The 56,808-nt window shown below is 70.0% G+C and carries 50 protein-coding genes (2 of these 50 running past the window's edge); 28 read left to right on the top strand and 22 right to left on the bottom strand.

The window, feature by feature from the left end:
* Positions 1-1,035 carry the 5' portion of a Rieske 2Fe-2S domain-containing protein gene (locus tag ACJMNC_RS08770; RefSeq protein WP_408947558.1) on the bottom strand. 144 nt of this gene lie to the left of the window's left edge, so 1,035 of the gene's 1,179 nt are visible here — the first part of the coding sequence; the start codon lies at positions 1,033-1,035; its stop codon lies beyond the left edge, outside the window.
* A gap of 187 nt (positions 1,036-1,222) precedes the next feature.
* Here ACJMNC_RS08770 and hsaA point away from each other — a divergent pair, with 187 nt between their 5' ends.
* The 7 genes from hsaA to ACJMNC_RS08735 all read left to right on the top strand — a co-directional run bounded on the left by hsaA (position 1,223) and on the right by ACJMNC_RS08735 (position 8,576).
* On the top strand, positions 1,223-2,407 hold the full coding sequence (gene hsaA / locus ACJMNC_RS08765; protein WP_408947557.1) for a 3-hydroxy-9,10-secoandrosta-1,3,5(10)-triene-9,17-dione monooxygenase oxygenase subunit: 1,185 nt from the start codon (positions 1,223-1,225) through the stop codon (positions 2,405-2,407).
* A 59-nt stretch (positions 2,408-2,466) separates the two neighbouring features.
* A complete protein-coding gene (gene hsaC, locus ACJMNC_RS08760; RefSeq protein ID WP_408947556.1) occupies positions 2,467-3,384 on the top strand; it encodes an iron-dependent extradiol dioxygenase HsaC in 918 nt (305 codons plus the stop codon).
* 5 nt (positions 3,385-3,389) lie between these two features.
* Entirely contained in the window at positions 3,390-3,965 is a 576-nt protein-coding gene (gene hsaB / locus ACJMNC_RS08755; RefSeq protein WP_408947555.1) for a 3-hydroxy-9,10-secoandrosta-1,3,5(10)-triene-9,17-dione monooxygenase reductase subunit, read from the top strand.
* An 85-nt stretch (positions 3,966-4,050) separates the two neighbouring features.
* Positions 4,051-5,283 carry a hypothetical protein gene (locus tag ACJMNC_RS08750; RefSeq protein WP_408947554.1) on the top strand — a complete coding sequence of 411 codons (1,233 nt, stop codon included), beginning with the start codon at positions 4,051-4,053 and terminating at the stop codon, positions 5,281-5,283.
* 48 nt (positions 5,284-5,331) lie between these two features.
* Entirely contained in the window at positions 5,332-6,129 is a 798-nt protein-coding gene (locus tag ACJMNC_RS08745) for an SDR family oxidoreductase (RefSeq protein ID WP_408947553.1), read from the top strand.
* Positions 6,122-7,270 (top strand): sulfotransferase family protein, encoded by a 1,149-nt coding sequence (locus tag ACJMNC_RS08740; RefSeq protein WP_408947552.1) that lies wholly within the window; start codon positions 6,122-6,124, stop codon positions 7,268-7,270. The genes ACJMNC_RS08745 and ACJMNC_RS08740 overlap by 8 nt, the downstream gene beginning before the upstream one ends.
* 52 nt (positions 7,271-7,322) lie before the next feature.
* The gene (locus ACJMNC_RS08735) at positions 7,323-8,576 is read left to right on the top strand and encodes an Nramp family divalent metal transporter (RefSeq protein ID WP_408947551.1); all 1,254 of its coding nucleotides are present in this window, start codon (positions 7,323-7,325) and stop codon (positions 8,574-8,576) included.
* A 48-nt stretch (positions 8,577-8,624) separates the two neighbouring features.
* On the opposite strand, the gene ACJMNC_RS08730 is transcribed toward ACJMNC_RS08735, so the two are convergent.
* The 6 genes from ACJMNC_RS08730 to ACJMNC_RS08705 are packed head-to-tail and all read right to left on the bottom strand — an operon-like array spanning position 8,625 to position 13,563.
* Positions 8,625-9,719, bottom strand: coding sequence for an acyl-CoA dehydrogenase family protein (locus ACJMNC_RS08730; RefSeq protein ID WP_408947550.1), 1,095 nt, complete (start codon positions 9,717-9,719; stop codon positions 8,625-8,627).
* Positions 9,716-10,687 (bottom strand): acyl-CoA dehydrogenase family protein, encoded by a 972-nt coding sequence (locus tag ACJMNC_RS08725; protein WP_408947549.1) that lies wholly within the window; start codon positions 10,685-10,687, stop codon positions 9,716-9,718. Before ACJMNC_RS08725 ends, ACJMNC_RS08730 begins: the two co-directional genes overlap by 4 nt.
* A gap of 3 nt (positions 10,688-10,690) precedes the next feature.
* On the bottom strand, positions 10,691-11,893 hold the full coding sequence (locus tag ACJMNC_RS08720; protein WP_408947548.1) for an acyl-CoA dehydrogenase family protein: 1,203 nt from the start codon (positions 11,891-11,893) through the stop codon (positions 10,691-10,693).
* The gene (locus tag ACJMNC_RS08715; protein ID WP_408947547.1) at positions 11,893-12,813 is read right to left on the bottom strand and encodes an enoyl-CoA hydratase; all 921 of its coding nucleotides are present in this window, start codon (positions 12,811-12,813) and stop codon (positions 11,893-11,895) included. The genes ACJMNC_RS08720 and ACJMNC_RS08715 overlap by 1 nt, the downstream gene beginning before the upstream one ends.
* A 56-nt stretch (positions 12,814-12,869) precedes the next feature.
* Positions 12,870-13,223, bottom strand: coding sequence for a ferredoxin (gene fdxA / locus ACJMNC_RS08710; protein ID WP_408947546.1), 354 nt, complete (start codon positions 13,221-13,223; stop codon positions 12,870-12,872).
* Between the two features lie 22 nt (positions 13,224-13,245).
* On the bottom strand, positions 13,246-13,563 hold the full coding sequence (locus ACJMNC_RS08705; RefSeq protein WP_408947545.1) for a DUF2249 domain-containing protein: 318 nt from the start codon (positions 13,561-13,563) through the stop codon (positions 13,246-13,248).
* A 191-nt stretch (positions 13,564-13,754) separates the two neighbouring features.
* Here ACJMNC_RS08705 and cysD point away from each other — a divergent pair, with 191 nt between their 5' ends.
* On the top strand, positions 13,755-14,681 hold the full coding sequence (cysD, locus tag ACJMNC_RS08700; protein ID WP_408947544.1) for a sulfate adenylyltransferase subunit CysD: 927 nt from the start codon (positions 13,755-13,757) through the stop codon (positions 14,679-14,681).
* Positions 14,681-16,519: an adenylyl-sulfate kinase gene (cysC, locus tag ACJMNC_RS08695; protein WP_408947543.1), complete on the top strand. Its 1,839-nt coding sequence runs from the start codon at positions 14,681-14,683 to the stop codon at positions 16,517-16,519. The genes cysD and cysC overlap by 1 nt, the downstream gene beginning before the upstream one ends.
* Before the next feature lie 92 nt (positions 16,520-16,611).
* Here cysC and eccA read toward each other — a convergent pair whose 3' ends face one another.
* Positions 16,612-18,357, bottom strand: a complete 1,746-nt coding sequence (gene eccA / locus ACJMNC_RS08690) for a type VII secretion AAA-ATPase EccA (protein WP_408947542.1) — start codon at positions 18,355-18,357, stop codon at positions 16,612-16,614.
* A gap of 107 nt (positions 18,358-18,464) precedes the next feature.
* Here eccA and ACJMNC_RS08685 point away from each other — a divergent pair, with 107 nt between their 5' ends.
* Both ACJMNC_RS08685 and purL read left to right on the top strand, forming a co-directional pair.
* Positions 18,465-18,743, top strand: a complete 279-nt coding sequence (locus ACJMNC_RS08685) for a hypothetical protein (RefSeq protein ID WP_408947541.1) — start codon at positions 18,465-18,467, stop codon at positions 18,741-18,743.
* Between the two features lie 74 nt (positions 18,744-18,817).
* Positions 18,818-21,112 (top strand): phosphoribosylformylglycinamidine synthase subunit PurL, encoded by a 2,295-nt coding sequence (gene purL / locus ACJMNC_RS08680; RefSeq protein WP_408947540.1) that lies wholly within the window; start codon positions 18,818-18,820, stop codon positions 21,110-21,112.
* 28 nt (positions 21,113-21,140) lie between these two features.
* Here the strand turns inward: purL and ACJMNC_RS08675 are convergent, their stop codons facing one another.
* Positions 21,141-21,986 (bottom strand): glycerophosphodiester phosphodiesterase family protein, encoded by an 846-nt coding sequence (locus tag ACJMNC_RS08675; RefSeq protein ID WP_408947539.1) that lies wholly within the window; start codon positions 21,984-21,986, stop codon positions 21,141-21,143.
* A 112-nt stretch (positions 21,987-22,098) separates the two neighbouring features.
* Between ACJMNC_RS08675 and ACJMNC_RS08670 the strand changes: the two genes are divergently transcribed.
* Positions 22,099-23,172 carry a diacylglycerol kinase gene (locus tag ACJMNC_RS08670; RefSeq protein ID WP_408947538.1) on the top strand — a complete coding sequence of 358 codons (1,074 nt, stop codon included), beginning with the start codon at positions 22,099-22,101 and terminating at the stop codon, positions 23,170-23,172.
* A 38-nt stretch (positions 23,173-23,210) separates the two neighbouring features.
* Here the strand turns inward: ACJMNC_RS08670 and ACJMNC_RS08665 are convergent, their stop codons facing one another.
* Both ACJMNC_RS08665 and ACJMNC_RS08660 read right to left on the bottom strand, forming a co-directional pair.
* Complete coding sequence (locus tag ACJMNC_RS08665) at positions 23,211-24,719, bottom strand: glutamate--cysteine ligase (RefSeq protein ID WP_408947537.1); 1,509 nt, start codon at positions 24,717-24,719, stop codon at positions 23,211-23,213.
* A gap of 147 nt (positions 24,720-24,866) precedes the next feature.
* Complete coding sequence (locus ACJMNC_RS08660; RefSeq protein ID WP_408947536.1) at positions 24,867-25,727, bottom strand: PHP domain-containing protein; 861 nt, start codon at positions 25,725-25,727, stop codon at positions 24,867-24,869.
* Between the two features lie 55 nt (positions 25,728-25,782).
* Between ACJMNC_RS08660 and ACJMNC_RS08655 the strand changes: the two genes are divergently transcribed.
* The 3 genes from ACJMNC_RS08655 (at position 25,783) to purM (ending at position 29,037) form a co-directional block, all read left to right on the top strand.
* Positions 25,783-26,184: a sterol carrier family protein gene (locus tag ACJMNC_RS08655; protein ID WP_408947597.1), complete on the top strand. Its 402-nt coding sequence runs from the start codon at positions 25,783-25,785 to the stop codon at positions 26,182-26,184.
* A 68-nt stretch (positions 26,185-26,252) separates the two neighbouring features.
* On the top strand, positions 26,253-27,809 hold the full coding sequence (gene purF, locus ACJMNC_RS08650) for an amidophosphoribosyltransferase (protein ID WP_408947535.1): 1,557 nt from the start codon (positions 26,253-26,255) through the stop codon (positions 27,807-27,809).
* Positions 27,810-27,939: 130 nt separating this feature from the next.
* Complete coding sequence (gene purM / locus ACJMNC_RS08645) at positions 27,940-29,037, top strand: phosphoribosylformylglycinamidine cyclo-ligase (RefSeq protein ID WP_408947534.1); 1,098 nt, start codon at positions 27,940-27,942, stop codon at positions 29,035-29,037.
* A gap of 191 nt (positions 29,038-29,228) precedes the next feature.
* Here the strand turns inward: purM and ACJMNC_RS08640 are convergent, their stop codons facing one another.
* Both ACJMNC_RS08640 and ACJMNC_RS08635 read right to left on the bottom strand, forming a co-directional pair.
* Positions 29,229-29,417, bottom strand: coding sequence for a DUF3073 domain-containing protein (locus ACJMNC_RS08640; RefSeq protein WP_408947533.1), 189 nt, complete (start codon positions 29,415-29,417; stop codon positions 29,229-29,231).
* Positions 29,418-29,569: 152 nt separating this feature from the next.
* Positions 29,570-30,748 carry a YgfZ/GcvT domain-containing protein gene (locus tag ACJMNC_RS08635; RefSeq protein ID WP_408947532.1) on the bottom strand — a complete coding sequence of 393 codons (1,179 nt, stop codon included), beginning with the start codon at positions 30,746-30,748 and terminating at the stop codon, positions 29,570-29,572.
* 76 nt (positions 30,749-30,824) lie between these two features.
* Between ACJMNC_RS08635 and ACJMNC_RS08630 the strand changes: the two genes are divergently transcribed.
* The 6 genes from ACJMNC_RS08630 to ACJMNC_RS08605 all read left to right on the top strand — a co-directional run bounded on the left by ACJMNC_RS08630 (position 30,825) and on the right by ACJMNC_RS08605 (position 39,295).
* Positions 30,825-31,673 carry an aminodeoxychorismate lyase gene (locus ACJMNC_RS08630; RefSeq protein ID WP_408947531.1) on the top strand — a complete coding sequence of 283 codons (849 nt, stop codon included), beginning with the start codon at positions 30,825-30,827 and terminating at the stop codon, positions 31,671-31,673.
* A gap of 229 nt (positions 31,674-31,902) precedes the next feature.
* Positions 31,903-33,474, top strand: a complete 1,572-nt coding sequence (locus ACJMNC_RS08625; protein WP_408947530.1) for a cytochrome ubiquinol oxidase subunit I — start codon at positions 31,903-31,905, stop codon at positions 33,472-33,474.
* A 12-nt stretch (positions 33,475-33,486) separates the two neighbouring features.
* Positions 33,487-34,632, top strand: coding sequence for a cytochrome d ubiquinol oxidase subunit II (gene cydB / locus ACJMNC_RS08620; RefSeq protein WP_408947529.1), 1,146 nt, complete (start codon positions 33,487-33,489; stop codon positions 34,630-34,632).
* A gap of 6 nt (positions 34,633-34,638) precedes the next feature.
* Positions 34,639-36,396 carry a thiol reductant ABC exporter subunit CydD gene (gene cydD, locus ACJMNC_RS08615; RefSeq protein WP_408947528.1) on the top strand — a complete coding sequence of 586 codons (1,758 nt, stop codon included), beginning with the start codon at positions 34,639-34,641 and terminating at the stop codon, positions 36,394-36,396.
* A complete protein-coding gene (cydC, locus tag ACJMNC_RS08610) occupies positions 36,393-38,102 on the top strand; it encodes a thiol reductant ABC exporter subunit CydC (protein ID WP_408947527.1) in 1,710 nt (569 codons plus the stop codon). The genes cydD and cydC overlap by 4 nt, the downstream gene beginning before the upstream one ends.
* 227 nt (positions 38,103-38,329) lie before the next feature.
* Entirely contained in the window at positions 38,330-39,295 is a 966-nt protein-coding gene (locus ACJMNC_RS08605; protein ID WP_408947526.1) for an acyl-CoA thioesterase, read from the top strand.
* A gap of 87 nt (positions 39,296-39,382) precedes the next feature.
* Here the strand turns inward: ACJMNC_RS08605 and ACJMNC_RS08600 are convergent, their stop codons facing one another.
* The 4 genes from ACJMNC_RS08600 to ACJMNC_RS08585 all read right to left on the bottom strand — a co-directional run bounded on the left by ACJMNC_RS08600 (position 39,383) and on the right by ACJMNC_RS08585 (position 42,508).
* Positions 39,383-40,000, bottom strand: coding sequence for an FABP family protein (locus tag ACJMNC_RS08600; RefSeq protein ID WP_408947525.1), 618 nt, complete (start codon positions 39,998-40,000; stop codon positions 39,383-39,385).
* A 226-nt stretch (positions 40,001-40,226) separates the two neighbouring features.
* The gene (locus ACJMNC_RS08595) at positions 40,227-40,532 is read right to left on the bottom strand and encodes a DUF1416 domain-containing protein (protein ID WP_408947524.1); all 306 of its coding nucleotides are present in this window, start codon (positions 40,530-40,532) and stop codon (positions 40,227-40,229) included.
* 5 nt (positions 40,533-40,537) lie between these two features.
* A complete protein-coding gene (locus tag ACJMNC_RS08590) occupies positions 40,538-41,377 on the bottom strand; it encodes a sulfurtransferase (protein WP_408947523.1) in 840 nt (279 codons plus the stop codon).
* Between the two features lie 249 nt (positions 41,378-41,626).
* Complete coding sequence (locus ACJMNC_RS08585) at positions 41,627-42,508, bottom strand: DUF2993 domain-containing protein (protein WP_408947522.1); 882 nt, start codon at positions 42,506-42,508, stop codon at positions 41,627-41,629.
* Positions 42,509-42,598: 90 nt separating this feature from the next.
* Here ACJMNC_RS08585 and ACJMNC_RS08580 point away from each other — a divergent pair, with 90 nt between their 5' ends.
* From ACJMNC_RS08580 to pstB, 6 genes are all read left to right on the top strand, one after another.
* Positions 42,599-43,333 carry a DNA-binding response regulator gene (locus ACJMNC_RS08580; RefSeq protein ID WP_408947521.1) on the top strand — a complete coding sequence of 245 codons (735 nt, stop codon included), beginning with the start codon at positions 42,599-42,601 and terminating at the stop codon, positions 43,331-43,333.
* A 93-nt stretch (positions 43,334-43,426) separates the two neighbouring features.
* The gene (mshD, locus tag ACJMNC_RS08575) at positions 43,427-44,353 is read left to right on the top strand and encodes a mycothiol synthase (RefSeq protein WP_408947520.1); all 927 of its coding nucleotides are present in this window, start codon (positions 43,427-43,429) and stop codon (positions 44,351-44,353) included.
* 257 nt (positions 44,354-44,610) lie between these two features.
* Positions 44,611-45,690, top strand: a complete 1,080-nt coding sequence (gene pstS / locus ACJMNC_RS08570) for a phosphate ABC transporter substrate-binding protein PstS (RefSeq protein WP_408947596.1) — start codon at positions 44,611-44,613, stop codon at positions 45,688-45,690.
* A 26-nt stretch (positions 45,691-45,716) separates the two neighbouring features.
* Positions 45,717-46,727: a phosphate ABC transporter permease subunit PstC gene (pstC, locus tag ACJMNC_RS08565; protein ID WP_408947595.1), complete on the top strand. Its 1,011-nt coding sequence runs from the start codon at positions 45,717-45,719 to the stop codon at positions 46,725-46,727.
* Position 46,728: 1 nt separating this feature from the next.
* Positions 46,729-47,610, top strand: a complete 882-nt coding sequence (gene pstA / locus ACJMNC_RS08560) for a phosphate ABC transporter permease PstA (RefSeq protein ID WP_408947519.1) — start codon at positions 46,729-46,731, stop codon at positions 47,608-47,610.
* An 84-nt stretch (positions 47,611-47,694) separates the two neighbouring features.
* Positions 47,695-48,471, top strand: a complete 777-nt coding sequence (pstB, locus tag ACJMNC_RS08555) for a phosphate ABC transporter ATP-binding protein PstB (protein WP_408947518.1) — start codon at positions 47,695-47,697, stop codon at positions 48,469-48,471.
* A 211-nt stretch (positions 48,472-48,682) separates the two neighbouring features.
* On the opposite strand, the gene phoU is transcribed toward pstB, so the two are convergent.
* The 5 genes from phoU to ACJMNC_RS08530 form a co-directional block, all read right to left on the bottom strand.
* The gene (gene phoU / locus ACJMNC_RS08550) at positions 48,683-49,345 is read right to left on the bottom strand and encodes a phosphate signaling complex protein PhoU (protein WP_408947517.1); all 663 of its coding nucleotides are present in this window, start codon (positions 49,343-49,345) and stop codon (positions 48,683-48,685) included.
* A 69-nt stretch (positions 49,346-49,414) separates the two neighbouring features.
* Positions 49,415-52,024: an LCP family protein gene (locus tag ACJMNC_RS08545; protein WP_408947516.1), complete on the bottom strand. Its 2,610-nt coding sequence runs from the start codon at positions 52,022-52,024 to the stop codon at positions 49,415-49,417.
* Between the two features lie 117 nt (positions 52,025-52,141).
* Positions 52,142-53,227, bottom strand: a complete 1,086-nt coding sequence (dusB, locus tag ACJMNC_RS08540; protein ID WP_408947594.1) for a tRNA dihydrouridine synthase DusB — start codon at positions 53,225-53,227, stop codon at positions 52,142-52,144.
* A 134-nt stretch (positions 53,228-53,361) separates the two neighbouring features.
* Positions 53,362-54,354 (bottom strand): acyl-ACP desaturase, encoded by a 993-nt coding sequence (locus ACJMNC_RS08535; RefSeq protein ID WP_408947515.1) that lies wholly within the window; start codon positions 54,352-54,354, stop codon positions 53,362-53,364.
* Between the two features lie 320 nt (positions 54,355-54,674).
* On the bottom strand, positions 54,675-55,187 hold the full coding sequence (locus ACJMNC_RS08530; RefSeq protein ID WP_408947514.1) for a nuclear transport factor 2 family protein: 513 nt from the start codon (positions 55,185-55,187) through the stop codon (positions 54,675-54,677).
* 162 nt (positions 55,188-55,349) lie between these two features.
* Between ACJMNC_RS08530 and ACJMNC_RS08525 the strand changes: the two genes are divergently transcribed.
* A protein-coding gene (locus ACJMNC_RS08525; RefSeq protein WP_408947513.1) for a protein kinase domain-containing protein crosses the window boundary here: on the top strand, positions 55,350-56,808 show its 5' portion. It continues 602 nt past the right edge of the window; 1,459 of the gene's 2,061 nt are visible here — the first part of the coding sequence; the start codon lies at positions 55,350-55,352; the stop codon falls past the right edge of the window.

Below are 56,808 nucleotides of genomic sequence, written 5' to 3'. Positions count from 1 at the left end.
GCGGCCGGTCATCTCCTCGGTCACGTCCTCGGCGTCCACATAGAACTGCTCGTACCAGCGGCGCAGCTGATAGACCGGGCCGTCCTCCTCGACCAGCAGCGGATTGTCGATGCGGGTCTTGTGCTTCCAGATCTCCACATCCTGCAGAAAGCCGACCTCGATGCCCTCGCTGATCTTCTTGGCCATCTTGGCGCCCTGCTCGTCGGTGAGGCCCTCCGGGATCTTGGCCATCACGCCGTACATCAGTACGAAGCTGTTCGCGTCGATCGGGTAGTGGCAGTTGGTCAGGATGGTCTCCACCGCGTACTCGCCGTAGTACTGCACCATCGGGTTGAGCATGTACGAGGGGCCGTAGTACGCCGCGATCGATTCGAGCCGGCTGTCGCCGTACGACGACATGATCGCCACGTCCGGACGGCCGTTGCTGTTCATGTACTGGGCGGCGGTCTCGCCCTCGAAGACGTTCTTGAAGTAGGTGGGCAGCGCGTAGTGCACGTAGAAGAAGTGCGCCATGTCCACCACATTGTCGATGATCTCGCGGCAGTTGGCGCCCTCGATGACCATCCGGTTCCAGGTCCAGCCGGTCCAGCCCTGCGCACCCACCTCGTCGAGGGCGGGGATGATGCAGTCCTCGGGCGGCGGATTGCCCTCCGGGTCGTTGTAGATGAAGACCTGCCCGTTGCGGGTCATGGTGTGCCAGGTGCGGGTCTTGGCCAGCTTGGGCTGCCGCTTGGCATAGGGGACCTGGGCGCAGCGGCCCTTGCCGTTCCACTGCCAGCCGTGGAAGGGGCAGGCGACGTTGTCGCCGCGGACATTGCCCTCGGCCAGGTCGGCGCCCATATGCCGGCAGAATGCGTCGAGGGCCTTGATCTCACCCTTGGTGTCGGCCCAGACCACCAGCTTGGTGCCGAAGATCTTCACCGAGTGGGGCTTGCCGTCGGTGTACTCGTCGATCAGTCCGATGCAGTGCCAGCCGCGCGCGAATCGGGTCGGCGGGGCTCCGGTGTCGATCTCCCGGATGTCGGTGCTGGTCATCCTCGGTCGCCTCCTCAGGGCTCGGATCGTGAGTGTGTCACAGACCTCAGTATGGCTCAGATCCGGCGCTTCGCCGGCTCTGGTGAGCTGTTCGTACTCCAATATTAGAACATGTTCCACTTTGGAATGAGAACGTGTTCTAATATTGGTGTCGACACAGTCGAATCCGAGACGAACAGGAGTGACCATGGCAGCTGAGCGAAGTGCGGCCGGACAGCAGGTACTCGACAAGGTCAGCGCCCTGCTGCCCGAGCTGGAGCAGCGTGCCCAGGAGATCGAGGACGCCGGTCGTATCCCCGAGGACGTCGTCGAGCTGCTCGCCGAGACCGGCTTCTTCCGGTTGCTGCAGCCCGAGCAGTGGGGCGGCTACCAGGTCGATCCGGTGACCTTCTACGAAGCGGTGCGCCGGCTGGCCAGCGCCTGCGGTTCGGTGGGCTGGGTCGCCGGCATCGTCGGCGTGCACAACTGGCACCTGGCGCTGTTCGACCAGCAGGCGCAGGAAGACGTGTGGGGCGAGGACGCCTCGGTGCGCATCTCCTCCTCGTACGCGCCGATGGGCATGGGCGAGGTGGTCGAGGGCGGTTACAAGGTCAGCGGCAACTGGGCCTTCTCCTCGGGCTGCGAGATCGCCGACTGGACCTTCGTCGGCGGCCCGGTCTTCAAGGACGGCCGCCCGGTGGACTTCGTCAGCTACCTGCTGCCGCGCAGCGACTACGACATCAAGTTCAGCTGGGATGTGGTGGGCCTGAAGGGCACCGGCTCCAACACGCTCGTCGTCAAGGACGTCTTCGTGCCCCGGCACCGGGTGCTGAGCATGGCCACCATGGCCAAGTACGAGAGCCCCGGCCTGGCCAAGAACACAGCGCCGGTCTACAAGATGCCGTGGGGCACAGTCCATCCCACCACCATCTCCACCCCGATCGTCGGCATGGCCTACGGCGCCTACGAGGCGCATGTGGAGCACCAGGGCAAGCGCGTGCGCGCCGCCTACGCGGGCGAGAAGAGCAAGGAGGATCCGTTCACCAAGGTGCGGATCGCCGAGGCCGCCAGTGAGATCGACGCCGCCTGGCGTCAGCTCAAGGGCAACCTGCAGGACGAGTACGACCTCATCCTGGCCGGCGAGGAGATCCCGATGGAACTGCGGCTGGCCGCCCGGCGCGACCAGGTGCGCGCCACCGCCCGCGCGGTGACCGCGATCGACACCCTCTTCCAGAACTCCGGCGGCGGCGCACTCCAGAACGGCACCCCGCTGCAGCGCTTCTGGCGGGATGCGCACGCCGGCCGCGTCCACGCGGCCAACGACGCCGAGCGCGCCTACGTGGCCTTCGGCAACGGCGAGTTCGGGCTTCCGGTGGGCGACACGATGGTGTGACCGGCCCGCACGGCCGAGCACCCGAGGCGTTCGAGACAACGAGACCTGAGAGTGAAGTGATGAGTGAGGATCTGAGCCCGATCCGGTCGCTGGGATACATGCGGATCGACGCGACCGACGTCGACGCCTGGCGTGAGTACGGCCTGAAGGTCCTGGGCATGATCGAGGGGAAGGGGACCACCCCCGGTGCGCTGTACCTGCGCATGGACGACTTCCCCGCTCGGCTGGTGATCGTGCCCTCCGACCGTGACCATCTGGCGTCGTCGGGCTGGGAATGCGCCGATGCCGCAGGGCTGCAGGAGATCCGGGACCGGCTCACCGCTGCCGGCGTCGAGTTCCGGGAGGGCACCGCCGAGGAGAAGACCGACCGTGCGGTGGACGAGCTGATCGTCTTCGCCGATCCGGACGGCAACGTCCTGGAGTGCTTCTGCGGAGTGGCCCTGCAGCACCGCCGGGTGGTCAGCCCGTACGGGCACCGGTTCGTCACCGGTGAGCAGGGGCTCGGGCACGTGGTGCTCAGCAGCGTCGACGACGCGGCCGCCCTGCACTTCTACCGCGATGTGCTCGGCTTCCGGCTGCGCGACTCCATGCGGCTGCCGCCGCAGGTCGTCGGCCGGGAGGAGGGTGACGAGCCGGCCTGGCTGCGGTTCTTCGGGTGCAACCCGCGGCACCACTCGCTGGCCTTCTCGCCGTTCTCCAACGGCACCGGCATCGTGCACCTGATGGTCGAGGTGGAACAGACCGACGACGTCGGCCTCTGCCACGACCGCGCGCTGCGGCGCAAGGTGCCCATGTCGGCCACCCTGGGACGACACGTCAACGACCTGATGCTCTCGTTTTACATGAAGACGCCCGGCGGCTTCGACGTGGAGTTCGGCTGCGAGGGCCGGCAGGTGGACGACGACGAGTGGGTCGCCCGGGAATCGACGGCCGTGAGCCTGTGGGGTCACGACTTCAGCATCGGCTTCCGGGGGTGAGCGCGATGGCTTCGCACGCGCCCTACGGCACCGCCGACTTCGATTCGCGGCAGTTGCGCACGGCGATGGGCCAGTTCTGCACCGGTATCACCGTCATCACCTCGCTGAGTGACGACGAGAACCCGGTGGGCTTCGCCTGTCAGTCGTTCGCGGCGCTCTCGCTCGATCCTCCGCTGGTGCTCTTCTGCGCCATGAAGACCTCCCGCAGCTGGCCGCTCATCGAGCAGCGCGGCTCGTTCTGCGTCAACGTGCTGTCCAACCGGCAGCAGTCGGTCAGCGCCCAGTTCGGTGCGCCGGGCGACGACAAGTTCGCCGGCATCGCCTGGGATCCGTCGCCGCTGGGACTGCCGGTGATCCGGCACTGCCTCACCTGGGTCGAGTGCACGGTGGACAACGTGCTCGACGGCGGCGACCACTACATCGTCGTCGGCCGGGTGCAGACCCTCGGCGACGTACTGCAGGACAAGCCGCTGCTGTTCTACCGGGGCGGCTATCTCTCCACCGAGCACCCGCGGGTGACGCCGGCCCAGGAGAGCCTGCAGAACTTCATCACCTGGAACGGTGGCGATCAGTGGCTCTGACCGGCCGATGACGAGTACAGGCGCTCAAGGGCGCTTTTCCCGGGGGATGCGACGGAGCAGGCGGGGAATGTGAAGGAGCAGTGACGTGACCGACCGGACATCCACCGAGCCTGCCGATGCGGCGGTGAGCGAAGGCTTCACCACGGCCGTCGCGGAGGCGGAGAAGCTCATCGCCACAGCCGATTTCATCGAGACCGACGCCGACCTGGCCGAGGGCTACGACTATCTCGCCGGTTCCATCGCCGCCGTCCTGCAACTGGCCCGGGCCCGCGGCAAGAGCCATCCGCACTTCGTCACCTCCACCGGTCCGTACACCAAGATGGGCCTGGACAATCCGGACACCCTCTACTATCACGCCACCGTCGAACCCGAGGGCACCTACCGGGTCCGCGGGCGCCGCGGCACCACCGTGGACCTGAGCTTTCAGGTACTGCGCGGCGACTACACGCCCACCGACGTTCCGGGCGGCGACGACGCCTTCGACGACAGGCGCATCGATCTCGGCCCGGACGGGAGCTTCGAGCTGACCTTCGGTCCGCCGCTGGCCGATCCGCCGGCCGGCTACGTGGTGCTCGGCGAGGGTGCCTCCATGCTCGCCGTCCGCGAGGTCTACGCAGACTGGCAGGGCGAGCAGAAGGGGTTGATCACCATCGAGCGGGTCGACACCGCCGGCACCGCGCCGGAGCCGCTGACCGCGGCCCGCGCCGCCCGCACCTTCGACATCGCCGGGAAACTGCTGCTGAGCCGGATCAACACCTGGTTCAACTTCCCGAAGTGGTTCTACTACGACGAGCCGGTCAACACCCTCACGCTGCCGCGGCGCACCCCCGGCGGACTGTCCACCCAGTACTCGTCGGTGGGGCACTATCGGCTCGAGGCCGGACAGGCCCTGCTGATCGAGGTGCCCGTGCATCCCGGCGCCGGCGCCGCCGACCCCGGCCCGCGTGTCTATCAGGGCTTCCAGCTCGGCAGCCTCTGGTACATCTCGCTCGACTACCAGCACCACCAGACGAGTCTGAACTCGGTTCAGGCGCAAGTGGATCCGGACGGCGTGATCCGGATGGTGATCGCCCACGAGAACCCGGGCGTGGCCAACTGGATCGAGACCACCGGACGTCGCCGCGGCATCATGCAGTTCCGCTGGCAGCGCGTCGACGAGGTGCTCGGTGAGGCTCTGGCGCCGAGTATCTCGGTGATCGATGCGGGCGACGTGGCCGCGCATCTGCCGTTCTACGACCACAACCGGATCGACCCGGCGGGCTGGGCCGAGCGCATCGCCGCTCGCCAGCGCGGCTTCGCGTCGCGCATGCTCGGCTGACGCCGAGCCGCCGCACCACCCGGGGGACGCAATGAGCAGGAGGCATGAATGACGGATGTGACCCCGACCGGTCTGCTGACCGGCAAAGTGGTGGCGGTCTCCGGTGTGGGCCCCGGTCTGGGCCGGTCGATCTGCCTGCGCGCGGCCGCGGCCGGGGCGAGCGTGGTGCTCGCCGCCCGCACCGCGGCCCGGCTCGAGGAGATCGCCGATCAGGTGCGCGAGACCGGCGCCCCGGCGCTGGCGGTGCCCACCGACATCACCGACGACGACGCCGTGGATGCGCTGGTCGATGCGACCCGGGAGGCCTACGGCCGGGTGGACGTGCTGGTGAACAACGCCTTCGCCATGCCGTCGATGAAGCCCCTGGCGCGCACCGACTTCCAGCAGATCAGCGACAGCGTCGAACTCACGGTGCTGGGCACCCTCCGGGTGATCAAGGCCTTCACCGAGTCGCTCAGCGCGAGCGCGGGGTCCGTGGTGAACATCAACTCGATGGTCATCCGGCACTCGGAGCCGCGCTACGGCAGCTACAAGCTGGCCAAGAGCGCGCTGCTGGCGATGTCGCAGACGCTGGCGACGGAGCTGGGGGAGAAGGGGATCCGGATCAACAGCGTCGCCCCCGGCTACATCTGGGACGACCAGCTCAAGTGGTACTTCGGTGAGGTCGCCGCGAAGTACGGCATCACCGCCGAACAGGTCTACGAGCAGACCGCGGCCCGCAGCGACCTGAAACGGCTGCCCGAACCCGACGAGATCGCCGATGCGGTGGTCTTCCTCGGTTCGCCACTGGCCCGGGCGATCACCGGGCACACCCTCGACGTGAATTGCGGTGAATACCATGACTGACCCCGATCGCACCGCCACCGTGGTGGGCACCGTCGACGATCTGCACGCCTCCGCGGCGCGCACCGTGGGCCTCGACGACTTCGGCGACGACGACTACCTGCCGGCACTGGAGGAGCTGCTCGCCTCGTACCGGGAGGACGCGGGCCTGACCGAGCTGGGCAGCAAGATGTTCCGGTACTTCCTCAAGGGAGCGCTCATCGCCCGGCTGCTCAGCGAGGCCGGCTGGAAGGCCGACCCCGGATACGCCGAGGTCCCGATCACCCGGCCGGTGTTCGTCACCGGTCTGCCCCGCACCGGCACCACCGCCCTGCACCGGCTGCTCGCCGCCGACCCCGCTCACCAGGGACTCGAGATGTGGCTCACCGAGTTCCCGCAGCCGCGGCCGCCGCGTGAGACCTGGGACGAGAACCCCGTCTACCGGCAGATCCAGGAGGGGCTGGCCCAGCATCACGTGCAGAATCCCGAGTTCATGGGCCTGCACTACATGGACGCCGGGGAGGTGGAGGAGTGCTGGCAGCTGCTGCGGCAGTCGATCATGTCCATCTCCTACGAGTCGCTCGCCCATCTGCCGCGGTACTCGCAGTGGCTCTCCGGGCAGGACTGGACACCGGCCTACGCCCGGCACAAGAAGAACCTGCAGCTGATCGGCCGCAACGACGCCGGCCGGCGGTGGGTGCTCAAGAATCCCAGCCACCTGTTCACGCTCGATGCGCTGCTGCAGGTGTATCCGGATGCGCTGATCATCCAGACCCACCGGGCGCCGGAGACCATCATCGGATCGATGTGCTCACTGGCCGCGCATGCCACCGACGGCTACTCGACGGTGTTCACCGGGGCGCAGATCGGCCGCAACCAGCTCGAACTGTGGTCGCGGGGTCTGCGCCAGTTCTCGCAGGCGCGCGCCCGGCACGATCCCGCACAGTTCGTCGACGTGCACTTCGACGAACTGCGCGCCGACCCGTTCGCGGTGCTCGAGCGGATCTACGCCGCCCTCGGCACCGAGATCTCCGGACCGGCGCGGGCCGCGATGACCGCCCTGGACGAACAGAGCCGCTCCGGGGACCGGCGCCCGCGGCACACCTACAGCCTCGAGGAGTACGGACTCACCGTCGACGACGTCCGCTCCGCATTCGGTGACTGAAATCATAAAGTTTCGGTAGACCGAAACCTTACTATCGCCTACCCTGAACCGGGTGAGCGTGCAGCAGCGGAATCCGGCGCCCCAGGCGCGGGTCGTCGGCCTGCTCGGACCGGCCTTCGTCGCGGCGATCGCCTATGTGGATCCGGGCAATGTGGCGGCCAACATCACCGCCGGAGCCACCTACGGCTACCTGCTGGTGTGGGTGCTGCTGGTGGCGAACGTGATGGCGGTGCTGATTCAGTACCAGGCGGCCAAGCTCGGCGTGGTCACCGGCCGGACGCTGCCGCAGACGCTGGGCGACTCGCTGGGCAGGCGCTCGCGGCTCGCGTTCTGGGGTCAGGCCGAGGTGGTGGCCGCCGCCACCGATCTGGCCGAGGTGATCGGCGGGGCCGTCGCCCTGAACCTGCTCTTCGGGCTCCCGCTGCCGCTCGGCGGCGTGATCGTCGGCCTGGTCTCGATGGCCCTGCTGGCGACGGCCACCAAACGCCGGCAACGGCAGTTCGAGACCATCATCGTCGGGCTGCTCGCGGTGATCGTGATCGGCTTCCTGGCGGGCCTGCTGGTCAATCCGCCGGAGGTGGGCGGACTGCTCAACGGAATGGTGCCGCGGCTGCAGGGCACCGAGACGGTGCTGCTCGCGGCGTCGATGCTCGGTGCGACGGTGATGCCGCACGCCATCTATCTGCATTCCTCCCTGGTGATCGACCGGCACGGCACCGACGACGAGGCGGCGCGCGGCGATCGCGGCCGCATCTCCGCCCTGCTGCGCGCCACCCGCGTCGACGTGGTGGTGGCGCTGGTGATCGCCGGCACCGTGAACATCGCGCTCCTGGTGCTCGCCGCGGTGAGCCTGTACGGCCGGGACGGCACCGACAGCATCGAAGGGGCGCACGCCGCCGTCTCCGATGCACTCGGCCCGGTGGTGGCTGCGCTGTTCGCGCTCGGCCTGCTGGCCTCGGGTATCGCCTCCACCTCGGTGGGCGCCTACGCCGGCGGCGCGATCATGGCCGGCCTGCTGCGCAAGCGGATCCCGATGGTGGTGCGCCGGTCGGTCACCCTGATCCCGGCGGTGGTGATCCTGGCCTGCGGCGTGGACCCGACCCTGGCGCTGGTGATCTCGCAGGCGGTGCTGAGCTTCGGTATCCCGTTCGCCCTCATTCCGTTGCGCCGCTACACCGCCGATCGCCGCCGGATGGGCGACTATGCGGACGGCCGGCTGCTGCGCGGCGCCTCCGCGCTGTCGGCGGTGGTGATCGTCGTCCTCAACGCGGCGCTGCTGATCCTGCTGATCCTCGGCGTCGATTGACGGCGCCCGCAACGAGGATGCAACAGTGCGCCCGGCGGCCCGGACGGGTCAGAGTTCGAGCAGGTCGACGGCGCTGTGCGGGGCGCCGAAGAGCAGGGCGTCGGCGCGGGCGCGTTTGAAGAACAGCCCGATGTCGTGCTCCCAGGTGATGCCGATGCCGCCGTGCAGCTGGATCGCCTGACCGGCCACCTGCGAATACCCCTCGGAGCAGTAGACGTGAGCGGCCGCCGCCAGCTCGTCGGCATCCGGGGCCGCGGAGGCCGCCGCGGCCACCGCCGCCGCCGACAGCGAGCGCATCGCCTCGACCGTGACGTACATGTCGGCCATCGCATGCTTGAGCGCCTGGAACGAGGCCAGCTCGCGCCCGAACTGCTTGCGCGCCTTCGTGTAGGCGGTGGTCAGTTCCAGGGCGCGGGCGGCCCCGCCGGTCTGCTCGGCCGAGAGCAGCGCCCAGGCCAGGGTGCGCAGCCGGTCGGCCAGGCCGGGAGCGCTGGCGACCGCCTGTGCCGGAGTCTGATCGAACTGCACGCGGGCCAGCGGGCGGGTGGGATCGAGCACCGGCAGCGGGGTCACCGTGACACCGGGGGCGTCGGCCGCCACCTCGTGCAGGGTGATCCGGTCCGGTCCGGCCAGCACCAGGAAGACGTCGGCGGACTCGCCGTCGATCACGTACTCGGCGGTGCCGCTGAGCAATCCGGCCTCGGCGGTCACCCCCGGCGTGTCCCAGCCGGCCGCGCCGGCCCAGCACACGCTGCCGATCGTCTCGCCCGAGGCCAGCCCCGGCAGCAGCCGGCGGCTGGCATCCTCGTCGCCCGAGAGCAGCACGGCGCCCACCGCCAGCACGGCCGAGGAGAAGACCGGGACCGGCGCGAGGGTCTCGCCCAGCGCCTCGACGGCCAGTGCGGTCTCGGCGAAGCTCGCTCCGGCGCCGTCGTAGGCCTCGGGTACGGCCAGGGCCGCCACCCCGACCTGCTCGCAGAGGGTCTGCCAGAGGTCGCGGTCGAGCCGGCCGCGGACGGTGCCGGCGGCCCGCACGGCGGCCGGATCGGATTGCCGGCGCAGTACGTCGCGGATCGAATCGGCCAGTGCCGCACGGTCGTCAGCGCCGATCGCCGCCGACGACTGCGCTCCAGCGGTACTCACAGTGCCTCCAGAATTCGCCGGCGGTGCCAGGCCGGGGTACCCCACGCGGTCAGCAGTGCGCGGGTCTTGGTCAGATACAGCGAGAGGTCGTGCTCGGCGGTGTAGCCGATGGCGCCGAGCACCTGCAGACTGCGCCGGGCCGCCAGATAGGCGGCATCGCCGGCGGCCACCTTGGCGGCGCTCACGTCCAGACGCACCGGCGTACCGTCGGGGACCAGCCCGTCGAGTCCGAGGGCCGCCCCCCACACCAGCGGGCGGGCCATCTCGACGGCGATCGCCACGTCGGCCAGGTGATGCTTGACGGCCTGGAACGAGCCGATCGCCCGGCCGAACTGGGTGCGGTTCTTGGCGTAGTCGGCGGCCAGCTCGAGCATCACCGACCCCAGACCGAGCAGCTGTGCGGCCGTGGCCAGGGCGCCCAGATCCAGGGCGGACTCCAGGTCCACCCCGGTGCCCAGCTGTGTCCCGGCGGTCACGTCGGCCACGCTGCGCGACGGGTCGACCGTGCGGGCGGTCTCGCCGGGCGTCCCGGTCCAGACGGCGCCGTCGGCGATCAGGTAGACAGCGGAGTCCTCGGTGTCGGCGGCGCGCGGAGTGACCGGGGCCAGTGCGCAGGTGGCCGGAGCGGTGCCGGCCAGGAGCTCAGTCAGTGCCGCTGAGGCGCCGGCCGCGACGAGCGCCGTGGGCACCACCGCGACGGTCTCGGCCACCGGGCCGGGCAGGCAGGCGCGGCCCAATTGCTCGGCGGCCACCACCATCTCGGTGGCCCCGGCGCCGCTGCCGCCGTGGTCCTCGCTCACCACCAGTCCGGTGATGCCGGATTCGGCGAGCTGCCGGTACACCGCCAGCGCGGGCTCGCGTTCGCCCTCGGCCCAGGAGCGGGCCAGTTCCGGGCCGCCGGCCCGCTCGGTGATCGTGGCGCAGGTCTGCGCCAGATCGGTGTGCATGTCATCGAGCAGAAAATCCATGTCTCACCGGTCTCCACGGGGCAGGCCGAGCAGCCGCTCGGCGATCACATTGCGCTGAATCTCGTTGGTGCCGGCGTAGATCGGGCCGGACAGCGAGAAGAGGTAGCCGCTGGTCCACGGGTCGTCGAGTTCGGCGTCGGCGCCCTGCAGATCGAGCGCCGTCTCGTGGGCGGCGATGTCCCACTGCGACCAGAAGACCTTGTTGATCGACGACTCCATGCCCAGCTGTCCGCCACGGGCCAGCCGGCTCACGGTCTGATAGGTGGACAGCTCGTAGGCGCGTGAACCGATCCAGGCGTCGGCCACGCCCCGGTCGGTGGCCGCCGTCGACGGCACCTGATCCCGGCGCTCGCGCCAGAGGGCGAGCAGCCTGTCGGTGGCGGCGAGGAACCGGCCGGGCGAGCGCAACGACAGTCCGCGCTCGTTGGCCGCCGTACTCATCGCCACCTTCCAGCCGTTGCCGACGTCGCCGATCACCCCGGAGGCGCCCGGGTCGGCCGGGTCGTCGGGAACGAAGACGTCCTCGAGGAAGAGCTCGGCGAAGCCCGGCTCTCCGTCGAGCTGGGCGATCGGCCGCACGGTGACCCCGGGGGCGCGCAGGTCGAACATGAAGTATGTGATGCCGCGGTGGCGGCTGCGCTTGACCCCGCTCGCCTCGCTCCCGGTGGTGGGCGCCTCGGGGTCGGTGCGGAAGAGCCCGAATCCCATGTCCGCGAAGCTCGATCGCGAGCTCCACGTCTTCTGGCCGTTGAGCAGCCAGCCGCCCTCGGTGCGGGTGGCGGTCGACCGCAGTGAGGCCAGATCGCTGCCGGCCTCCGGCTCGCTCCAGGCCTGCCCCCAGATGTCGTCGGCGCGGGCCATGCGCGGCATGATCCGGGCGAGCTGATCGGGGTGAGCGTGGTCGAAGAGGGTCGGTGCGAGCAGGAAGATGCCGTTCTGGCTCACCCTGCCGGGGGCGCCGGCCCGGTAGTACTCCTCCTCGAAGATCAGCCAGTGCAGCAGCGGCTCGTTCCGGCCGCCGAACTCGGTGGGCCAGCTGACCACCGACATCGAGTCGGCGGCCATCTCGGCCTCCCAGGCGCGGTGCGCTTCGAAGCCCTCGGCGGTGTCCATCGAGGGCAGCGGCCCGTCCGGCACGTGCTCGGCCAGCCAGGCGCGCACCTCCGCGCGGAAGGCCTGTGCGGCGTCGTCGAACAGCAGATCCATCACTGGCCTCCCTTGGCGCCGGCCGCCTTCATCGACTTGGCGTCCATGCCGCCGAGGGAATCGCCCGTGTCGGCGTCGTTGGCGGCGTGAGCGAAGTGGTGCCAGCCGAACACCGAGTCCATGGCTGTGCGCATGCCCATCTGGTCCTCGCAGATGTTGACGGCCTTCTTGCTCAGGAAGAGTCCTTGCATCGGCATCTCGACCATCTGGGCGCACAGCTCGTCGACCTTGGCGCCGAGCCGATCGCGCGGGACCACGTGATTGACCATGCCCCAGTCGAGGGCCTGGGCGGCGGTGAAGCGCTGCCCGGTGAACAGGATCTCCTTGGCGCGCCGGGCGCCCAGGACGTACGCGTGGGCGAAGTACTCCACGCCCGGAATGCCCATCCGGGCAACCGGATCGGAGAAGAAGGCGTCCTCGGAGGCGACGATGAAGTCGGCCGACCAGGCGAGCATCAGCCCACCGGCGATGCAGGCGCCGTGCACCTGGGCGATGACCGGTTTGGGGATGTCCCGCCAGCGGCGGCACATGCCCAGGTACACCTCGATCTCGCGGGCCAGACGCTGATTGCTGTCCAGCGGGGCGCCGTCGGCGCGGGTGTGATCCCAGTGCAGCGTCGCGGTGTTCTCGTAGTGGGTGTTGAAGTCGCGCTCGGGGGTGCCGATGTCGTGGCCGGCCGAGAAGTGCTTGCCCTCGGCCCGCAGCACGATCACCTTCACCGCGGGGTCGTCGACCGCTTTGCGGTAGGCGGCGTCGAGGGAATACGTCATCACCGAGTTCTGGGCGTTGCGGAAGTCGGGCCGGTTGAGGGTCACGTAGGCGACGGCCCCGTCGGGACCGCCCGTCTCGTAGGCGATCGGCGTCGAATCCGGTGTCAGATCGTCCGGGCCCAGCGGCGGGGGAATGACGGCTTCACTCATGCCTCCGACTCTAACCTAGCAAGTGCTTGGTTGGTAGGTCTGGGTCGAGCGGTCCGTCAGTCCGGCGGCGTCTCCTGCGGTTCGAGGGAAGCGACCAGGGGTGCATCGACCGGCAGCGGGCCGAGCTTGGCCGCACCGCCGGGTGAACCCAGCGGCCCGTCCCGTCCGGGGAGGTTCAGTGCGAAGAAGTCGGCGTTGTCGGTCTGGTAGGCCGCCCATTCGTCGGGCAGATCGTCCTCGTAGAAGATCGCCTCCACCGGGCAGACCGGTTCGCAGGCGCCGCAGTCCACGCACTCGTCGGGGTGGATGTACAGGCTGCGCCGCCCCTCGTAGATGCAGTCGACCGGGCACTCCTCCACGCAGGCGCGGTCCATCACGTCCACGCACGGCTGGCTGATGACGTAGGTCATGGATCCGCCTTCCGCCCGGGGCTCAGTCGTCGGCCAGGAGCTGTTGCGCCGAGTCCGGCGCCGCGGCCGGGTTGTCCGCCGGCGGGCCGTCGGGTGCGGCCGGCTCGGCCTCGGCGGTCTTGCCGATGCGGATCCGGTAGTCCTGGTGATCGCGGACCAGCGGCCGCCAGTCGTAGGCGCCGGCCCGGGTGGCCTCGAACTCGTCCTGCAGATGTTGTGGATAGTGGTCGTTGGTCAGGATCAGGGCGGCGCCCACCGGCAGTCCGTCGAAGGCGGTGAAGATCGTCGAATGCCGCTGCGGCTTGGGGATCTCCCGGACGTCCAGTTCGATGTCGGCCATGGTCGCGCGTCCTCTCAAATAAAAACTATTTCAACTCATTCAAATTCTAGGACTGCCGGGTGCCTGCGGCAACGGTGAGCGGCGGCACATGATCGCGGGCACGCCGTGATCGGCGCTGAGTGCGGTCGGCGCCGGTGCGGTGGGTTAGCGTTTAGGCAGTTTTCTCACGCCCACATCACGGAAGGCCGGGTATGTCTGACGGCAGAGCCGCGAGCGGCTACGAGTTGTCGAATCTGGATGCTCTCGAAGCCGAGTCGGTGCACATCTTGCGCGAGGTGGCGGCCACCTTCGAGCGGCCCGGCATGCTCTTCTCCGGCGGCAAGGACTCGGTGGTCATGTTCCACCTGGCGCGCAAGGCGTTCTGGCCGGCGCCCATGCCGTTTCCGCTGATGCACGTCGACACCGGCCACAACTTCGACGAGGTCATCGAGTACCGGGACCGGGTGGTGGCGCAGACCGGTGCGACCCTGCTCGTCTCGTCCGTGCAGGACGACATCGACGCCGGCCGGGTGGTCGAGCAGACCGGACCGGGCTCCTCCCGCAATCGCCTGCAGACGGCGGCGCTGCTGCGCGGCATCACCGAGAACCGCTTCGACGCGGTCTTCGGCGGGGCCCGGCGCGATGAGGAGAAGGCCCGCGCCAAAGAGCGCGTCTTCAGCTTCCGGGACTCCTTCGGCGCCTGGGATCCGCGCAACCAGCGTCCCGAGCTGTGGAACCTCTACAACGGCCGGCACCACAAGGGCGAGCACATCCGGGTCTTCCCGCTCAGCAACTGGACCGAGCTGGACATCTGGCAGTACATCGCCCGCGAGAACATCGAGCTGCCGCCCATCTACTACGCGCACGAGCGCGAGGTGGTCCCGCGCGACGGCATGCTGCTGGCCAAGACCCGGTTCCTCGAGACCTACCCGGGCGAGACCTCGCACACCGAACGGGTGCGCTTCCGCACCGTCGGCGATGCCACCTGCACCGGCTGCGTGGAGAGCGACGCAGACACGCCGGAGAAGGTGATCGAGGAGGTCTCGTCCACCCGGGTCACCGAACGCGGCGCCACCCGCGCCGACGACCGGATCTCCGAGGCCGGCATGGAAGACCGCAAGAAGGAGGGCTACTTCTGATGAGCGGAGAAATGCTGCGCATCGCCACCGCCGGCAGCGTCGACGACGGCAAGTCGACGCTGATCGGGCGGCTGCTGTTCGACTCCAAGTCGATCTTCACCGACCAGCTCGAGGCCATCGAACGCACCAGCGCCGGCCGCGGTGACGAGTTCGCGGACCTCTCGCTGCTCACCGACGGTCTGCGCGCCGAGCGCGAGCAGGGCATCACGATCGACGTCGCCTACCGGTACTTCTCCACCCCCACCCGCAAGTTCATCATCGCGGACTCGCCCGGGCACGTGCAGTACACCCGCAACATGGTGACCGGGGCGTCCACCGCCGACCTGGCGATCATCCTGGTCGACGCCCGCAAAGGGGTGCTCGAGCAGACCCGTAGGCACGCCTTCCTCTCCTCGCTGCTGGGGATCCCGCACCTGACGATCTGCGTCAACAAGATGGATCTGGTGGACTTCTCCGAGGAGCGCTTCACGCAGATCCGCGAGGAGTTCGAGGCCTTCGCCGCCAAACTCAACGTCACCGATCTGACCTTCATCCCGCTCTCGGCGCTGCGCGGCGACAACGTGGTCGAACGTTCCGAGCGCACCCCCTGGTACACCGGCCGGCCGCTGCTCGACCACCTCGACGAGGTGTACATCGCCTCGGACCGGAACCTGATCGACGCGCGCTTCCCGGTGCAGTACGTGATCCGGCCGCAGCGCAGCGACGGCTCCGACCACCGCTCGTACGCCGGCACCGTGGCCGGCGGCGTGTTCGCGGTCGGCGACAAGGTGGTGGTGCTGCCCAGCGGTTTCGGTACCACTATCAGCAGGATCTGGGGTCCCGGCGGCGCCGAACTCGACGAGGCCTTCGCCTCGATGGCCGTTTCGGTGGAGCTGGCCGACGAGATCGACATCGTGCGCGGCGACATGATCGTCCGGCCCAACAACCGGCCGCACGCCGACCGCGAGCTCGACGCCATGGTGTGCTGGTTCTCCGAGAGCACCCGGCTCCAGCCCGGCTCGACGTACCTCCTCAACTGCGGCACCCGGCAGACCCGGGTGAGGGTGTCCGGGCTGAACTACCGGCTCGACGTGAACACGCTGCACCGCGACGAGAACGCGAAGGCACTGGAACTCAACGAGATCGGGCGGGTGTCGCTGCACGCGCAGCAGACGCTGCTCTTCGACTCGTACCGGCGTAACCGGCAGACCGGCAGCTTCATCCTGATCGACGAGCAGACCGACGCGACGGTGGCCGCCGGCATGATCTCCGGTCCGGTGGCGCGCGACACCGACGTGGTGTGGCAGACCACCAAGGTCACCCGCGAGCAGCGCGCACACCGGGGTGCGACCATCTGGATGACCGGCCTGTCCGGCTCGGGGAAGTCCTCGCTCGCCGTGGAACTCGAGCGCCGGCTGGTGGCCGAGGGGCGGCCCGCCTATCTGCTCGACGGCGACAATCTGCGGCACGGCCTGAACTCGGACCTGGGATTCTCCGACGACGACCGGCGCGAGAACATCCGGCGCACCGCCGAGGTGGCGGCCCTGCTCGCCGATTCCGGTGCGGTGGTGCTGGTCTCGCTGATCAGTCCGTTCGCCGCCGAACGGCAGCGGGCGCGCGAGATCCACGAGGCGCAGGGGCTGCCGTTCTACGAGGTCTTCCTCGACACCCCGTTCGAGCAGTGCGAGGAACGCGACCCCAAGGGTCTGTACGCCAAGGCGCGCGCCGGTCAGATCCGCGACTTCACCGGCATCGACTCGCCCTACGAGCGTCCTGACCATGCGGACATCGTGGTCCGGCCGGAAGACGGCACACCGGCGCACACCGCCGAGGACATCCTCCGCAATCTGGGGCTCTGACCGGCGCGCGTCCCCGAAGTCGCATGATTTGGGCGACCTGACCGACCTCTACGGTCGGTCAGGTCGCCCAAGTTCTGGCGGTTGCGCCTGTTTCAGGCGGCACCGTGCAGGGCCGACAGCAGCCCGGCGCAGGCCGCCCGGACATCGGCGGCGGTGATCGTCATCAGCTCGGCCTCGGAGAGTCCGCCCAGCTCGCCGGCGGCGGCCAGCCGCAGCTCGCGCTCTTCCTCGGCGGCCTCGATCAGGTTCCGCACCAGCCGCCCGTTGCCGGCCGCGTCGGTGGCCCGGCGATCGCCCGCCGGGGAGGGAAGCACGGCCGCGTACAGCTCGGTGAAGACCGCCTCGAGTTCGGCGGCGGCCGGCGCGGTGAGCCGTGCATCGCGGCGATCGGCCAGAGCCTCGGCGATCCGGGTCAGCTCGGCCGGGGTGTACGAGGTGAACCGGATCCGCCGCGCGAACCGGGAGGCCAGCCCCTCGTTGGCCGCGAGCAGCCGGTCGATCTCGTCGTCGTAACCGGCCACGATCACCACCAGCCGTCCGCGATCGTTCTCCATCCGCGCCAGCAGCGTGTCGAGGGCCTCACGGCCGAAGGCGTCGCCGCCGGACAGCCCCTCCTGGATCAGCGTGTAGGCCTCGTCGATCAGCAGCACCCCGTCGAGTGCGGCATCGATCACCGCGTGGGTCTTGGGTGCGGTACTGCCCAGATGGGTGCCCACCAGATCGGCGCGGCTCGCCTCGATCACGGTGTCGGTGGCCAGCAGCCCGAGCGCCCGGTACAGCTTGGCGACGATCCGTGCGACCGTCGTCTTGCCCGTTCCGGGTGGCCCGGTGAACGCCAGGTGCAGACTGCGCTCACCGGCGCGCAGGCCGCGATCGGCCCGCACCCGGGCCAGCATCGCCGTCGACTGCAGCCGTGCCACCTGGGCTTTCACCGCCGACAGCCCCACCTGCTCGGCCAGTTCGCGTTCCACCTCGGCGAGCAGCGACTCGTCGGGGCCGCCGGCCGCGTCGCCGTCGGCCTCCCCGGCGCCGGGCTCCGGAGCCGGCTCGTCGCCCACGATCAGCCGGTAGCCGGGATCGGCCAGGGCCCTCGCCGCCTCGGTGAGACCGGGATCGAGGGCGTACGCCTCCTCGATGGCGGCGACGGCGGCGGCCTCGTCGCCCCGGCTGCGCAGCGCCATCCCGATGGTGAAGCAGGCCTGGGCGTGGGCATTGCTCAGCGGACCGCTGCGCACCCGCTCGAGCCGGCGGATGCCCTCGTCGAACAGGCCCGACTGCACGCAGGCGGTCCCGGCCAGCAGCTCGGCAGCGGTCGCAAGCACCGGGTCCGGCCACTGCGCCGCACCGGTCAGCGCCTCCAGCACCGCCGCCCAGTCCCGCTGCCGCAGCAGGACGGTCGCCATCGCGAAGACGGTCAGCGGCAGCTCCGGATCGGCCTCGCCCAAGACCGACCGCGCCGATTCCAGGTCGCCGCCGGCCACCAGGGAACAGGCGTAGGCGACGATCGCCTGATCGGCGTCGGCCACCGGATGGTCGACGAACATCCCGGTGGGCGCACGCCCGCACAGTAGTCCGGGCGGCAGTCCCAGCCGCCGCTGCTCGGCGCCGATGGTCGTGCGGGCGGTGTACAGGCCGAGCAGGGTCTCGCCGGAACCGTCACCGGCGGCCAGCCGGCCCAGCCAGGCATCGCCCATCGCCGGATCGGCACGGCAGGCGCGGTGGAAGGCGGCGAGCGCCGCCGCGGGCTGCGCCGCGGCCTCCTGGCCGTCCTCGGTGATGCCGAGCCGGACGATGCCGGCGTGGAAGAGTTCGCGCGCAAGGCGGCGCCGATCAGTCATGGTCCCCCCGAACCCCAGAGCTGTTGCCTGGCGACTGTAATTCATCCGGCGGACGCGTGAGGCCGGAATCGGTGCGCCGGATCCGCCGCCTGGGCGATACTCCGGACATGTCGTCCAGCGTCGCCGAGATCATCGTCGTCTCGCTCATCGTGATCGTGCTGAGCCTCGCTCCGCTGGGGCTGCTGATCCTGGCCCGGCGGAAGCAGAAGCGCGGCTCCTTCCCGGACATCGATCCAGGACTCGGCGGCTACGAGGCCTTCCCGGTGCGGGTCGCCCAGGACCATCCGGCGAACGGCCGCTCCGACAGCCTTATCGTCGACGACGATCCGGTCGAGCGGATCCGTGAGCGACGGCGCGCGGACGGGGACCGTCGGCCCTCGCCCTGAGCGACCCGGATCACCCCGCGCGGACGCCGACGGCGCGCGACGGGCACCGGGTGCGCTGACATAGACTGTCGGGTGTGAGCGCCCAGGTAGATACCGTTTCCCACGCCGCCGACACTCCCGACCAGCCGCAGCCCTATGTCGAGCTCGGTCTCAAGGACGACGAGTACGCCCGGATCCGCGAGATCCTGGGCCGTCGTCCCACCGACGCCGAACTGGCGATGTACTCGGTGATGTGGTCCGAGCACTGCAGTTACAAGTCGTCCAAGGTGCACCTGCGCTACTTCGGTGAGACCACCACCGACGAGATGCGGGCCGGAATGCTGGCCGGTATCGGCGAGAACGCCGGTGTGGTGGACGTGGGCGACGGCTGGGCGGTGACCTTCAAGGTCGAATCGCACAACCACCCGAGCTACGTCGAGCCCTATCAGGGTGCGGCGACCGGTGTGGGCGGCATCGTCCGCGACATCATGGCGATGGGCGCGCGGCCGATCGCGGTGATGGATCAGCTGCGCTTCGGTGCGGCCGATCACCCCGACACCCGGCGCGTGGTGGACGGCGTGGTGCGCGGCGTCGGCGGATACGGCAACTCACTGGGCCTGCCGAATATCGGCGGAGAGACCGTCTTCGACCCGAGCTACCAGGGCAATCCTCTGGTCAACGCCCTCTGCGCGGGTTTGCTGCGCACCGAGGACCTGCATCTGGCGTTCGCCTCCGGGGCGGGCAACAAGATCATCCTGTTCGGTGCGCGCACCGGCCTGGACGGCATCGGCGGAGTCTCGGTGCTCGCCTCCGAGACCTTCGACGACGACGGCAGCGCGGGGCCGTCGCGCAAGAAGCTGCCGAGTGTGCAGGTGGGCGACCCGTTCACCGAGAAGGTGCTCATCGAGTGCTGTCTGGACCTCTACCGCGAGAAGCTGGTCGTGGGCATCCAGGATCTCGGCGGCGCCGGACTGTCCTGCGCCACCAGCGAGCTGGCCGCCGCCGGTGACGGGGGCATGCACATCGACCTCGATGCGGTGCCGACCCGCGCCGAGGGGATGACCGCCGCCGAGGTGCTCTCGAGCGAGTCGCAGGAGCGCATGTGTGCGGTCGTCGCCCCGAAGGACGTGGACGCCTTCATGGCGGTCTGCCGTAAGTGGGACGTGCTGGCCACGGTGATCGGCGAGGTGACCGACGGCGAGCACCTGGTGATCGACTGGCACGGGGAGACCGTCGTCGACGTCCCGCCGCGCACCGTGGCCCACGAGGGCCCGGTCTACGAGCGGCCGGTGGCCCGGCCCGACGGCCAGGATGCGCTCATCGCCGGCACCACCGCGGCGCTGGCCCGGCCGGCCGGCGGCGACGAGCTGCGCGCGACCTTCCTCTCGCTGCTGGCGAGTCCGGCGCTGTGCAGCCGCAGGTTCATCACCGAGCAGTACGACCGATACGTGCGCGGCAACACCGTGCTCGCCGAGCACGCCGACTCCGGAGTGATCCGGATCGACGAGGAGACCGGCCGCGGTATCGCTATCGCCACCGATGCCTCCGGCCGCTACACCTTCCTGGACCCGTACCGCGGCGCGCAGCTCGCGCTGGCCGAGGCCTACCGCAACGTGGTCTCGTCGGGTTCGTCGCCGCGGGCGGTGACCAACTGCCTCAACTTCGGTTCGCCGGAGGACCCGGCGGTGATGTGGCAGTTCAGCCAGGCAGTGCGCGGGCTGGCCGACGGCTGCGCGCAACTGGGCATCCCGGTGACCGGCGGCAATGTGAGCTTCTACAACCAGACCGGCGCCACCGCGATCCTGCCGACCCCGGTGGTCGGCGTGCTCGGCGTGATCGACGACGTGGACCGGCGCGTGCCGACCGGTTTCGGCACCGAGCCGGGGGAGACGTTGATCCTGCTCGGTGAGACCCGCGACGAGTTCGACGGCTCGATCTGGGCGCAGGTGCAGCACGACCACCTCGGCGGGGTGCCGCCGCAGGTGGACCTCGATCACGAGAAGCTGCTCGGCGAGATCCTCGTCGCCGCCTCCCGGGACGGACTGATCTCGGCGGCGCACGACCTCTCCGAGGGCGGTCTGATCCAGGCGGCCGCCGAGTCGGCGCTGGCCGGCGAGACCGGTTGCCGGATCCTGCTTCCCGAGGACGCCGACCCGTTCGTCTGGCTGTTCTCCGAGTCGGCGGGCCGGATGCTGGTGGCCGTGCCGCGCACCGAGGAGTCGCGCTTCACCGCGATGCTCGGCGCCCGCGGGATGCCGTGGACGCGCATCGGAGTGGTGGACCAGGGCAGTGATTCGCTCGAGGTCCAGGACCAGTTCTCGATCACTCTGGACGAACTGCGCGAGGTGCACGAGGGCACCCTGCCGCGGCTCTTCGGCACCGCCGTCTGACCGTCCCGTCGCCGGGCCCGGCCGCCGCTCATCCGATGAGCTCGGCCAGACCCTGTGCATCGTCGGTGGTGAGCTGGCCGGTGCGCAGGCTCAGCAGCCGGTCGACGATCGGCAGCCAGCCGTGGTTCACCCGCCCGCCGAGCGTGTACGCGTCCACCAGCCGGCCGCGCTGCGCGAAGGCATCCACCAGGTCCACGCCCCGGTCGGCGGCGGTGAGCAGCAACGGCAGTTCGAGGTAGATGGTGCTCGCCCGCGGCGAGGCCAGGCAGGCCCGCTCCACGAATCCGGCGAAGTCGCCGGATCGCCGCACTGCGTCCGCCGCGCCGTGATGACACGGGTCGTAGCCGACCGCCATGGCCGGCACCGCGTCGGTGAGCACCTGGACCGCTCGGGCGTCGCCGCACGAGAGGATCAGGTGCGGCGCAATGGATTCGGTGGCCGCGACGAAGGCGGCGACGGCGGCCTCGTCGAGGGCTCGGGCATCCTGTTTGAAGTCCAGTTGCAGGACCGCGCCGGAGGCCGGAGGCCGGCGCGCGAAGAGCGGCGGGAGGTCGTCGAGCAGCTGGACGGTGGCCCGGGTGGGCTCGCCGTCGGCGTCGCGCAGGTGCAGGGTGCGCAGCCGGGCGGCCGAGGACCGGTGCACGCGGCCGCGGCCGTCGGTGGCCCCGCGCAGCGCATCGTCGTGCAGGATCGCGAAGCCCCGATCGCGGTGGATCCGCAGGTCCACCTCCACACTGGCCCCGGCGGTCATCCCCTCGGCGATCCGTGCGGCCGTGAACGGCACGTCGTCGGCGCGCCGGCGCGCTCGATGCCACTTGAGCCGCATCTGGTGTGCGCCCAGGCGCACGGCGATCGGGGCGGGGTCGGCGGGCATGCCCCGAACCTACCCCGGCGGCCGCCTATGGACGGGCGGTCCCGGGATCGGCGGGCGGCCCGGGCCGGTCGATCCCGGAGACAGCAATTAGAACGTGTTCTAGTGTGCAGGTATGACTCTGCGCGTCGTGGAATGGTCCACCGGAACTGTCGGCAAGCACGCCATCGCGGGGATCGATCGGCATCCCGACCTCGAACTGGTGGGGGTGTGGGTCTCCGATCCGGCCAAGGAGGGTGTGGACGCGGGCCGGCTGGCCGGCCTCGACCGGGACCTCGGGGTGATCGCCACCGCTGACCGCGACGCCCTGATCGCGCTGAAACCCGATGCCGTCGTGCACACCGCGATGACCGACGATCGGGTCGTCGAGGCGATCGGCGACCTCACCGCCTTTCTGGCGGCCGGCATCAACGTGGTCTCGTCGGGACCTGTCATCCTGCAGTACCCGTACGGCCTGCTGCCGGAGACCATGATCGACCCGATCGCCGCTGCGGCGACGGCGGGCGGGGCCACCCTGCACGTGAACGGCATCGACCCGGGCTTCGCCAACGATGTGCTGCCGCTGGCGATGACCAGTCTCTCGCAGCAGATCGACGAGGTCCGCTGTCAGGAGATCGCCGACTACTCGACCTACTACCAGCCGGTGGTGATGTCTCAGCTCTTCGGCTTCGGGCAGCCGCTGGACTTCCCGGCGGTGCTCTCCTCGCCCGGGGTGCTCGGGCTCGCCTGGGGGTCGGTGGTCCGCCAGATCGCCGCCGGGCTCGGCGTGGACCTCGACGGGGAACTGGTGGAGCGGGTGGAGAAGGTGCCCGCCGACCGCGACTATTCGACCGTCTCCTGCGAGATCCCGCAGGGCACGCTGGCCGCCCTGCACTTCGAGGTGGCCGGCCAGGTCGGCGGTGTGGACCGGGTGGTGCTCGAGCACTACACCCGCACTCACCCCGAGCAGTGTCCCGACTGGCCGTCGCCGAACGAGGGCGACGGCTGCTACCGGATCGTCGTCCGCGGCGAGCCGGAGATGACCGTGGAGTTCAGCCACCACGGCCGCCACGGCGACCACAACGTCTCCGGCATGATCGTCACCGCGCAGCGGCTGGTGAACTCGGTGCCCGCGGTGGTCGCCGCCGAACCGGGACTGCTCACCGCCCTGGACATGCCGCTGGTGACCGGTCGCGGCCTGGTCGGCTGATCGGGCGGCGGCGCGCGGCCGATTGCCGGCGAGGTCCGCTACAGCGGCCAGGTGTGCACCGGCTCGCCTTCGTGCATCAGGGTCACGTAGTCGGTGAGCATGCCGTGCAGCGCCCGGTCCCGGGACTCGCCGGCCTCCTCCCGGGCGGCCACCGCCCGGCGCTGCCAGACCGCGCCGGTCTGCCCGCTCACGCACCGCCCGGCGATGACGTCCAGGTACCGGGACTTGGCGGCCTCGGACACCCCGTACGAGGTCAGGCCGCGGTCGGCGACCTCGAGCAGCCGGCGCAGCACCAGCTCTCCGGGGCGCGCCCAGCCGATGTCGGGCCAGTACAGGCCGCCCTCGAAACCGTGCCGGGCGCCCAGGGACAGATTCTCCCGGGCCGCGTCGAAGGACATCTGCGACCAGAGCGGCCGGTCGGCCTCCACCAGGCCGCGCACCGTGCCGTAGTAGAAGGCGGCATTGGCCATGACGTCGACGACGCTCGGCCCGGCCGGCAGCACCCGGTTCTCCACCCGCAGATGCGCCCGCCCGTCGACCACGTCATAGACCGGCCGGTTCCACCGATACACGGTGCCGTTGTGCAGCCGCAGCTCGTCGAGAGCCGGGATCTCACCGTCGTCGAGGACGCTGAGCGGGTCGGTCTCGGAGGAGACGGGCAGCAGGGCCGGAAAGTAGCGGGTGTTCTCCTCGAAAAGGTCGAAGATACTGGTGATCCAGCGTTCGCCGAACCAGACCCGCGGCCGCACCCCCTGATTCTTCAGCTCCAGCGGCCGGGTGTCGGTGGCCTGCTCGAAGACCGGGATACGGGTTTCGTGCCAGAGCGCCTTCCCGGCCAGGAACGGCGAGTTCCCGGCGATGGCCACCTGCACCCCGGCGATCGCCTGGGCGGCGTTCCAATGATCGGCGAAGTCCTCCGGAGCCACCCGCAGGTGCAGTTGCAGCGAGGTGCACGCCGCCTCCGGGAGGATCGAGTCGGTGGTGGTGTGCAGCCGTTCGGCCGGGGCGTGCTCGGTCAGCGGCACACCGAGGATGTCGATTTCGATGTCCTCCCCGCGGGCGGCGAATATCTGCTCGTTGAGCAGGTCGTAGCGCGGGTTCGCCGAGATCCAGTGGTGGGCGAAGTGGCTGGTGCGCAGCGTCGGCAGCATGCCCACCATCACCAGATGATTGCCGGTGCCCGCCGCCGCGGCCTCGGCCTGGTTGAGCGAGCGGCGCAGCGCCTCCTCGAGTGTGACGGTGTCGCCGCCGACGAACGGCCGCGGGGAGACGTTGATCTCGATGTTGAACTGGCCGAGTTCGGTCTGATAGTCCGGATCGGCGATCGCCTCGAGGACCGCTGCATTGGCCATCGCCGGATTGGCGGCCCCGTCGATCAGGTTGAGCTCCACCTCCATCCCGAGCAGCGGCTCGGGCGGCCGGCCCTGATCGGTGAACAGCCCGTCGGCCAGCATCCGGGCGATCGCCTCGGTGCCGCGCGCGAGGCGCTCGCGGAAGCGGACCCGGTCCGCTCCGGTGAACTGCTGACGGCGCACGTCCTCGCCCATGCCTCGATGGTAGGGAAGATCCGGGGCGCTCAGCAGGCGCACGGCCGACACACAGTCGACAACCGTCGGAGAAAAAGGGGACAACCGTCGGAAAAATAGGGGGTCAACCGCCGGAAGAGGCTGAGGACCCGGCCGCGCCGAGTGCGGTCAGCGGCTGATCGGTGCGGTGACGCCGAGTTCGATGATCTGCTCGACCACCTCGTCGGCGGTGCGCTCCTGGCCGATCCGCAGCGTCTTGTTGGCGCCGTGATAGTCGCTCGAACCGGTGGTCAGCAGACCCAGCTCGGCGGCGATGCCGCGCAGTTCGGTGCGGGCGGCCTGGTCGTGATCGGGGTGGTCCACCTCCAGGCCACGCAAACCCAGCGGGACCAGGGAGGCGATCACCTCGGCGGTCAGCACGGCGGACGCCTGGCGGGCCCGCGGATGGGCGATCACCGGTACGCCGCCGGCGGCGGACACCATCGCGATCCCCTCGCGCAGCGAGGTCGAGCGCAGGGCCGCATAGAACGGCCCGTTCTCGTCGAGCAGTTCATCGAAGGCCTCGCCGACCGAGGTCACCGCACCGGCCTCCATGAGCGCCCGCGCGATGTGCGGCCGGGCGATGGCGCTCGGCCCGGCCAGCTCACGCACCCGTTGCAGCGTGATCGGATAGCCGCCGGCGATCAGGTTCTCGACGATCCGCTGTCCGCGACCGGCCCGCTCGTCGCGCATCCGCTGCCATTCCGCGGTGATCGCCGGATCGTGCTCGTCGAACAGGTAGCCGAGCAGGTGCACCGACACCAGTTCGCCGTCCGGCGCCGGATGCTTGGTGGAGAACTCGGTGCCCGGCAGCACCCGCAGCCCGGCCGGCACCGCGTCGCGGGCCACCGCCCAGCCGGCCGCGGTGTCGTGGTCGGTGAGCCCGACGGTGGTCAGCCCGGCGGCCAGTGCGGCCGCCAGCAGCTCGGGCACCGAATCGGTGCCGTCCGAGAAACTGGTGTGGGTGTGCAGGTCTGCTGTGCGGGTCACGCCCCAACCTTAAGTGTCGGGCGCGGCTGCGGGCGCTTTAGAATCGTCGATCGTGGTGACCCGTAAGACGATCGATCCGGCGCAGACCCGGTCGGCGGTGCTGGCGGTGGCCGACTGGCTGCACGACGAGAGCCGCCCGGCGCCGTCTCGTCCGGAACTGGCGGCCGCGGTGCGGCTGACGGTCCGCACCCTGGCCCAGGACGCGCCGGGGTCGACAGTGGAGGTGCGGGTGCCGCCGTTCGCGGCGGTGCAGTGCCTCGAAGGGGTCCGGCACACCCGCGGCACCCCGCCCAACGTGGTGGAGACCGATCCGCGGACCTGGCTGCTGCTGGCCACCGGCCTACTCGATCTGGACCAGGCGATCGACGATCATCGGGTCAGCGTTTCGGGCCACCGCGCGGCCGACATCGGGGCACTGCTGCCCATCGCCCGCATCACACCTTCCCGCGATGGTTAGGCAACAGCGCGAACTGTCCGTAAACTCGGCGGTACGCCCGTCTGGCCCGACGAAATCGGAGCGTCCTGGTGACTGACCTGTCGATTCACTCCCGCAACCTGCTGAACCTCGACGAACCCGAAAACGAACCTCGCGAAGAATGCGGTGTCTTCGGCGTCTGGGCGCCGGGGGAGGACGTCGCCAAGCTCGCCTATTACGGCCTCTACGCGCTGCAGCATCGCGGCCAGGAGGCCGCAGGCATCTCGGTGGGCGACGGCCGACAGGTGCTGGTGTTCAAGGATCTCGGACTGGTGAGCCAGGTCTTCGACGAGCAGACGCTGGCCTCGATGGTCGGGCACGTCGCCGTCGGACACTGCCGGTACTCCACCACCGGCTCCACCACCTGGGAGAACTCCCAGCCGATCTTCCGTCACACCGCCGCCGGCAACGGCGTCGCGCTGGGCCACAACGGCAACCTGGTGAACACCGCCGACCTCGCCGACCGCGCCCGGCAGCTCGGCATCTACGGCAGCTCCGAAGCCGCCACCTCCGACTCCGACGTGGTGGGCGCGCTGCTGGCCTACGAGGCCGCCGACAAGACCCTCGAGCAGGCGGCGCTGGAACTGCTGCCCTCGCTGCGCGGCGCCTTCTGCCTGACCTTCCAGGACGAGAACACCCTGTACGCCGCGCGCGACTCGCACGGTGTCCGGCCGCTCTCCCTCGGCCGGCTCGACCGCGGCTGGGTGGTGGCCTCGGAGACCGCGGCCCTCGACATCGTCGGCGCCTCCTTCGTCCGCGACATCGAACCCGGTGAGCTCCTGGCGATCGACGCCGACGGCGTGCGCAGCAGCCGCTTCGCCGAGCCGACCCCGCGGGGCTGCGTCTTCGAGTACGTGTACCTGGCCCGGCCGGACAGCGTCATCAACGGCCGCTCGGTGCATTCGACCCGGGTGGAGATCGGCCGGCGGCTGGCCCGCGAACAGCCCGCCGAGGGCGATCTGGTGATCCCGGTTCCCGAATCCGGCACCCCCGCCGCCGTCGGCTTCGCGCAGGAGTCCGGAATCCCGTACGGGCAGGGCCTGATGAAGAACGCCTATGTCGGCCGCACCTTCATCCAGCCCAGCCAGACCATCCGGCAGCTCGGCATCCGGCTCAAGCTCAATCCGCTGCGCGAGGTGATCCGCGGCAAACGCCTGGTGGTGGTCGACGACTCGATCGTCCGCGGCAACACCCAGCGCGCCCTGATCCGCATGCTGCGCGAGGCCGGCGCCGTCGAGGTGCACGTGCGCATCGCGTCCTCGCCGGTCCGCTGGCCGTGCTTCTACGGCATCGACTTCGCCTCTCCGGCCGAGCTCATCGCCAACGGCATGGAATCCGAGGAGGGCATGGTCGAGGGCGTCCGGCAGGCGATCGGCGCCGACTCGCTCGGTTACATCGGCATCGACGAGATGGTGGCCGCGACCGGCCAGGAGCGCTCCGCGCTGTGCGCGGCCTGCTTCGACGGGAACTACCCGATCGAACTGCCCACCGAGACCTCGATGGGCAAGGCGGTGCTCGAGACGATGATGAAGAACGCGGCCGCCGATGAGATGGTCGATCCGCTGAGCGTCACCAACGACAACGTCAGCGCCATCATGCGGCCGTGACCGTCGGCGCCGCCCGGAGCGGGACCGGCGCCGGACGGATCCGGGCGGCGATATCCGCCCGGGGTGCCTGCTCGGGTAGCGTAATGATGGTTTTCCATCGCTGGTCTTTCAATTCAGGAGTGCAATCGCCATGACGGACGGCTCTGCCGACAACCCCGCCGGCACCGCAGGGGGGGCCTCGTATGCGGCCGCCGGAGTGGACATCGACGCCGGTGAACGCGCTGTGGAGTTGTTCGCACCGCACGCCAAGCGGGCGACCCGTCCCGAGGTGATGGGCGGCCTCGGTGGATTCGCCGGACTGTTCGCCCTCAAGGGCGACTACCGCGAGCCGGTGCTGGCCGCCTCCAGCGACGGCGTCGGCACCAAGCTGGCCGTGGCGCAGGCGATGGGCGTTCACCACACCGTGGGCCGCGACCTGGTCGCGATGGTCGTCGACGACCTGGTGGTGTGCGGTGCCGAGCCGCTCTTCCTGCAGGACTACATCGCCGTCGGCAAGGTGGTCCCGGAGATGGTGGCCGATATCGTGCGCGGCATCGCCGACGGCTGCTACGACGCCGGGTGTGCGCTGCTCGGCGGCGAGACGGCCGAGCATCCGGGCCTGATGGAAGACGGCCACTACGACATCTCGGCCACCGGCGTGGGCGTGGTGGAGGCCGACTCGATCCTCGGACCGGACCGGGTGCGTCCGGGTGACGTGGTGATCGCGATGGGATCGTCGGGCCTGCACTCGAACGGCTACTCGCTGGCCCGCAAGGTGTTGCTGGACTGGGGCCACATGGATCTGTCCGGTCACGTCGAGGAGTTCGGCCGCACCCTCGGCGAGGAACTGCTCGAGCCGACCCGGATCTACGCCAAGGACTGCCTGGCGCTGGCCGCCGAGACGGAGGTGCGCACCTTTGCGCACGTCACCGGTGGCGGGCTGGCCGACAACCTGGCGCGGGTGCTTCCGGCCGGTCTGGAGGCCGAACTCGAGCGCGGCTCCTGGACGCCGGCCCCGGTGTTCTCGCTGATCGCCCAGCGCGGGCGGGTGGAGCGCCTGGAGATGGAGCGCACCTTCAACATGGGTGTCGGCATGGTGGCGATCGTGGCCCCCGAGGACACCGATCGCGCGCAGGCCGTGCTGACCGCGCGGCACGTGAACAACTGGGTGCTCGGCAGCGTCAAGCGCGGCGAGCAGGCCGGTGCCCCGGGCGCGGCCACCCTGGTCGGCGACCACGCGCGCTTCTGAGTCTCAGCGCATACTGCGGCAGGCCCGGGAGAGGTGATCGTCTCCGGGGTCGAGTCGTCTCTGCGACGGTGAGCTGTCTCTGCGACGGTGAGCTGTCTCTGCGGTGATCTGACGACGGGCACGGTCGCAGAAAACCCCACGCCCACCGCGTGGGTGGGCGCAGGGCTTTGCGAGCTTGTGCGCGGGCGGCGTCAGGCGCGCCGCCACTCCTCTTCGCTGCGCCAGCTGTCCTCATCCGACCAGTCGTCGGAAGCCGGGTACGACTTCCCGCTGTCGCCGGACAGCTCTCGCTGCAGGCTCTCGAGGTCTGTGTTCTGTGTGGAGTACTTCAGCTGGCGAGCAACCTTCGTCTGCTTCGCTTTTGCCCGGCCACGGCCCATGGGGGACCCCCTCGCACAATGACGGGGCGGCCAACGTCGTGGCGGCCCCGTTCGTCCATTAGTTATTTTCCTGGCCTCAGTCTACCGCGAATGCGCGGATTATGCCGCTCGGTACTCCTCTCCGCGCGCCCAGTGCGTTGACCAGCGGTTATCTACGACCTCAGGCGCTGCTGCGCGGCCCGGCCGGGAGGCACCTGATCGTCGGCGGTGTAGTAGCTCGCGTCGATCCGGGCGGCGACCGCGGCCGCCGGATCGTCGGCCGGTCCGGCCAGCAGCTCGGCGTCGACCGGCACCGACCGCTTGATCAGCGCCAGGGCGATCGGCCCGAGCTCGTGGTGGTCGATCACGGTGCCGACCCGGCCTACGGCGCGCCCGCCGGCGGTCACCGCGTCGCCGGTCGACGGGCGGCCCGCGGCGCTGCCGTCCAGGTGGAGCAGTACCAGCCGCCGCGGGGGCCGCCCGAGGTTGGCCACCCGCGCGACCGTCTCCTGCCCGCGGTAGCAGCCCTTGTCCAGGTGCACGGCGCCGAACTCGGCGGGCCCGCCGATCCAGTCGGCCTCGTGCGGAATGGCGCGCTCGTCCACGTCCAGGCCCAGCCGCGGCCGGGCGGCGGCCACCCGCAGCGCGTCGAAGGTCCACATGCCGGCCGGGGTGGCGCCGGCCTCGGTGAGCTCGGTCCACCACTGGCGCAGCTCGCTCTCGGGCACCACCAGGTCCACCACCGGCAGGGCGCGGTCCTCGCCGGTCGGCGGCATGATGCGCCAGAAGCCGAGCGGCTCCTCGTCGTGATGCATCTCGGGCAGCTCGGCGGCCGCATAGACGGGCGCGTCGGCCGGGATCTCGAGCAGCTCGGCGATCGGGCCGGTGCGCACCTGCGGTCCGATCAGGGTGAGCACCGCCAGGTCGGGACGGGCGGCCACGTCGACCTCGGCCCAGAAGATCATCTTGGTGAGGAAGTCGGTGAGCGCGGCGCCGCGGGCGTGCTCGGTGTCGACCCAGGCTATCTCGTCGACGTCGGTGAGCACGAAGTGGTCCTCGATCCGGCCGTTGCCGTCGAGGGAGAGCGCCTCGGCGCTGCGGCGGTCGGCCAGCTCGGTCAGGTGCTGGCTGCAGATGGTGTGCAGCCAGCTCAGCCGTTCGGCGCCGGCGACCTCGATGACGGCGCGGTCGCTGCGGTCGATGACCACCGCACCCCGGCCGGCTGCCCGCTGCTCGCCGAGTGGGTCGCCGTAATGCCAGGCCACGCCGGGGCTGGGATCGCCTTCGAGGGTGGGGATCGCGTCGGGGTGGGCGAGCAGGATCGGCGAACGCTGATCGGCGGTGTGCGACATACCCCGAGTCTACGAGGGGTCGCGCCCGTCGCCCAGGCCCGAACTCCGGGGGAGAGGTGGGGATAGGTTGGTCGGCATGATCCTGGTCTCCGCCGACGGCGCCGTGCGAGACCCGTCCCGGCCGCTGCTGTTCGCCGACGAGGCGGCGGCGCTGCGCGGCGACGGCGTCTTCGAGACCCTGCTGGTGCGCGACGGGCACCCGGGCAATCTGCGACGGCACCTGGATCGGCTGGCCGACGGAGCCGGGGTGCTGGAGCTGCCGCTGCCGCCGCCGTCGCTGCCGGCGGCGGTGGCCACGGCGGCACAGGTCTTCGCAGAGACGCAGCCGGGCGTGGAGGGGATGCTGCGGATCGTCCACGCGCGCGGCCGCGACGGCGTGCCGGACGGTCCGCCCACCTGCTACGTGATGGTGACCCCGGTGCCGCCGCGAGTGGCCGAGGTCCGGGCCGGCGGGGTCGCAGTGATCACCCTCGACCGCGGCCGCCGGCCGGAGACCGCCGCTGCGGCGCCGTGGCAGCTGGCCGGGATCAAGGCGCTGGCGTATGCGGAGAACACCGCGGCGCTGCGGCACGCCGCCCGGCTCGGTGCCGGCGATGCGATCTTCGTCGACCAGGACGGCGCGGTGCTCGAGGGTCCGCGGGCGAGCGTGGTCGTCGAACGCGACGGGGTGCTGCTGACGCCGCCGCGGACCGGCGGAATCCTTCCGGGGACCACTCAGGAAGCCGTTTTCGAGTTGGCCTCACAGGACCAAATACCCTGCTGTGAGCAACGACTCACCGTCGGCGATCTGTGGTCTGCGGAGGCGGTGTGGCTGGTGTCGTCGGTGACCCTGGCCGCCCGCGTGACCGCGATCGACGGGCGTCCGGCGACCGGTGCGCCGAGCGTGCCGGTACCGGCGTATGCCGAGCGTACGGCCCTGATCTGAGCGGCTCGTCCGGAGCGTCCGTCGTTTCGGGGAATTGTCCGGAAAGCGCGCGGGCGAGCGCTGATTGCGGTGAAGATGGAGACGGTCGATCCTGTGCGCAGCCCGCACAACTGCCTACCGTGATCGACCATTGCGCCAGGGGGTGTCCAAGGAATTGGATGCGTAGATCTCACGATCTCTACTACATTTCGTAGTACGACTAATCGTCATAGAAGGGCGGGTACCGCGCGTGGACGTCGTCGACATCTCACGGTGGCAATTCGGGATCACCACCGTCTACCACTTCATTCTGGTGCCGTTGACCATCGGTCTGGCACCGATGATCGCTGTCATGCAGACCGTCTGGCTGCGCACCGGCAACGAGGCCTGGCTTCGGGCCACCAAGTTCTTCGGCAAGATCTTCCTGATCAACTTCGCCCTCGGCGTCGCGACGGGCATCGTGCAGGAATTCCAGTTCGGCATGAACTGGAGCCAGTACAGCCGCTTCGTGGCCGACGTCTTCGGTGCGCCGCTGGCGATGGAGGGCCTGGTCGCGTTCTTCCTCGAATCCACGTTCCTCGGACTGTGGTTCTTCGGCTGGGACCGGCTCAACAAGAAGGTGCACCTGGCGTGCATCTGGCTGGTGGCGATCGGCGTCACCGCCTCGGCGTACTTCATCATCGCCGCCAACTCGTTCATGCAGCACCCGGTGGGCGTGGAGTGGAACGAGCAGCTGCAGCGTCCGCAGATGAACAACTTCCTCGCCGTGATCACCAACAACACCACCCTCGTGGCGTTCCCGCACGTGATCCTCGGTGCCTGGCTCACCGCGGCCACCGTCGTCGCCGTCATCTGCCTGTGGTGGCTGGCCCGCAACGGTTACCGGGCCAAGCAACTCGAGGCGGCCGCCGGCGACCAGAGCCTGGTGCCGGAGACCACCGCGCCGAGTCAGGTGAACGCCGACGCCGAACAGCTCCGCGAGGACAACCGCGTCCTCTGGCGGCCGGTGGCGTTGTTCTCCCTCTGGATGATCATCGCCTCGGGCATCGGGGTGATCGTCTCCGGCGACAGCCAGGGGCAGCTGATGTTCAAACAGCAGCCCATGAAGATGGCCGCCGCCGAATCGCTGTGCGAGACCGAGAAGGGCGCCGCGTTCTCCGTGCTGAGTATCGGCACGCAGAACAACTGCGACCACATCGACCACGTCATCATGATTCCCAACATGCTGTCGTTCCTGGCCGACCACACCTTCGACAGCGAGGTCAAGGGCGTCAACGATCTGCAGGCCGAGTACGAGCAGAAGTTCGCCGAGGCCGGCGTGGACATGAGCGGGCAGAACTTCTCGCCCAACCTGTTCGTCACCTACTGGAGCTTCCGCGCCATGATCACCTGGGCGCTCGGCTCGGTGTTGGTGGCAGTCGGCGGACTCTGGCTGCTGCGCAGGAAGCGCACCGAGGTGCCGCGCAAGGTGGCCACCGCGGCGCTCTGGCTGTTGCCCACCCCGTTCCTGGCCAACGCCTCCGGCTGGATCTTCACCGAGATGGGCCGCCAACCGTGGGTGGTGGTGCCCAACTGGGCCGATCCGGAGGAGGCCGACCCGTTCAAGATCCACATGCTGGTGCAGGACGGCGTGTCGTTCAACTCGGCCGGCACCGTGCTGTCCTCGCTGATCATCTTCACCCTGCTCTACGGCGCGCTGGGCGTGGCCTGGTTCATGCTCGAGCGCCGCTACGTGAGGGAGGGGCCGGCCGCCGCCGGTGACCCCGAACTGGCCGTCGACGACGAAGAGAGCGACGACAAACCGCTCTCCTTCGCGTACTAGGGAGGTACTGCCATGACTCTCGAGAACTTCTGGTTCATCCTGATCGCGGTGCTCTTCGTCGGGTACTTCGTACTGGAGGGCTTCGACTTCGGCGTCGGCATGCTGCTGCCCTTCCTGGGCCGGCGCGACCATCCGGACGGCGACAAGCGACGCCGGCTGATCATCAACACCATCGGCCCGGTGTGGGACGGCAACGAGGTATGGCTGATCACCGCCGGCGGCGCGCTGTTCGCGGCCTTCGGCGGCTGGTACGCCACCATGTTCTCCGGCTTCTACATCCCGCTCTTCTTGATCCTGCTGGCCCTGATCGTGCGGGTCTGCGCGATCGAATGGCGCGGCAAGATCAGCGACCCGAAGTGGCGGGCGTGGTGCGACGTGGGGATCGGGATCGGCTCCTGGGTGCCGGCGATCCTGTGGGGCGTGGCCTTCGCCAACATCCTGCGCGGTGTGCCGATCGAGATGGACGGCCCCAACCACGTCTACACCGGCGGCTTCTGGAACCTGCTCAATCCGTACGCGCTGCTCGGCGGCATCACCACCGCCGTGGTGTTCGCGACGCACGGTGCCATCTTCATCGCCCTCAAGACCAAGGGCGCCATGCGCGACGATGCCGCCCGCGCGGCCGCGGGCCTGTCGGTGCTCACCCTGGTGATCGCCGGTTCCTTCCTGCTGTGGACGCAGCTCGCCTACGGCAAGGACTGGACCTGGGCGATCACGGCCGTCGCTGCTCTCGGTGCGGTGTCCATGGTGGCGGCGGCGTTCGCCCGCCGGGAAGGCGTGGCCTTCGTCGCGAACTGCGTCGCCATCGCCGGCACCGTGGCGCTGCTCTTCGGCGCGCTGTTCCCCAACGTGATGGTCTCGTCGACCGACGAGGCCTTCAACCTGACCATCGAGAACACCTCGTCGAGCCACTACACGCTGGTGATCATGACCTGGACCGCGGTCATCATGACTCCGGTGGTGATCGCCTACCAGGCCTGGACCTACTGGGTGTTCCGCAAGCGGCTGTCCGTCGAGGACGTGCCCGACGCCCCGGCCGGTCTGCCGATGTCGGATGCCGTCCCCGCATCGGCAGCGGCCCCCGCCGCCCCGGCAGGCTCCGCGGCGGCCCGCGACGGCGGCGACGGCGACAGCGGATCGGATACCCTCGGCTCGTGATGTCCGGTGGCTGAGTCGACCCCTCCGTCCGGTTCGGCGGCGGCGGCTCAGGCGCCTCCGGACTCCGCGTCCCGCCGGCGACGGCCACCGCTCGACCCCCGGCTCCTCCGCTACTCGCGGTCCGCGCGCTGGTACGTGCTGCTGACCGCGGTCGGGCAGGCGGCGACGGTGGTGGCGATCATCGTCGCGGCCAGCGCCCTGGCCGGGCTGCTGGCCGAGATCATCACCGATCCCGAGCGCCGCTCCTTCGGAGCGCAGGCGGTGCATCTGTGGGTGCTCGGGGCGGCGCTGGCCACGCGTGCGGTGCTCAGCTACGTCGCCGACCGGTACGGGCATCGGGCCGCGCAGGCGTCGATCGCCCAGCTGCGGGCGCACGCCCTGCGAGCGCTCACCGATCCGGCGCGGACCGGCGCGCGCAGCCTGCTGGCCCGCCGCGAACGGGCGCTGACCGTCGCCCTGCGCGGGCTCGATTCACTCGCCGACTACTTCACCGGCTATCTGCCGGCACTGATCTCCACGGCGCTGATCACCCCGGTGGTGGTCGTGGTGATCGCCGTCGCCGACTGGCAGGCGGGGCTGATCGTGCTGATCACGCTGCCGCTGATCCCGGTGTTCATGGTGCTCATCGGTCTGGTCACCCGGGACCGCACCCAGCGCAAACTCGACTCGATGAGCGCCCTGACCGCGCAGCTGATGGACCTGCTGACCGGCTTGCCCACGCTCCGCGCGCTGGGCCGCGCGCAGGCACCGGCCGCCCAGGTGGGCCGGCTGGGGCAGAACCTGCGCACGCGGACCATGTCCGCGCTGCGGGTGGCCTTCCTCTCCGGGACGGCGCTGGAGCTGATCGCCACCTTGAGCGTGGCGCTGGTGGCGGTGAGCATCGGCCTGCGGCTGGTCTGGGGCGACATGTCCCTCTACGCGGGGGTGCTGGCCCTGATCCTGGCGCCCGAGGCCTACAACCCGCTGCGCCAGATCGGTGCGCAGTTCCACAACTCGGAGGACGGGATGACCGCCGCCGAGGAGATCCTGGGCCTGATCGACGACGACGCCGAGTCCACCGGCCCCGGATCCGGGACCGGGGCGGCGGATCTGTCGCGGGCGCACCTGCAGCTGTCCGGGATCGGCGTGCGCGGCCGGGACGGCTGGTCCCCGCGCGGACTGTCGGTCACCTTGCGGCCGGGGGAGCTGATCGTGCTGACCGGCCCCAACGGCAGCGGCAAATCCACGGCGATATCGGCGCTGCTGGGCCTGCAGCCGGTGGACGAGGGGAGTGTGCTGATCGGCGGGCGGCCGCTCGACGAGGTGGACGTCGACGCTCTGCGCCGGCAGTGCGCCTGGCTGCCGCAGTCTCCGGTGGTGATTCCCGGAACCGTCGCCGAGAATCTGGCCCTGTTCGGCCGGCCGGATCCGGAACGGCTGGAGAAGGGCTGTGCGGCGACCGGTTTCGATGAGGTGCTCGCCTCACTTCCGGACGGTGACCGGACTCCGCTGGGCGCCGGCGGCGCCGGGCTGTCGGCCGGGCAGCGGCAGCGCCTGGCGCTGACCCGGGTGCTCGCCGCACCGGCGCAGTTGCTGCTGCTCGACGAACCGACGGCTCACCTCGACGCGGTCAGCGAACAGCAGGTGCTCGCGGCCGTCGCGGAACGGGCGCGCGCCGGAGCGACGGTGCTGATGGTGGCCCACCATCTGCCCGCCGTCGGCATCGGCGACACGGTCGTCGAGGTGCACGGAGGTTCGGCGCCGGCACCGGAGGTGATCCGGTGAGCCTCGACACCCGGCCCGAGACGACCGCGGACCGCCCGCTGCGGCGGGTACTGGCCTTCGCCGGTCTCGGGGTGCGCCCGATGATTCTGCCGATCCTGCTCGGTGCGGCCGGGGCGCTCTCGGCGCTGGGACTGGCGGCGCTCTCGGCATGGCTGATCACCCGGGCCTGGCAGATGCCGCCGGTGCTGTACCTGTCGGTGGCCGTGACCGCCGTACGCGCGCTGGGCATCTCGCGCGCGCTGTTCCGATATCTGGAGCGCCTCGCCACCCATGATCTGGCACTGGGCATGATGGCCACGGCCCGCGAACGCATCTACCGGGCGCTGGCCTCCGGCGCCCCCGGGTATTCGGTGGGCCTGAGCCGGTCCGCGATGCTCGCGCGCACCGCCGACGACATCGACGAGGTGGGGGATGCGCTGATCCGCGGCCTGATCCCGATGGGCGTCGGCGCGGTCACCTCGCTGACCGCGGTGATCATCATGGCCGTCGTCTCCCAGTGGGCCGCAGTGGTTCTCGCGGCGGCGCTGCTGGTGTCCGGGGTGCTGGCGCCCTGGCTCGCGACCCGCGCTTCGGTGCGGCAGCTTGAGGCGGGTGCGCAGGCCCGCGAGCAGGTGGCGGCGGCGACCGGCACGCTGCTCTGGCACGGCCCGGAGCTGGTGGTGGCCGGCCGTCGCGACCGGCTGTTCGACGAACTGTCGGCCGCCGAGCATCGCCTGGCGCGGGCCACCGACCGCAGTGTGCGGCGGCAGGTGCTGGCGTCGTCGGCCACCCCGCTGGCACTCGGGGCGAGCGTGCTGGCGGCGGCGCTGATCGGTGTGCACCTGGCGTCGGGGGTGTCCGGCTCGCTGGCCGGGGTGTCCTCGGTCGACGGCGTGCTCACCCCGATGGCCCTGGGTATTCTGCTGCTCCTGCCGCTCTCGTCGTTCGAGACCACCGGGCCGCTCACGGAGGCCGGGATCGCGATGGAGAAGGGCCGGCAGGCCGCGGGCCGGGTGATGGCGCTGGTCGACGGTGCCGAAGGCTCCGGGGAGGTGACCGATCCGGCGATCGATCCGCGCCCGGCGACGCTGACCCTGTCCGGACTGCAGTGGGGCTGGGACCGCCCGCTCGGTCCGGCCGCCGGCGTCGACGACGTACTGGAACCGGGGGACCGGCTGACCGTGGTCGGCCCGAGCGGAGTGGGCAAGTCCACGCTGCTGCTGACCCTGGCCGGACTGCTGCCGCCGCTCGGCGGCACGGTGACCGCCGCGCACGACGACGGTGCGCCGGCCGATCTGCGGGCCGTCGGCTGCTACTTCGCCGAGGAGGCGCACGTCTTCTCCACCACGGTGCGGGAGAACCTGCTGGTGGCGCGCGGCGACGCCGACGAGCAGGCGCTGCACGGCGCCCTGGCGCAGGTGGGGCTGGCCGACTGGGTCGCCGCCCTGCCCGACGGTCTGGACACCCCGCTGACGGGCGGCGACGGAGCGCTCTCGGGCGGTCAGCGGCGCCGCCTGCTGCTGGCCCGCGCACTGCTCCACCCCGCGCCGATCGTGCTGCTCGACGAACCGACCGAGCATCTCTCCGCCGACGACGCGCGCTCGATGATGTCGCGCATCTGCGCCTCGGGTCCGGGCAGCCTCTTCGGCGCCGACCGCACCGTCGTCGTGGTGACGCACCAGCACGCCGACCTCGCCGCCCGAACCCTCGTCCTCCGCGCCGGTTGAGCCCGCCGGCCCGGCCGGCCTGACGGTTCCCGCCGGCGGTCACCGTCGATGTGAGGTCGACGGCGGGCCCGGCAGGGAACCCTCGTGCATGCGGAGCGGTGCCCGTGCGTGTCGGCCGCGCATCGGGCGTGTTACCGCCCGATCACCGAAAGATCTCCACCCCTCCCCGGTGTGATGTGCAAAGAACGGGCAGGTCAGCATAGGTCACCGAGATTTGGAGGTACCCCATGACCATGTCCGACAGGCAGATCACGCTGCGCTTTCTGGCCGCACCGACCGACGTCGCCACCCTCGGCGGCGCCGTCCGCGGCGGACGCATCCTCGAATGGGTGGACAAGGCCGCGTACGCCTGCGCCGCGGCCTGGTCCGGCGGCTACAGCGTCACCGCCTACGTGGGCAACATCAGCTTCGGCCGCGACATCTCCTCCGGCGACATCGTGGAGGTGACCGCCACCATCGTCGACACCGGCCGCACCAGCATGCACATCGTCTGCGAGGTGGCCTCCGCCGATCCGCGGGTCGGACGATTCACCGTCGCCAGCAGCTGTCTGCTGGTCTTCGTCGCCGTCGACGAGAACGGCAAGCCCACGCCGGTGCGGCAGTGGGAGCCGGTACTGGCCGACGACGTCGAGAAGGCTCGGTGGGCCAAACGCCGGGCCAAGGTGCGCGCCAGGATCGAATCGGCGATGTCGGAGGCCGACTATTCGCACACCAGCGCCGCCCCGGAGGCCACCACCCGGTTCCTGGCCGCACCGACCGATGTGAACTGGGGCGGGAAGGCGCACGGCGGCCGGGTGATGGGCTGGATCGACGACGCCGCCTACATCTGCGGCTCGCGCTGGTGCGGCGGTGAGGCGGTGACCGTCTACATGGGCGGGGTGCGCTTCTACCGGCCGATCCAGATCGGCCAGCTGGTGGAGGTGCGTGCGCAGCTCATCCACACCGGCAAGCAGACCATGCACATCGCCGTGCACGTGTACACCCGCTGGCCGCGGGAGACCGACCGTCTGCAGTTGGCGGCGCACAGCCTCACCGTGCTCGCCGCGCTCGACCACGCGGGGGATGCCACCGAGGTGAAACCCTGGCTTCCGCAGCTCCCTGCCGACGTGGCCCTCGACGCGCATGCCCGCAAGCTGATCGCGATCCGCGGCCGCCGTGGGCCGGCGCAGGCGCACCGCATGGTCTCCATCTGACCCGGTGCGCACCTCGAGGCTGCCGTAGGTCGTGACGCCTATATCCGGTAATGATCTACAGCAGAGTGCCGGATACGGCAGGGGCGGTCAGCCGATGACGCGGGTGAGCTTGGCCGACAGCCGCGGAGTGAGCTCGCCGTCGGCGTCGATGCGCTCTTCGACGTAGGCCAGGTCGCCGTCGGGCACCAGACCGTAGAGGCGCTTGGCCGCACCGGTGTGGCTGCCGGTCTCGGTGCGGATGTTCACGTCCGTGGTCAGATTCCAGGAGGTCTGGTTCAGGGGGCGGCCGTAGTAGAGCTCGATCGAACCCTCGGCGTGGGTGAGCAGAAGTTCGACGGTGTCGTCCTCGCCGATCCGCCAGAAGCCGGACTCGCGCAGATCCGGGCGCACGTAGGCGCCGTCCTCGTCGAGGACCCAGGACCGCGACTGCCAGCACAGGTAGTTGCCGCCGTCGTGGCTGATGATGATCTGCTGGCCGAACGGGTAGTCCTCGCCGCTGATCGGGTCGTGGCCTTCGCCTTCGCCCTCCCAGACGCCGACCATCGGGAGCAGGGCCAGCAGGCCGGGATGCAGGTCCGGACCCTCGCGGAGGTTGGCCGTGTCGACGGGCAGCGGAAGATCGCCGACCGTCGGGAGATTGCGTCCTCCGGTCTGCTCAGCGCGGGCAGCGGCCTGGTCGATCGCCTCGTTGCCCGAGCGGGTCATGACTCGTCGTTGACCAGTCGGTAGATCACGTAGAACGCGAACCAGATGATCAGGACCGTCGCCAGGCCCAGCAGGATCTCAAAGAAAAGCACCACGTGTCGGATTCTACCTCCCGGGTCGTGGCGATCCCTAACCCGCCGGGCACCTGAGGGATATGCCACAGCCCGGGGATGCGCGAGAGCCCCCGCCGGACAGGGCGGGGGCTCTCGCGTCGAACGAGCGCGTCTTACTTGCTGACGGTCACGTCGTGGTTGTGCACTCCCGGACCCTCGGGAGCGATGGTCACATCGCCGTTGCCCTGCGAGCTGAGCGCCCGCAGAGTCCAGGTGCCGGGAGCGGCGAAGAACCGGAAATCACCGGTGGCCGAGGCGACGACCTCCGCGGTGAACTCACCGGTGCCGTCCAGCAGCCGCACGAAGGCGCCGGCCACCGGGGTGCCCGCACCGTCGACGACCTGACCGGTCAGCACGGTCTCCTTCTCCACGTCCACGCCGGCCGGCAGGTTCTGGCCCTGCTTGGGTGCTCCACACATATCTCTTACTTGCCCTCTCCGAGCTCGATCGGCGCGCCGACCAGGGATCCGTACTCCACCCAGCTGCCGTCGTAGTTCTTCACATTGTTCTTGCCGAGCAGTTCGGTGAGCACGAACCAGGTGTGGCTCGAACGCTCGCCGATGCGGCAGTACGCAATGGTCTCACGGCTGTCGTCGAAGCCCTTGTCCGCATACAGCGCGGTGAGCTCGTCGTCGGTCTTGAAGGTGCCGTCCTCGTTGGCGGTGGTCGACCACGGGATGTTGATGGCGCCCGGGATGTGGCCGCGCTGCTGCGCCTGCTCCTGCGGCAGATGCGCCGGAGCCAGGATCTTGCCGGAGAACTCGTCCGGGCTGCGCACGTCGACCAGGTTCTTGGTGCCGATGGCATCGATGACCTCGTCGCGGAAGGCGCGGATCGAGTTGTCGGCCTGCTGGGCCTTGTACTCGGTGGCCGGGCGGGTCACCGCGTCGGCGCTCAGCGGGCGGCCGTCGAGCTCCCACTTCTTGCGGCCGCCGTCGATCAGCTTGACGTCCTGGTGGCCGTAGAGCTTGAAGTACCAGTAGGCGTACGCGGCGAACCAGTTGTTGTTGCCGCCGTAGAGGACCACGGTGTCGTCGTTGGCGACGCCGCGCTCGGAGAGCAGAGCCGAGAAGCGGTCGGCGTCGACGAAGTCGCGACGCAGGCCGTCCTGCAGATCTTGCTTCCAGTCCAGCTTGATGGCGCCGGGGATGTGTCCGGTGTCGTAGGCCGAGGTGTCCTCGTCGACCTCGACGAAGACGACCTTGTCGGTGTTCAGATTCTGCTCAGCCCAATCGGCGCTGACCAGGACATCGGAGCGTGCCATGTCGATCCTTTCTGCAAGGTCCCGCTGACTGGAACCTCGGGGTTTCGTGATGGGGGTGCCGTACGCACCCAGGGGGATGATTCGGTCGAGATCAGGGTGCACGCGCCGGCCGGCGCGGCGGCTGCTATCGACAGCGGCAGGTGGCGACACGACAGAGGTCGATCGCCAGGCGACGGGTGAGCGCGAGCTCGCGCGGCTGCTGCATGCCACGACGGTACAACACCGTCGGGACGGGCTCGATGCGCCGCTTCAGAAGGTTGCCGGGGTGAGGCGGGGGTGATCCTGCTCGCCGGCCAGGACCAGATCGCTTCCGCGGGCGAAAGCCCTGCTCACGTGGGTGTTCCAGGCTAGTGGAACACCCGGCAGGGTGGTTGAGAAGAGTTTAAGTACCGATGAGTGAAATTCCTCCGGGACGTCGTCGGAGAAGTGTTCCTCGGGGCCGTCGTAGAAGCCGTCGGCGACGATCTGCACCCGCCCGCCGACCACCGTCACGTGCGCGGTGACGCTGACCCGCACCGTGGGCGATAGGTACTCGGACGCCGACGGCGGATACCGGCCCTCGCGTTCGGGGGAGCCTGGCAGCGGCACCGTACCGCTGAGCATGAGGCCGTCGGTGCGTTCGACGAGGGCGGGCATGCCGCCGCCGATCTTGTCCTCCGGGGCCGGGGTGCTCAGGTACAGATCGGTGATGCCCATCAGCCGGCCCAGATTCACCGAGTCGATCCGGGTCTCCGCGTCCAGGCGGGCCGCGGTGATCGAGGTGTCGCCGGCCACGCCCCAGACGCTCCCGACCACGGCGTCGGCCAGCTGCCCGCGCACCGTGACCGTGCACTGCCCGCGGGTCACCGTCCCGCAGTCGCCGATCCCCACGCCGAGCGCGTCGACGGTGATCGTGGAGAACTCGCCGCTGCCGGCCCGGGTGAGGAACGGGAAGCCGCTGAGTGTGACCTCCGGTTCCTGGCTGATCTCCGGCGCCCCGGCGATCGCGGTGGCCAGCCGATGCTCGGCGCGCGAAGCGGCCAGGGTATCGGCCAGAAAGGCGAGCACCAGCACGCCGACGACGGCGAGCACGGCGACGACCGTCACTCGGCGACCGCGGCTGACCTGGGAGATGCGGTCGGAATCAGACATTGGCGCTATTCTGTCATCTAGATGTAAAGGTGCTGCGGCCAGCGTCGATCGACAGCCCACAGTTAGGCCACTACGAGATCGGAGTGGTAAGTGGACCTGTTGCTGTTGACGGCCGACGATTCCGCCGAAACCGTTCTTCCCTCCCTTGCGCTGCTCGCGCACCGTGTGGACGTGCTTCCCGCCGAGACCTCTTCCCTGATCGATGCGGGGGAGGCCGAGGTGGTTCTCGTCGACGCGCGGACCGATCTCGCCGGCGCCCGCGGGCTGTGCCGGCTCCTCCAGGGCGCCGGCCGATCCCGGGTCGGTGCCGTGCTCACCGAAGGCGGCCTGGTCGCGGTGAACGCCGACTGGGGCATCGACGACTTCCTGCTCCCGGACATCGGCCCGGCCGAACTCGATGCGCGGCTGCGGCTGCTCGCGTCCCGCGGCGCCGCGCACGAGGACGAGCAGGCCGACCGGGTGACGCTCGGCGAACTGGTGATCGACGAGGCCACCTACACCGCCCGGCTGCGCGGTAAACCGATCGACCTGACCTACAAGGAGTTCGAGCTCCTCAAGTTCCTGGCGCAGAACGCCGGCCGGGTGTTCACCCGGGCGCAACTGCTCCACGAGGTGTGGGGATACGACTTCTTCGGCGGCACCCGCACCGTGGACGTGCACGTGCGCCGGCTGCGCGCCAAACTCGGCGCCGACCACGAGGCGCTGATCGGCACGGTGCGCAATGTCGGCTACAAGGCGGTGCGCCCGAGCCGGGGCCGCGACGCCGCGAACTCCGAAGACGGGAACGCCGACGACGACGATCTGGACGTGGAGTCGGCCGGCTGACCCGCCCGCCCCGCGCCCGGCCGGCGCGCGAGTTAGATCACGGATGGCCGATGCGTGACGCCGAGCGCCCGCACGGCCACTAGCGTGAGCACGATGAATCCCACAATCGACGTCCGCACCGTCACCGGTGCCCTCACGTCCGCCGATGCCGCCCATGCCCACGCGATCGCCGAGCGCGCAGAGCAGCGCGACTCGGTGGCGCCGCTCTCCGAGCAGGCTGTCGCCGCCATCGACGGGCAGGCCCACCATCTGTTCACCGACCACGGCTACGCCAACATCCTGGTGCCCTCGGGCGGCGTGCCGATGATCGAGCTGGCGGTGGATCCCGAGCACCGCAACCACCGGGAGGGAGCGACGCTGCTGGCCGCGAGCCTGCGGGCCGCGCTGAAGCTCGGCGAGCACGCACCGCAGGTGTGGGCGCACGGCGACCTGCCGTGCTCGGCCGGACTGGCCGGCTCACTGGACCTGCGCCGGGTCCGGGAACTGCTGCAGCTGCGGCGTCCGCTGCCCGGAGGCGGTCACACCGGCATCCCGGAACTGCCGGAGCTGCCCGCGCACGAGGGCATCGTGCTGCGCACCTACGCCGGACCGGCCGACGACGCCGAGATCCTGCGGGTGAACAACGAGGCCTTCTCCTGGCATCCGGAGCAGGGCGGCTGGGACATCACGGAGATCACCGCCCGCACCGGCGCCGACTGGTTCGACCCGGCCGGACTGTTCCTGGCCTTCGACGCCGGTGACGGCGAGCGGCTGCTCGGCTTCCACTGGACCAAGGTGCACCCGGGCGCCGCGCAGTCCGGCGGCGATCTCGGCGAGGTGTACATCGTCGGCGTCGATCCGGATGCGCAGGGACGGGGCCTCGGCGGCCTGCTCACCCTGGCCGGGCTGCGGCATCTGGCGTTCGACCGGGGCCTGGACGAGGTGGAGCTGTACGTGGAGGGGGACAACACCGCCGCCCTGGCCACCTATCGGCGGCTCGGCTTCGAGCGCTGGGCCGTGGACGTCGCCTACGCCCTCTAGCCGCAGGGCCCTCCCGCCACCGGACTCTCTCGCACCGGACCCTCGAACCGGACCCCCGCACCGGGTGCCGGACGGGCCGCCCTGACAGCGGCTTTGCCTACCGTTCGCCTGGACGTCGCCGTGTGTCCGGTAGAGGTTCGGCCGGGCGACGGGGACTGTTTCCCAGCGGGCAACCCGGTGTCCGTTTTGTACTCACCGGGCGTCGATAGTTTCGCGACGTACAGCTACGAGCGAAGCGATTGAAAGGCATGACCGCCATGGTTTCCCCGCGTATCCCCTCCCTGCGCACCTTCCCCGCCAAGTCTCTCGGAGTGGCCTCGATGGCCGTCACCGCCGGACTGGTGCTGAGCGCCTGCGGTGGAGACGACTCGACCACCATCACCGGTGAGGGGTCCACCGCGCAGCAGCGCGCGATGACCCACTTCTCGGATCTGCTCACCGACGAGGGCGGCGCCGTGCTCGACTACACCGGCTCCGGTTCGGGCGCCGGCGTGAAGAAGTTCCTCTCCGGCGACGTCGACTTCGCCGGCACCGACTCGCCGCTCAAGCCCGAGGAGGCCACCCAGGCCAAGGAGCGCTGCGGCGGCAACGACGCCTGGCACCTGCCGCTGGTCGCCGGCCCGGTCGCCATCGCCTACAACCTGCCCGGTGTGGAGAATGTGACGCTCAACGCGGAGACCCTCGCAGAGATCTTCAACGGCAAGATCACCACCTGGAACGACGACAAGATCGCCGCCCTCAACAAGGGTGTGAAGCTGCCGTCCACCCCGATCGTGCCGGTGCACCGCACCGACAGCTCGGGCACCACCGACAACTTCACCACCTTCCTCAAGGCCAATGCGCCCGGGCAGTGGCCGTACGAGCCCAGCAAGGAGTTCCCGGTGCAGGGCGGCAGCGGCGCGGCCAAGTCGACCGGCGTCGGCGACACCGTGAAGAAGACCGAGGGCGCCCTCACCTACGTCGAGTGGGGCTTCGCCACCGAGAACGATCTCGGGATCGCGCACATGGACTTCGGCGCCGGCTCCACCGAGCTGAACGCGCAGTCCACCGGCCGAGCCCTGGACGCGGCCAGCTTCGTCACCCCGGGCAGCAAGGACCTCATCGTCGACACCGACGCGCTGTACAAGCTCTCCGAGGCCGGCGCCTACCCGCTGGTGCTCACCACCTACGAGGTGGTGTGCTCGACCGGTTACAGCGATGACGCGATCAGCGGCGCGCTCAAGGAAGCGTTCAGCACCATCCTGGACAAGGGCCAGGACGGGCTCGCCGAACTCGGTTACGTCCCGCTGCCCGAGCAGTTCGCCAGCGCACTGCGTTCGACTATCGACGCACTGTGACCAGCCCGGACACCGCCGATACGCCGATGACTACCGGGGTGGGTCCGGTCCCGCCGCCTGCGCCGCCGCGGCGGACCACCGACGACGATGAGCAGCCGTCGGGCGCACTGAAGACCGTCTCGCGCACGGGGGACCGCGTGATGCGGTTCCTGGCGACCGGCTCCGGGCTGGTGGTGACCGCCACCATCGGGCTGATCGCACTGTTCCTGCTGATCCAGGCCGTCCCGGCGCTGGCGAAGAACACCGAGAACTTCTTCACCTTCACCGGCACCTGGGTGGTGTCCGGACCGGACCTGAAGTTCGGTATCGCCGCGCAGTTCTACGCCACCATGGTGGTGTCGGTGCTGGCGCTGATCATCGCCATGCCGGTGGCCCTGGGCATCGCGATCTTCGTGACCGAGTACGCGCCGCGCCGGCTGGCCGGGCCGATCTCGTTCACGGTGGATCTGCTCGCCGCCGTCCCGTCCATCGTCTACGGCCTGTGGGGCATCCTGGTGCTCGGTCCGGCGATGGTCGGGCCCAACCGGTGGCTGGTGGACAACCTGGGCTGGCTGCCGTTCTTCAAAGAACCGCAGAGTGCGGCCAACATGTCCACCGGCGGCACCCTGCTCACCGCCGGCATCGTGCTGGCCGTGATGATCCTGCCGGTGATCACCGCCGTCACCCGCGAGGTCTTCGCGCAGACCCCGCTCGGGCACCGGGAGGCCGCCCTGGCCCTGGGCGCCACCCGCTGGGAGGTGGTCCGCACGGCGGTGCTGCCGTTCGGCTTCTCCGGCTACATCAGCGGCTCCATGCTCGGCCTGGGCCGGGCGCTCGGCGAGACGATGGCACTCATGCTGATCATCTCGGCGGTGGGGCCGATCGACTTCAACCTGATGGAGAGCGGCGAGACCTTCGCGACGATCATCGCGAACAACGCCGCCGAGTTCGACGACCCGCTCAAGACCGGTGCCTTCATCTCGGCCGGCCTGGTGCTGTTCGTGCTCACCTTCGTCGTCAACGCGGCTGCCCGCGCCGTGATCGCCCGAAAGGCCTGACATGACTCTCGCACAGGAAGAACGGTCGCAGCCGCTGCAGCTCACCGGCACCTCGCTGCGCCGCCGGACGGTCGACGGCCTGGCCCGGGTGCTGGTGACCGCCGCGGTGCTGCTGGCCGTGCTGCCGCTGGGCTGGCTGGTGTACACGCTGATCTCCCGGGGTATCGGGCCGATCCTGGACGTGCAGTGGTGGACCGAATCGGAACGCTACGGCGGAGCGGCCAATGCGATCGTCGGCACGCTGATACAGACCGCATTGGCCACGGCGGTCGCGGTGCCGCTCGGCGTGCTGGTGGCGGTGTACCTGGTGGAGTACGCCAACGAGGGCGGCCGGCTGGTCAAGGCCACCACCTTCATGGTCGACGTGCTCTCCGGCGTGCCCTCGATCGTGGCGGCGCTGTTCATCTTCGCCGTCTGGCGGACCACCCTGGACCTGCCGCGTTCGGGTTTCGTGGTGGCGCTGGCCCTGGTGCTGCTGATGATCCCGCTGGTGGTGCGCTCCACCGAGGAGATGCTCAAGATCGTGCCGCAGGAACTGCGCGAGGCGTCGTACGCACTCGGCGTTCCGAAGTGGAAGACCATTCTGCGAGTGGTGCTTCCGACCGCACTGAGCGGCATCATCACCGGCATCATGCTGGCAGTGGCCCGGGTGATGGGCGAGTCGGCGCCGGTGCTGATCCTGGTGGGCGCCACCCGCGCGATGAACGTCAATCCGTTCGACGGCAACCAGCAGTCGCTGCCGCTGATGATGCTGCAGGAGTACAACAGCGGTCCCAGCGGCTACGAGAACGTGTGGGGTGCGGCGCTGTCCCTGGTGCTGCTGGTGGCGATCGTCTACCTCGGCGCGCGGCTCGCCGGCCGTTTCACCGGCCCGCGGAAATGACCGGCGCGGAAATGACCGGCCGCGCAACCGGATCCGCACACGCCGCACTGACCTGCGCGACGACTTTCGAGAAAGAGAACTGACATGTCCCACTGGATGACCATCAAGGATCTGAACATCTATTACGGCGACTTCCACGCCGTGAAGGACGTCTCGCTGGCGGTGCGGCCGCAGTCGGTGACCGCGTTCATCGGCCCGTCCGGGTGCGGCAAGTCCACCGTGCTGCGCACCCTCAACCGGATGCACGAGGTGACCCCGGGCGCCTACGTGACCGGGCTGGTGGATCTGGACGGGGTGGACCTGTACGGCAGGGGCGTCGACCCGGTGGCCGTCCGCACCACTGTCGGGATGGTCTTCCAGCGGCCGAATCCGTTCCCCACCATGACGATCCGCGACAACGTGGTCGCCGGACTCAAGCTGGCCGGCGTGCGTGACCGGCGCAAGCTCGACGAGGTGGCCGAACGCGCGCTGCGCGGCGCGAATCTGTGGGAAGAGGTCAAGGACCGGCTCAACAAGCCGGGCGGCGGCCTCTCCGGCGGGCAGCAGCAGCGGCTGTGCATCGCCCGCGCGATCGCGGTCTCGCCGTCGGTACTGCTGATGGACGAGCCGTGCTCGGCGCTCGACCCGATCTCCACACTGGCGATCGAGGACCTCATCGCCGAGCTGAAGACCGAGTACACGATCGTCATCGTCACCCACAACATGCAGCAGGCGGCCCGGGTGAGCGACCAGACCGCGTTCTTCAACCTCGAGGGCGTCGGCCGGCCGGGGCAGCTGGTGGAGGTGGGCGCCACCAAGGACATCTTCTCCAATCCGGAGCGCCGGGAGACCGAGGACTACATCTCCGGCCGTTTCGGCTGAGTCGAAGGTCACGCCGCCGGGGCACCGGGCAGGCGAGCGAGCGAAGACCCCGGCAGAGCACTGCCGGGGTCTACGCGTCTGACCGGGAGCCGGTGCGGCGGACGGGGTTCCCCGGAGAGCCGGGTTCGTCGGGGTCCTCCCGCGGATGCGTGACGGCCCGGCACCGCCGATCAGCGGTGCCGGGCCGTCCGGCTTCTCGGGGGACGGTCGCTCAGCCGACCTCGGCGAGCTGTTCGGGGGTCTTGCCGGTGGCCTGGAAGACCACCCTGCTGGCGATGGAGACCGCGTGGTCGGCGAAGCGCTCGTAGTAGCGGCCGAGCAGGGTCACGTCCACGGCGGCGGCCACCCCGTACGGCCAGTCCCGGTCCATCAGCACCGTGAACAGGTGACGGTGCAGATCGTCCATCGCATCGTCGTCCTCCATCAGGGCGAGCGCATCTTGGTAGTTCTGGCTCATCAGCACCTGCTGGGCGCCGCGCGCCAGGTCCACGGCCAGCCGGCCCATCTCCTCGAAGTAGCCGGTCACCTCCTCGGGCAGCACCCGCGACGGGTGCCGGCGCCGGGCCACCTTGGCCACGTGCAGGGCCAGCGCACCCATCCGGTCGATCTCCGAAACCAGTTGGAAGGTACTGACGATGGCGCGCAGGTCGCCGGCCACCGGGGCCTGCAGAGCCAGCAGCTCGAAGGCCTTCTCCTCGGCGTCGGCGGACTGCTCGGCCAGCTGGTCGTGGTCGGAGATCACCTGCTCGGACAGCACCAGATCGGCCTCGAGGAGGGCGCGCGTGGCGCGCTCCATCTCGTTCCCGACGGACTCGCACATCCGCCCCAGCAACTCGTTGAGGACAGCCATCTGCTCCTGATACGCATCCCGCATGGCGCCATCGTACGAGGGCTGCGGGACACGTGGCTGCCGCCCCGGTGAAGCGGATATGAACAGTCGGCGTCAGGCGCAGGTGGTGTCACCAGCGTTGGTTACCGTGAGGTCATTGGGCAGGTCACTGTGCGAATCGGCCTTCGGCAGCTGTCCGACGGTGATCGTGCTGCCGGCCTCGGGCAGCGGGCCCATCGCCGCGACGCCCTGGTAGTCGCTGCCGAGGATCACCTCGACGCCCACCTTGACGGTGCTGTCCTCCTGGATGCGTGCACCCGGGAACATCTTGGCGATGGTGGCCGCCGAATCCTGCTCGCCCGCGCCGTAGCGCACCACGGTGTCCTCCCGGTTGGTGGAGGCGTCGGCCACGCCCGGGACGTTGACGTCCATCGACAGCAGCTGGTTCATCACCTCGGTGGCCACCCCCGACCCGCCCGAGCCGTTGAGCACGCGCACGGTCATGTTGGTGGGGTACTGCGCGGTGCCCTCGAACTGCGAGGACGTCTTCGGCGCGGCGGCCGTCGTCGGCGACGCGGACGACTCCGCACTCTTGTCCCCGTCGCCCTTGTCCGAGTCACCCGAGTCCGACTTGGCCTTCTCCTTGGCCTCACCGGGTAGCGGCTGGTCGTCGATGATGGCGTTGAAGATCGCGTCGATGTCGTCGGTGCGCGGGATCTCGTTGTTCTCACCGTCGGTGGTGGTGCCCGAGGTGGGGATGGTCAGGAAGGTCACCCGGCCGGCATCCATGCCCTGCATGGACTCGGCGAGCTCGATCAGCGAGTCGGTGTTCACACCCTCCACCAGAGAGTGGTCGATGAACGTGGTGACCATCTTGTTCAGCTTGTTCGGATTGGACAGGACGTCACTGGAGAGCGTCGAGCGCAGCAGCGAACTGAGGAACAGCTGCTGCCGCTTGATACGGCCGTAGTCGCCGTTGCCCTCGGCCGAGATGTGCCGTGCGCGAACATAGTTCAGGGCGCGTTTGCCGGTCAGCTTCTTGGAGCCGGCCTTGCGCAGGATGTAGCCGAGTTCGTAGTCGTAGAGCGGCACGGTCGAACACACCTTGACGCCGCCGATCACGTTCACCATCTTCTCGAAGCCCTCGAAGTCGATGGCCATGAAGTGGTTGATGTTCAGACCGCTCATCTGGGTGATGGTCTTGACCATGCACGACGGTCCGCCCTCGGCGTAGACGCCGTTGAGCTTGACCCCGCTCGCCTCGGGAAGCACGGTGCCGGTGGAGCTTCCGTTATCGCCGGCCGACCAGTCCCACTCGTCGCATTCGGGCCGGTCGACGGCCAGGTCGCGCGGCCACGACACGGCCACCACCCGGCTGCGGTCGGCGGGGATGTTGACCAGCAGGATGGTATCGGCGCGCTGGCCCTCGATGCTGTCGGCGTCGCCGCCGCCGATCTGCCCGTTCTTGCCCGAACGGGAGTCGGTGCCGACGAGCAGGTAGGTCTCGTCGCCGTACTGGGCGTGCTTGTTGCGCACGTTGGGGTCGTCGCCGTTGAGGGCGGTGACGATGTTCCAGGAGCCGTTCCAGCCGCGCTTGAGATTCCACACGTAACCGGTGCCGACCAGCGAGAGCACGCAGGCGAGAGCCACCAGGATGCGGCCGGTGTACGTGGCGGTGCGCCGCGCGGTCTCCTTGGTCGAGCCGGCCGGTTCGGCGGGCGGCCGTTGCACCGGAATCGCCCCGGACAGGTCCGGGGTGGGCTGCAGCCGGCGCGGGCGCCGCAGTGCGGCGGGTCTGTCGGCAGCAGCCCTGTCGGCGGGCGTCGTGCCGGCAGCGGACTGTTCGGTCGCCGGTGCGTCCGGGGCGACGACATCGGGGGTCTCGCCGTGCCCGTCGGCCGGGACGTCGGCGGTGCGCAGTAATTCGGTGACGGGTTCGTCCGACGACGGTGCCGGCGCGGCCGACTCGTCCGGTGCGGCGGCGGTGGCAGGTTCGTCGCCGTCGTTGCGGCGCAGCGAGGGCAGCCGGCGGCGCGGCGCCGGCGGGGGCGTGGACGGCGCCTGGCCGCGTGATTCACGGCTGGCGCGTTCGGCCGTCGCCTCGGCGGACAGGTCGACCACGGGCTCGTCGTCGACCGGCGGCAGCATCTGGGTGACGTCGGTGCCCGGATCGGGTTCGGCGGGCGGACCGGACGCCGGCGGTTGCGCGGCCGGCGGCGGGGCGACGGGCGGCTGCTGGGGGGCGGGGCGCCGGACCGGGCGATCCGGAACTGCCGGGGCCTGCGGAATCGGCGGCCGTCCCGCGCCGGGCTCGGCGGCCCGCGGCGGCCGGGGTGTTCCGGAGTGGGGTGTTCCGGACTGGGGGTCCGCCGGGCGCGGCCCGGCGGGCCGGTCCGTGCCGGGGGCCGGACGAGGCGGGGTGCGCCGGACCGGGGCGGTGGGCTGCGAGGACGCGTCCGGCCGGGAGGGGGCGGCCTGGGCGGCGTCGTCCATCCCCATCTGCTCCATGAGCTCGCGGACGGTGAGCCGTCCGCGGCCGCGGACGGTACGGTCCGTGCGCTCGGTGCGTTCGGGTTCGCGCAGGCCCTCCATGCGCTCGTCGCCGGACAGATGCCCGAACCGCGACTGGAAGTCGTACGACTCGGACGACCGGCCGGCGCGCCGGGAACGCCGCGCAGGCCCGCTGGGGCGCTCCGGCGGCGAGCCGGGTTCGTCTTCGGTCACTGAGTCGTCCTTCGTCGATCGCGTACGAGCACGGCCGCAGAGACCTGCGGCGAGGCTGCGAACATCCTAATCGCCTCACCTGAGAGCGCTGTAAATACCGGGGGCTGCCGGTGCTCGTCAGCCTCCCGAATGCATGATCTCGGCGCCCTCGGGCACGATGTCTTCCTCCGGGTCGTCGAGCCACCCCTCCGGCAGCACCACCTGCGCGGGGGAGCCCTGACGACCGCGCGGACCGTGGCCGTCGTCCGGGAACGGGGCCTCGGCGGGCAGGGTGTCGATCAGTTCCCGCAGGTCGTCGAGGGTCTTCACCAGGGAGAGCCGGGAGCGGATGTCCGAGCCGGCCGGGAAGCCGCGCAGATACCAGGCGATGTGCTTGCGGATCTCCCGCATGCCCTTGTTCTCGCCGTGATGAGCGGCGAGCAACTGGCCGTGCCGGAACATGATCTGTCCCACTTCACCCAGATTCGGCGCCTCGGGGGCGGCCAGACCACGCAGCCGGGCCGACAGCTCGGCGAACAGCCACGGCCGGCCCAGGCAGCCGCGGCCGATCACCACACCGTCGCAGCCGGTGCGCCGCATCATCTCCACGGCGTCGTTCGGTTCGAAGATGTCTCCGTTGCCCAGCACCGGCACCTCGGTGACGTGCTCCTTGAGCCGGGCGATCTGCTCCCAGTCGGCCTGGCCGGAGTAGCGCTGGCTGGCGGTGCGCGCATGCAGGGCCACGGCCGCCGCGCCCTCGCCGGCCGCGATCCGGCCCGCGTCGAGGTGGGTGTGGTGGTCGTCGTCGATCCCCACTCGGAACTTCACGGTCACGGGGATGTCGGTGCCCTCGGTGGCGCGGACCGCCGCGGCGACGATGTTGCGGAACAGCCGCCGCTTGTAGGGGATGGCCGAGCCGCCGCCCCGCCGGGTCACCTTGGGCACCGGGCAGCCGAAGTTCATGTCGATGTGGTCGGCGAGATTCTCGTCGACGATCATCTTGGCCGCCTGGTACGTGTACTCCGGATCCACCGTGTAGAGCTGCATGGACCGCGGCGTCTCACTCGGATCGAAGGTGGTCATGTGCATGGTGACCGGGTGGCGTTCGACGAGGGCGCGGGCGGTGACCATCTCGCAGACATACAACCCGGAGACGGTGCCGGTGCGGGCGAGCTCCAGTTCGCGGCACAGCACCCGGAACGCGACATTGGTGACCCCGGCCATCGGTGCCAGCACCACCGGGCTGGCCAGCTCGATCGAGCCGATGCGCAGCGGATCGGTCACCGGGCGGGGGACCGGAGACAGCACGGATCCGGCGCCCTCGGTGACCGAGGGCGCCGGAGCCAGTGCGTCGATGCTCAGGATGCCTGCTTCGCTGCCTTGGCCGCTTCCCGGGCGAGGGAGCGGTCACGCATCTCCTCGAAGCGGACGGTGTCCTTCTCCAGCTGCTCGAGGAAGGCGGCGAGCTCCTCGCGGGTCTTCTCGCCCTCCGGGCCGAAGTCGGTGCGGTCGAAGACGTTCCACTTGCGCAGGACCGGCATGACGACCTCTTCGAGGTGCTGGCGCAGGTCGTAGATGCCGTGCTTGGCCATCAGCACGCCGTGCCGGCGGAAGTTGGGCATGCCGGCGCCGGGCATCTGGAAGTTGGTGACGATGTCGGTGACCGCGCGCAGCGTCTGGTCCGGGGCCAGGTCCATGCCGGCGCCGCAGATGTTGCGGTAGAAGATCATGTGCAGGTTCTCGTCGGCGGCGATGCGCTGGAGCATCTTGTCGGCGATCGGGTCGTTGCAGGCCTTGCCGGTGTTGCGGTGGCTCACCCGGGTGGCCAGCTCCTGGAAGGTCACGTACGCCACCGAGTGCAGCAGACCGAGGTCGTCGGCGTGCTCCTCGAGTTCGTCGGTGCGGCCGGCGGGGGCGAGCATCGGGTCGTAGCCGTTGGTCATGTGGATCATCCGGGCCTCTTCGAGGGCCACGGGGTCCACGCCGCGGGTCACCACGAGGTAGTCGCGCATGACGATGCCGTGCCGGTTCTCCTCGGCCGTCCAGCGGCCCACCCAGTGGCCCCACGCCGAGTCCATCGAGAAGTTGTCGGCGATGACCCGGTGGTACGAGGGCAGATTGTCCTCGGTGAGCAGGTTGGTGATCATGGCGGCCTTGGCCACCTCGTCGAGCTGACTCTGCTCGGGGTCGTAGTCGCGTCCGCCGAGCGCGGCGTAGTTCTCACCCTCGTCCCACGGCACGTAATCGTGCGGATTCCAGTTCCTGGCCACTTTGAGGTGGCGGTTGACGTTGTCTTCGGCGACCGGCGCCAGCTCCCGGAGGAGCTCGAGCTGGGTGAGTTGACGTGTCATCGGCGATTCCTCTTGATCGGCGCTAATCACGCTGGGCAGAACTCGCCCTGAGCATGATCTTTCTGATATCAGGCTACGGCACCGCGGCGGCAGTCCCAAGTCCCTCGGTCCGGTTTCACAGCGTTTCAGCAGGTGCCGGACCACCTGTTACATCGCCGGAGAGGGTGGCCTTTGTTACGGCACCGTAGGTTGTCGGCGGTGTGCGCTGCGGGTTCGGGTGCGGCGGGGCCGAGTGGGCGGCACGATCCGGGCGCAGGCGCGGGTGCCGGAGGAGAACGGTCACGCGGCGGCGCACCGTCGGGCCGACGAGGGGGCGGCCGCTACCGGCGGGCGAACATCGCCCCGGTGCTCTCCATCCACTTCCGGGCCGGCTCGTCGAGGGTGCCGAGCTCGGCGGAGCGCTCGCACCAGCGCATGGCCATCTGTCCGAACTCCATCGGGTTGTAGACGTCCTCCTCGCAGCTCCAGAGGCCGTCGCCGGCATAGGTGAGGATGGTGATGTTGGTGGCGGTGAACAGCGAACCGTCGCCGGGATCACGCATCGGGTTGTCCACCTCGCAGATCACCCGCGAGGTCGACGGGTCCACCACATGCCACAGCGACGGATAGCCGGTCATATAGCTGCCCGGGAACGAGGTCATCGTCCTGGTGACCCAGCGGCGGATCTCCTCGCGGCCGTGGAAGACCCCGTAGGCGTGCTCGATGTAGTGGGCGTCGACGGTGAACTGATCGGCCCAGCGGTCCCAGTCGCGGCTGACCGCGACCTCGGCGACGGTGCGCTGGAAGCCGGCGAAGGCCTCGTCGAGTTCTTGAGCGGAGAAGGTGTCGGTCACGCGGCCGATGGTAGGGCGGTCACGTCCGCTTCGGGTGGTTTCCCGTCAGGCCGGGTCCGGGGCGGCGCCGATCGGCACACGCCGTCCGAATGACCGGTGCACGGGCATCGATGCAGGTGGTGAGTAGAGTGCACCGCGAGAGAGCGGGGAACGACAGAACTCATGTACAAGGTCGGAGACGTCATCGCGGGCTACCGGGTGCTCGAAGTGCTCGGTACCGGTGGGATGGGTGAGGTCTACCGGGCTCAGCATCCCCGGCTCCCGCGGGCCGACGCGATCAAGGTGCTGCGCTCGGCGCACGCCGAGGATCCGGTGGTGCGTGCGCGCTTCGAGCGGGAGGCGGATCTGCTGGCGCCTCTGGTCGATCCGCACCTGGTGCGCGTCTACGACCGGGGCGTCGTCGACGGGCAGTTGTGGATCGCCATGGAGCTGGTGCCCGGCATCGACGCCGCGCGGCTGATCCGGGCGTCACCCGGCGGCGTGGACCCGCGGCTGGCCGCGACCATCGTCGACGGGGCGGCCGCCGCCCTGGACGTGGCGCACCGCAACGGGATCCTGCACCGCGACATCAAGCCGGCGAACATCCTGATCACCCCGGGCGGTGATCCGATCGTCCCGGAGGCGATCAAGGTGACCGACTTCGGGATCGCGCAGGCGCTCGGCGATGGCGCGGCGGCCCTCACCGGCACCGGCACCGCGGTGGGCACCCTGCGCTACGCCGCACCCGAGCAGATCGGCGGCCGGGCCGTCGACGACCGCAGTGACCTGTATTCGCTGGCCGCCACCGCCTACGAACTGCTGACCGGGGTACCGCCGTTCGTCACCGACAGTCTGCAGAGCCTGATGACGGCGCATCTGCTCACCGATCCGCCGTACGCCTCGCACCGCAACCGGGCGCTGCCGCCGGCCGTCGACGCCGTGCTGCGTGCCGGACTCGCCAAGGATCCGGGGGGCCGGCCGCCCACCGGACGGGTCTTCGTCGCCGGCCGGCCGCAACGGCTACGACGGTCTGCTCTGTCAGGCGCTCGGCCCCGACCTGGAGGGGCGCCGCAACCGGGCCGTCTCGTGCAGCAAGGTCGACGGCGACCGGCTCAGTGCCACCCCGCAGTACCGGGTGATGATCGTGGCGTTCGCGGACGGCGACGAGGCCGGCGGCGGCGCGTACGACCTGATGCCCCGCACCTACGACACCGACTACGGGTTCACGACGGCCCAGGACACGCATGGCCGGCTCTCGAGCGGCGTCGACGCCGACGGCACGGCCGTGTCGGTCTTCGTCTACACCAGGGACGAGGACGAGGGCGAGCCGCGCGCCCGGACGGTGGTGGTGGTGGAGGTCCCCGGAACCAAGAACCCCGCGAAGTCGATCGAGGTCATGAAGAGGTTGCCGTTCTGATGAGCCGCGCGCAGACATCGCCGGCGGGCGCCCGGCCCGACGGCCACCCGGGCGCCGGCACCCTCGTCGCCGTCGCCCTGGCAGCGGTGATCGTCCTGGTCGGCGCCCTGCTCCTCACCCGCTACCTGGTCGGCGGCGGGGGCGCTCCGGCGGTGCCGTCGGGGTTGAGCGTCAGCGACCAGGACGGCCGCATCCGGGCGGTGTGGAATCAGGTCGACGGCGCCG

It is taken from the genome of Gordonia sp. VNK21, assembly GCF_046098115.1.
Taxonomy (GTDB): domain Bacteria; phylum Actinomycetota; class Actinomycetes; order Mycobacteriales; family Mycobacteriaceae; genus Gordonia.
The sequence above is the reverse complement of the archived record's forward strand: the minus strand, read 5'-3'. Positions and strand labels throughout refer to the sequence as shown.

What these genes read in the sequence shown, in the direction of transcription:
- hsaA (WP_408947557.1), top strand. Translation starts at nt 1,223, where the DNA reads ATGGCAGCTGAGCGAAGTGCGGCCGGACAGCAGGTACTCGACAAGGTC.
- hsaC (WP_408947556.1), top strand. Translation starts at nt 2,467, where the DNA reads ATGAGTGAGGATCTGAGCCCGATCCGGTCGCTGGGATACATGCGGATC.
- hsaB (WP_408947555.1), top strand. Translation starts at nt 3,390, where the DNA reads ATGGCTTCGCACGCGCCCTACGGCACCGCCGACTTCGATTCGCGGCAG.
- ACJMNC_RS08745 (WP_408947553.1), top strand. Translation starts at nt 5,332, where the DNA reads ATGACGGATGTGACCCCGACCGGTCTGCTGACCGGCAAAGTGGTGGCG.
- ACJMNC_RS08740 (WP_408947552.1), top strand. Translation starts at nt 6,122, where the DNA reads ATGACTGACCCCGATCGCACCGCCACCGTGGTGGGCACCGTCGACGAT.
- ACJMNC_RS08725 (WP_408947549.1), bottom strand. Translation starts at nt 10,687, where the DNA reads ATGGATTTTCTGCTCGATGACATGCACACCGATCTGGCGCAGACCTGC.
- ACJMNC_RS08720 (WP_408947548.1), bottom strand. Translation starts at nt 11,893, where the DNA reads ATGGATCTGCTGTTCGACGACGCCGCACAGGCCTTCCGCGCGGAGGTG.
- ACJMNC_RS08715 (WP_408947547.1), bottom strand. Translation starts at nt 12,813, where the DNA reads ATGAGTGAAGCCGTCATTCCCCCGCCGCTGGGCCCGGACGATCTGACA.
- fdxA (WP_408947546.1), bottom strand. Translation starts at nt 13,223, where the DNA reads ATGACCTACGTCATCAGCCAGCCGTGCGTGGACGTGATGGACCGCGCC.
- ACJMNC_RS08705 (WP_408947545.1), bottom strand. Translation starts at nt 13,563, where the DNA reads ATGGCCGACATCGAACTGGACGTCCGGGAGATCCCCAAGCCGCAGCGG.
- cysD (WP_408947544.1), top strand. Translation starts at nt 13,755, where the DNA reads ATGTCTGACGGCAGAGCCGCGAGCGGCTACGAGTTGTCGAATCTGGAT.
- cysC (WP_408947543.1), top strand. Translation starts at nt 14,681, where the DNA reads ATGAGCGGAGAAATGCTGCGCATCGCCACCGCCGGCAGCGTCGACGAC.
- eccA (WP_408947542.1), bottom strand. Translation starts at nt 18,357, where the DNA reads ATGACTGATCGGCGCCGCCTTGCGCGCGAACTCTTCCACGCCGGCATC.
- ACJMNC_RS08685 (WP_408947541.1), top strand. Translation starts at nt 18,465, where the DNA reads ATGTCGTCCAGCGTCGCCGAGATCATCGTCGTCTCGCTCATCGTGATC.
- ACJMNC_RS08675 (WP_408947539.1), bottom strand. Translation starts at nt 21,986, where the DNA reads ATGCCCGCCGACCCCGCCCCGATCGCCGTGCGCCTGGGCGCACACCAG.
- ACJMNC_RS08670 (WP_408947538.1), top strand. Translation starts at nt 22,099, where the DNA reads ATGACTCTGCGCGTCGTGGAATGGTCCACCGGAACTGTCGGCAAGCAC.
- ACJMNC_RS08665 (WP_408947537.1), bottom strand. Translation starts at nt 24,719, where the DNA reads ATGGGCGAGGACGTGCGCCGTCAGCAGTTCACCGGAGCGGACCGGGTC.
- purM (WP_408947534.1), top strand. Translation starts at nt 27,940, where the DNA reads ATGACGGACGGCTCTGCCGACAACCCCGCCGGCACCGCAGGGGGGGCC.
- ACJMNC_RS08640 (WP_408947533.1), bottom strand. Translation starts at nt 29,417, where the DNA reads ATGGGCCGTGGCCGGGCAAAAGCGAAGCAGACGAAGGTTGCTCGCCAG.
- ACJMNC_RS08635 (WP_408947532.1), bottom strand. Translation starts at nt 30,748, where the DNA reads ATGTCGCACACCGCCGATCAGCGTTCGCCGATCCTGCTCGCCCACCCC.
- ACJMNC_RS08630 (WP_408947531.1), top strand. Translation starts at nt 30,825, where the DNA reads ATGATCCTGGTCTCCGCCGACGGCGCCGTGCGAGACCCGTCCCGGCCG.
- cydB (WP_408947529.1), top strand. Translation starts at nt 33,487, where the DNA reads ATGACTCTCGAGAACTTCTGGTTCATCCTGATCGCGGTGCTCTTCGTC.
- ACJMNC_RS08605 (WP_408947526.1), top strand. Translation starts at nt 38,330, where the DNA reads ATGACCATGTCCGACAGGCAGATCACGCTGCGCTTTCTGGCCGCACCG.
- ACJMNC_RS08600 (WP_408947525.1), bottom strand. Translation starts at nt 40,000, where the DNA reads ATGACCCGCTCGGGCAACGAGGCGATCGACCAGGCCGCTGCCCGCGCT.
- ACJMNC_RS08595 (WP_408947524.1), bottom strand. Translation starts at nt 40,532, where the DNA reads ATGTGTGGAGCACCCAAGCAGGGCCAGAACCTGCCGGCCGGCGTGGAC.
- ACJMNC_RS08590 (WP_408947523.1), bottom strand. Translation starts at nt 41,377, where the DNA reads ATGGCACGCTCCGATGTCCTGGTCAGCGCCGATTGGGCTGAGCAGAAT.
- ACJMNC_RS08585 (WP_408947522.1), bottom strand. Translation starts at nt 42,508, where the DNA reads ATGTCTGATTCCGACCGCATCTCCCAGGTCAGCCGCGGTCGCCGAGTG.
- mshD (WP_408947520.1), top strand. Translation starts at nt 43,427, where the DNA reads ATGAATCCCACAATCGACGTCCGCACCGTCACCGGTGCCCTCACGTCC.
- pstS (WP_408947596.1), top strand. Translation starts at nt 44,611, where the DNA reads ATGGTTTCCCCGCGTATCCCCTCCCTGCGCACCTTCCCCGCCAAGTCT.
- pstC (WP_408947595.1), top strand. Translation starts at nt 45,717, where the DNA reads ATGACTACCGGGGTGGGTCCGGTCCCGCCGCCTGCGCCGCCGCGGCGG.
- pstA (WP_408947519.1), top strand. Translation starts at nt 46,729, where the DNA reads ATGACTCTCGCACAGGAAGAACGGTCGCAGCCGCTGCAGCTCACCGGC.
- pstB (WP_408947518.1), top strand. Translation starts at nt 47,695, where the DNA reads ATGTCCCACTGGATGACCATCAAGGATCTGAACATCTATTACGGCGAC.
- phoU (WP_408947517.1), bottom strand. Translation starts at nt 49,345, where the DNA reads ATGCGGGATGCGTATCAGGAGCAGATGGCTGTCCTCAACGAGTTGCTG.
- dusB (WP_408947594.1), bottom strand. Translation starts at nt 53,227, where the DNA reads ATGGCCGGGGTCACCAATGTCGCGTTCCGGGTGCTGTGCCGCGAACTG.
- ACJMNC_RS08535 (WP_408947515.1), bottom strand. Translation starts at nt 54,354, where the DNA reads ATGACACGTCAACTCACCCAGCTCGAGCTCCTCCGGGAGCTGGCGCCG.